This window comes from Curtobacterium sp. ODYSSEY 48 V2, assembly GCF_023712625.1.
In the GTDB taxonomy this organism is placed as follows: domain Bacteria; phylum Actinomycetota; class Actinomycetes; order Actinomycetales; family Microbacteriaceae; genus Curtobacterium.
On the sequence record NZ_JAMAXX010000006.1, the window covers coordinates 57672 to 115342 of the forward strand.

Sequence of the window (57671 nt, forward strand, 5' to 3'; positions counted from 1 at the left end):
GGCGTTCCCGGGCTTCACGCACCGGGTCGTCTCGCTGACCTGGGGCGGCAAGCGCGACCACGCGACGTGGTTCAGCGCGGCGGCCGCGGCGCCGGCGGGCATCGAGCTCATCCCGATGCCCGCGATGGCGGCGGAGTACGTCGACGCGGGCGGCCGGCAGCAGATCGGGCGGGTGCTCGACGAGGCCGTGCCGGACGGTCGCTACGACGTCCAGTTCGGCGACTACCTGCTCATGTACCGGGCGCTCGGCGGGAAGGCCGACGCGGCGGCAGCCCTGCGCGACGCGGAACGGCTGCCGGACGCGGTGATCGACTCGGCGAACACGCGGTCGTACCTGCTCGCGTGGATCATGACCCAGGGTCGGGCGTAGCGGCCCGTGCCCCGCACGAGCCCGACGGGCGGCACGACGGTCCACCGACCGCGTGCCGCCCGTCGTTCGCTTCCCGGACGCCCTGGGGTCCTGCACGGGGACCGCGGCCTACCGTCCACGGCATGACCACGCGAGCCAAGACCGCCACCGCGCTGCTCGGCGCTGCCACCCTCGCCCTGCTCCTGACGGCGTGCGACCCGGGCGGTGCCCAGAACATCGACCCGGTCGGCAAGGTCCCCGGGGACGAGCAGAAGTCGCAGTCGACCGAGTGCGCCGTCGCCGCGAGCAACGCCGTGGACGCGATCGGCACCGCGGTCGGTCCGCACGACACGACGGACTTCGCGAACGTGGCGGAGGGCGACGGTGGCTGGTACCTGGCCGCGTCGATCGTGCCGTCGGACAGCAAGGACGCCAACGACGACGAGCTGACCATCTGGGCGACGGAGACCGACCCGACGGCCGACGACTGGGACGGCACGATCTACGCCGTGAACCAGACCGCGAAGGACGCCACCTCGGACGAGTCACGCTCGGCGTCGCCGGCACCGAGCGCGTTCAGCGCGGACTCCGACGCCGCGAAGCGCGCCGAGAGCTGCGCCGTCGAGGCCGCCGACCGCTGACCCCGCCCCAGGCCTGGTGCCGCGCGGCCCCGTGCTGCTCGCCGGCGGGCCGTCCCGGGCTCCGGTCGGCCCGGCTCAGGTCTGACAGCGCGGGCACCAGTAGGTGTCCCGCAGCGTGAGCTCCGAGTCGCCGAGCTCGCCCCGACGCACCGGGGTCCCGCACCGCAGGCAGGGCTTGCCGGCGCGGCCGTAGACCCAGAAGCGGCGCCCGGGCCGGTCGACGCCCGTAGTGACGCGGTTGCTGCGGTCACGGTTCATCGTGATGAGCCGGTGGGACAGCGCGATCGCCCGCGCCGGGTCCGGCACCTGTCCGACGGGTCGCGTCGGCAGCACCCCCCGCAGGAAGCACAGCTCGTTCCGGTACACGTTGCCGAGTCCGGCCAGCACGCGCTGGTCGAGCAGCGCGAGCCCGATCGGGCGCTCCGGGTCCGCCGTCAGGTTCTCGAGCGCCCGGTCGGCGTCCCAGTCGGGACCGAGCAGGTCGGGGCCGAGGTGCCCGACGACCTCGGACTCCTGGTCGCGCGGGACGACCTCGAGCACCCCGAGGGTGAACCCGACGGTGGAGACGTCCTCGGCGTCGAGCACGACCCGGGCCTGGTGCGCGGGCCGTCGCCACCGCTCCCCGGGCGCGTAGACGTCCCAGCGGCCCTCCATCTTCAGGTGCGAGTGCACGGTCACGTCGCCGATGCGGTGCAGCAGGTGCTTGCCGCGGGGCACGACCTCGTCGACCGTCCGTCCGACCAGGTCGAGGGTCGCGAACGCGGGGACGCGGAAGTCCGAGCGGGTCAGGACCTTGCCCGCGAGCGCGGTGTGCAGGCGCCGGGCAGCGCGGAAGACGGTGTCACCCTCGGGCACGGCACACCTCCGCTGCGGCTCGTCCGGTCGGCCGTGTCACGTCCCGTGCACCGGCGCACGCCCGGGAGGCCCTGGTCGCGTCAGACACGCAGCCGCAGTCCCTGCGGGGTCGCCGTGAACCCCGCCTCGCGCAGTGCCGACCCGAGCGGCGTCTCCAGCACGAAGTCGCCGTCCACCCGCTCCACCGAGAGCTTCCGCAGCCCGCTCCGCACGGTGGCGGCGATCGAACGCGCCGCGACCGCGAGGTCCGCCGGGTCGTCGGTGAAGGTCAGGACGGACTTCCCGCCGCGCTCGACGTAGACCGCGAGGCGGCCGTCGACCGTGGTCACGAGGGCCCCGGCCTTCCGCCCCGGTCGGTGTCCGCGACCGCTCGTCGACGTCGACCGGCTGGCGGGGACGGCCGCACCGCGGGCGCCCGTCGGAGCGGCGTCGGCCGCGGGACCGGGAGCAGCGGGGTCGGCGTCCGGGTCGGCGGGGGCGTCGTCCGACGGCCACGGCAGCGCCGCACCGTACGGGTTCGCCGGGTCCGTCGCCGCGAGCGTGAGTGCCTGGCGTTCGCGGTCCGGGTCGGCGCGCTCGTCGTCGTCGAGGTCGCGTGCGTAGGTCCGGAGCCGGTCCACGGTCGGGCTCGTCGCGAACTGTGCCGCCCCGAGCCCCTCGACGAAGTACCCGCGGCGTGCCCGGCCGGACTCCTCGAACCGGCTGAGCACCCGGTAGACACCGGCGAACCCGCCACGAACGCCCTCGACCTGCACGGCACCGCGGGTCACGACGCCGTAGCGCTCGAGCAGCTGCTCGGCGGTCGCTGCCGCACGCAGCGTCGAGTCGGACTCGGCGAGCGGCAGGATCGACCACCGACCACCCACGGACGGCGGACCGGACTGCGACGGCAGCGTCGGCCGACGCCGCCCGCGGTACGCCCGGGCCCGCGGCGCGCTCGTCGACCTCGCCTTGCCGCCGAGCATCGACCGCAGCGGCGCGAACGTGTCGTTCGTGACCTGTCCGGCCCAGACCAGGTCCCACAGCGCGGTCGTCAGGGCCTGGTCGTCCGTGCTGCCGACCGCCTGGCCGAGCTGCCGGAAGAAGTAGGCACCACCGCCGGCCAGCGCTCCGAGGACGTCGCGCTGCAGCTCGGTGGTCTCGCCGCCGTCGGGCTCCGCCAGGGTCGTCGACGCGGTCTCGGCGAGGTGCAGGCGCACCCAGCCGTCGTTCCCGGGCAGCGTGCCGCCGCCCGACCACAGGACCTCGCCGGTGGCGGTCAGCTCGTCGAGCATGCTCGTGGAGTAGTCGCTCACGCGGGACGGCAGCACGAGGGTCTCCCACGAGCTCGCGGGCAGGGCGACGCCGGCCAGCTGGTCGATGACCTGCAGCACCCCGTCGACCCCGCGCAGCCCGCCGCGGGTGCCGGGCGCCTGGACGTGCTGCCACGCCGGCAGGAACCGGGCGAGGGTGTCCGGCGACACCGGCTCGACCTCGTGCCGGAGCGCGGCGAGGGACTTCGTCCGGATGCGGCGGAGCACCTCGGCGTCGCACCACTCCGCGCCCTGGCGGTCCGGGCGGAACTCGCCCTCGACCACGCGGCGGTCGGCGACCAGGCGGCGCAGGGTGTCCTGCACGACGGCGATGCCGAGGCCGAGCCGGCTCGCGGCCTCCTGCGCGGCGAACGGTCCGTGCGACCGGGCGTACCGGCCGACCAGGTCGCCGAGCGGGTCCGCGACGGGTTCGACGAAGGCGGTCGGCACGCCGATCGGCAGCGGGACGCCGAGGGCGTCGCGGAGGCGGGAGGCGTCCTCGATCACCGACCAGCGCGTCGCACCGCCCTGCGTGAACGACAGCACACGGCGGTCGCGCTCGAGGGCCTCCAGCGCCGACCGGACGGTCGCACGCGCGGCGTCGGGGTCAGCGGCGTCGGCCACCCAGCTGCGGGCGACGAGCTCGTCCAGCTCGAGGGCGCCGACGAGCCGCAGCACGTCGACGAGCCCCTCGGTGTCGCGCGCTCGACGGTCGGGGGAGAGCCGCTGCAGGTCGCGCTCGACGGAGGCGATGACCGCCGGGTCGAGGAGCTCGCGGAGCTCGGCCCGTCCGAGCAGCTCTCCGAGCAGCGTCGAGTCGAGCGACAGTGCCGCCGCCCGGCGCTCGGCCAGCGGCGAGTCGCCCTCGTACATGAAGGCCGCGACGTACCCGAACAGGATCGACCGGGCGAACGGCGACGGCTGCTCGGTCTCGCGCTCGACCAGGCGGATGCGGCGCTCGGCGATCTGGTCCGAGATGCCGAGCAGCGCCGGCACGTCGTAGACGTCCTGCAGGACCTCGCGCACGGTCTCGAGCACGATCGGGAACGTCGGGTACTTCCGCGCGACCTCGAGCAGCTGCGACGCCCGCTGGCGCTGCTGCCAGAGCGGCGACCGCTGCCCGGGGTTCCGCCGCGGCAGGAGCAGGGCCCGGGCCGCGCACTCGCGGAAGCGGGCGGCGAAGAGCGCCGAGCCGCCGACCTCGTCGGTGACGAGCGCCTCGAGGTCGTCGCGCTCGAACACGAACAGGTCGGCGCCGGGCGGTTCCGCGTCGGTCTCCGGGATCCGCACCACGATGCCGTCGTCGGCCGCCATCGCGTCGCCGTCGATGCCGTGCCGCTCGCGCAGCCGGGCGCCGACCGCCAGGGCCCACGGCGCGTGCACCTGCATGCCGTACGGCGAGTGCAGGATGAGCCGCCAGTCGCCGAGCTCGTCGCGGAACCGCTCGACCACGAGCGTGGTGTCGTTCGGCACGTGACCGGTCGCCGCACGCTGGTCGCGCAGGAAGGTCAGCAGGTTCGTCACGGCCCGCTCGTCCAGCCCGCCGGAGGCGACCCGGGCACGCGCGTCGTCGTCGGAGGCCGCGTCGACCTCGCGCACGAACGCACCGGTCGCCCGTCCCAGCTCGGCGGGACGACCGATGCCGTCGCCCTTCCAGAACGGGACCCGCCCGGGCTGCCCGAACGCCGGGCTGACGATGACCCGGTCGTGCGTGATCTCCTCGATGCGCCAGCTCGTCGCGCCGAGGGCGAAGACGTCGCCGACGCGGGACTCGTAGACCATCTCCTCGTCGAGCTCGCCGACGCGCGATGCCTTCTCGCCGACCATGAAGACGCCGAACATGCCGCGGTCCGGGATCGTGCCGCCGCTCGTCACCGCGAGTCGCTGGGCGCCCGGACGCCCGGTCAGGGTCCCGTGCACGCGGTCCCACACCAGGCGCGGCCGGAGTTCGGCGAACTCGTCGCTCGGGTACCGCCCGGTCACCAGGTCGAGCGTCGCCTCGAACGCCGACCGCGGCAGCGAGCTGAACGGGGCGCTCCGCCGGACGAGCTCGAACCAGTGCTCCACCTCGACGGTGTCGATCGACCCGGCGGCCACAGTGTGCTGCGCGAGGACGTCGAGCGGGTTCGCGGGCACCGAGATCGACTCGATCTGCCCGGAGACCATGCGCTCGACGGTGACCGCGCTGTTCACGAGGTCGGCGCGGTGCTTGGGGAACAGCACGCCGCGCGAGATCTCGCCGACCTGGTGTCCGGCGCGACCGACGCGCTGCAGGCCGCTGGCGACCGACGGCGGGGCCTCGACCTGGACCACGAGGTCGACCTCGCCCATGTCGATGCCGAGCTCGAGCGAGCTGGTCGCGACGACGCAGCGCAGACGTCCGGACTTCAGGTCGTCCTCGATGATCGCGCGCTGGTCCTTCGACACGGAGCCGTGGTGGGCGCGGGCGAGCACCGGGACCGACGGGTCGGAGCCGCCGCCCTCGGTCTGTCCGGACTGCCCGACGAGCTGCGCCGGCGGTCGCTTCGGCTGTGCGACGGGTGCGTGCGCGGACGCCCGACCGGGGGACTGTGTGACGGGAGCCGACCCGGCCACCGCGCCCACGGCCTCCGCGCCCACGACCTCCGGCGCGCCGAGCGCAGCCGTGCCGACACCCGCCGCGTCGACGGCCCCGAGCACGCGTTCCTCGTGGATCTCGTTGAGCCGTGCCGTCAGGCGTTCCGCGAGTCGGCGCGAGTTGGCGAACACGATCGTCGAGCGGTGCTCCTCGATGAGGTCGACGACGCGTTCCTCGACGTGGGGCCAGATCGAGCCGTTCGTCGGTGACTCGGTCGCGTCGGCACCGACCGGCGGGGCGCCGAGCTCGGTCATGTCGTCGACCGGCACGACCACGCGCAGGTCGAAGGTCTTCTGCGCCGGCGGGGCGATGATCGACACGGGCGCGCGGCCGCCGAGGAACCGGGCGACCTCCTCCGCGGGGCGCACGGTCGCGGACAGGCCGATCCGCTGCACGGGCTTCTCGAGCAGGTCGTCGAGGCGCTCGAGCGAGACCGCCAGGTGTGCGCCGCGCTTGGTCGAGGCGACCGCGTGGACCTCGTCCACGATGACGGTGTCGACGTTCACCAGGGTCTCGCGCGCCCGCGACGTGAGCATGAGGTAGAGCGACTCGGGCGTCGTGATGAGGATGTCCGGCGGCTGCCGCAGGAGCCGCTGCCGGTCGGACGACGGGGTGTCACCGCTCCGGACGCCCACCGTGACCTCGGGCGGTTCCGTCCCGAGCCGACGCGCGGTCTGCGTGATGCCGACGAGCGGGCTGCGGAGGTTCCGCTCGACGTCGACACCGAGGGCCTTGAGCGGAGAGACGTAGAGCACCCTCGTGCGCTGCTTCGCCGGCGGACGGTCGCTCGCGCTGATGAGCCGGTCGATCGACCAGAGGAACGACGCCAGCGTCTTGCCGGAGCCGGTCGGGGCGACCACGAGCGCGTGCTGCCCGGTGGAGATCGCGTCCCACGCGCCGGCCTGCGCCGCGGTCGGGCCGGGGAACGCGCCACGGAACCACTCCGCGGTCGCGGGGGAGAAGCGCTCGAGGACGTCCGTCATGGTCCGTCCCATCCTGCCCGTCGCCACCGACAGCGGTCCGGGGGAGGACGGGTGCTTGACAGGCCGATCCGTAGCGATCTATCGTTAACCCATCGCGATAGGAACACAACGCATCGCGAGCTCACGTCACCACCGACAGGAAGGAGTCATCATGCGCCCCTCGTACGATGACCTCGACAGCACCACGCCCCGCCGCGGCCCCCGCGGCACCGGTCCGCGCGGCCCCCGCTTCGGCGGCGCGCGACAGCACCACGGCCACGGCTTCCCCGGCCGCGACCGCGGCGACCACGACCACGGCGGACGCGGCGGCTTCGGCCCCGGGTTCGGCGGACGCGGCGGCTTCGGCCCGGGCTTCGGTCCCGGCTTCGGCGGCGGCCCCGGCTTCGGGCGCGAGCGCCGCCGTCGCGGCGACGTCCGCCTCGCGATCCTCGGGCTGCTCGCCGAGGGCCCGCAGAACGGCTACGCCGTGATCAAGACCATCGCCGAGCGCACCGGCGGTGCCTGGAAGCCGAGCCCCGGCTCGGTCTACCCGACGTTCCAGCAGCTCGTCGACGAGGACCTCGTCGTCTCGAACGGCGACGGCCGCAAGACGCTCTTCGAGCTCACCGACGCCGGCCGCGCCGAGGCCGAGGCGAAGGCGGACGAGATCGCCGCCGCGTTCGACGCCGCGCCGGGCATGCCCGACACGCAGCGCGAGTTCGTCGAGGCCCTCCGCAAGGCGATGGGGGTGCTGCACATGTACCGCACCAGCGCCTCCGACGAGCAGACCAGGGCCGCGACGGCGAAGGTCGACCAGCTCCGCAAGGACCTGCTGCAGATCCTCGCCGAGTAGCGCCGTGCCGGACGGGAGGCACGTGGCGACCCCGCCACGCGCCTCCCGGCCGTCAGTCGGTCACCCGGTCACCTCCGCGGACCCGTCGCGGGAGCGGCCGTCAGGACGCGTCGACGAACGCGGCCACGTCGGCGAGCTCCTCGGCGGACACCGCGTGCGGCAGGCCGACGTACGTCCGGTCGGTCACGTCCGTGTGCGTCGCGGCCCACGCCTGCGTCCGCGCGGTGGCCTCGGCCGGGATCACCGGGTCGAGGTCGCCGTGTCCCAGGAAGACCCGGGGACGGACGGCCGCGACCGCCTCGTCGCGGGAGTCGGTCACCCCGGGCACCACGAACCCGGACAACGACACCGCGAAGGCGAACGCGGCCGGTCGGGCACGCAGGAGCTGCAGCGCCATCGACCCGCCCTGCGAGAACCCGAGCAGACCGATGCGCGGGTGGTCGGCGGACACGGCGTCGATCCATTCGAGGACACCGGCGACCGCGGCGTCGACCGGCTCGAGCGCGGGCGACCCCGGCGTCCCGAGCGGGTACCAGGAGAACCCGGGCCCCCACGGCATCGGTGCGCGGAGCGATGCGACGGTCCAGACGGACGGCAGCGCGGGCGCGAGCCCGAGCAGGTCGCGCTCGTGCGACCCCACCCCGTGCATGGCCACGAGCAGGGGCGTGCCCGCGCGTTCCCCGGTCGGACGGGTCCACTGCACGATGTCCGCATCGATCACGGGGACCACGCTAGCCGTCCACGGCGACCGCGCCTCCCGCCGAACTCGCCGGGGCGACTGGTAGACACGGTGCATGGCCTCGCTGCGCACCCCCGACCCCGACTCCGGCTGGCTGTCCGACGAGGAGCTCGCCGACGTCCGTCGTCGACTGCCCATCTGCTACGTCGAGGCCCTGCCCGTCCGGACCGACGGGCTCGGTGTCGTGACCGAGGTCGGCGTGCTGCTCCGTGTCGCCCCGAGCGGCTCGATCGCGCGCACGCTCGTCTCCGGCCGCGTGATGTTCGGCGAGTCGATCCGCACGGCGCTCTTCCGGCACCTCGAGAAGGACCTCGGTCCGATGGCGTTCCCGCAGCTCCCCGCGAGCCCCACGCCCTTCACGGTGGCCGAGTACTTCCCGCTCCCCGGCGCCTCGGTGTTCACCGACGAGCGGCAGCACGCGATCTCCCTCGCGTACGTCGTCCCGGTCACCGGCACCTGCGAGCCCCGGCAGGACGCCCTCGAGCTCACGTGGATGAGCCCGATGGAGGCAGCTTCCGACGCCGTCGCCGAGGAGATGGAGGGCGGCCGCGGCGCACTCCTGCGCGCCGGCCTCGCCTCGGTCGGCGCCCTGCACTAGCCATCACATCACCGCGGCGCTCCCGGGCCGCGCCCGCGACGATGCCGATCTGCTCCGAACCACGGAAGCGACATCGAACCACCGGCACGGTCTGGTTCCACGTCGTTTCCGTGGTTCGATCCGCGGGCGACCGAACCGACGCGGTGCCCGCACACGACGAAGCCCCCGGAACCGTGCGGTTCCGGGGGCTTCGCAGCTCGGTCGTGGACCGGCTTCAGTGCTTCTCGTCGCGGAGGGAGTCCGCAACGCCGTGCGCTGCGCCCTTGACGTCGTCGACGCCCTGCTTGGCCGACGCCTTGGCCTGGTCGGTCTGACCCTCGGCCTTCAGCTTGTCGTTGCCGGTCAGGTTGCCAACGCCCTCCTTGACCTTGCCGACGAGCTTCTCGCCGGTGTGGTTCTCTTCGCTGCCAGCCATACGGTCTCCTTCCAACGACGGACGATTCCCCGTCGGCCACTCGCGCGGCCGTCGGTGAAGGAGAACCTACGCGTGGGGACGCCCGGTGCTCCCACCGGGCGTCCAGGTTCCGGACACCGTCGCTCCGGCCCGAGCGGACCGCTCAGTGGCGGTCGGCAGCCCCCGCCGGACGCGATGCGCGACGCGAGCCGCCGCGGCGACGACCGCCGCCGGACTCACCCGCACCGGAACGACCCGCTGCGTAGCCGCCCTCGGACGACCACACCGGGGCGGACCCGCCACGGACGACGTCACTCGACGCCCGACGGCTCCCGCCCGAACGACGCTGCCCACCGGCGGCCGCACCGCCCGACGCTGCAGCACCCGAGCCCGAGCCGTTGCCGCGACCGGCGCCACCGGCGCGCCCGGTGCCACCAGCGGCGGCCGGAGCCCCCGCGGTGACCGGACGACCACCGCGACCACCGGCGGTGCGACCCGAGCCGCGACCGGCCGAGGTGGTCTCGGGAGCCTGCGTCGAGCCTCCCGACCGGCCGCCGCGACCACGGCGACGACCGCCGCCCGCGGACTCGGCGAGACCCGTCTCGGTCGCACGCGGCTGCCGCTGGCGCTGCTGCTGTGCGGGCTGCTCCGGAGCGAGGTGGCGGATCGGCGCGACCTCGCCGACGAGCGACGCGACGGCCGGCGAAGTCGCGGTGACCTGCTGCGGGGTGACCTTGATCGCGGCGGCACGCATCATCTGTGCGACGTCGCGGCGCTCGGCCGGCAGCGTCACGGTGACGACGTCACCCGAGGACCCGGCACGCGCGGTGCGGCCCGAACGGTGCAGGTACGCCTTGTGCTCGGTCGGCGGGTCGACGTGCACGACGAGCTCCACGTGGTCGACGTGCACACCACGGGCGGCGACGTCGGTGGCGACGAGCACGAGGGCCTCGCCGGAGGAGAACTTCGCGAGGTTCCGCTCACGCGCACCCTGCGACAGGTTGCCCTGCAGGTCGACGGCCGGGATGCCCTGGCTCGTGAGCTGCTTCGCCAGGCGCTTCGCGTGGTGCTTGGTGCGCATGAAGAGGATGCGGCGGCCGGTGCCCGAGGCGAGCGCGCGGACGAGGTCCTTCTTCGCGTCGGCGTCGGCGACCTCGAACAGGTGGTGGGTCATCGCCTCGACCGGGCTGGTCTCGTCGTCGACCGAGTGCATCACCGGGCTGTGCAGGAACTTCTTGACGAGCTTGTCCACGCCGTTGTCGAGCGTGGCCGAGAACAGCAGGCGCTGCCCCTGCTCCGGGGTCGCCTGCATGATCTTCGTCACGCCGGGCAGGAAGCCCATGTCGGCCATGTGGTCGGCCTCGTCGAGGACGGTGACCTCGATGTCGCCGAGGCTCACGTGCCCCTGCTGCATGAGGTCGGCGAGGCGGCCCGGGCAGGCGACGACCACGTCGACACCGGCACGGAGCGCGTCGACCTGACGGCCCTGGCCCACGCCGCCGAAGATCGTCGTCGTGTTGAGTCCCATGGACTTCGCGAGCGGGGCGAGGGTCGCGTCGATCTGCGTCGCGAGCTCACGGGTCGGGGCGAGCACCAGTGCACGGGGGCGGCCGGCGCGGCGCGGGCGACGGCTCGCGGCCAGACGGGCGGCCAGGGGGATCGCGAAGGCGATCGTCTTGCCGGAGCCGGTGCGCCCGCGGCCGAGCACGTCCTTGCCCTGCAGGGAGTCGGGGAGCGTGTCGGCCTGGATCGGGAACGCGGTCTCCTTGCCCTGCTGGGCGAGGGACTGGACCATCGGCGCGGGGACGCCGAGGTCGGAGAAACGGATGTCCTGGTTGGTCATGGTGACCTTTCGGGCCGGCTCGTGCCGGCCGTGGGCGCGCTGGCATGTGGCGCGCGGGCGGGAACCCCGCGTCAGCAGAGGCTGACGCGGTCGCCGCAGCAGAGAGCCTGGCACCGGGATGTCGGTGCGCGATCATCGACCGGATGAGGGTCGGGAGTCGGGGGCGTCCGTACGACGCACGAGGCGATCGGCGCCTCGAGTACCACCAGCATAGCGGGTGCTCGTCGAACGAGCCGGGGCCGTTCGCGTCGGGCGTGCGACGTGGCGTGCGACGGGGCGTGCGATGATCCCGTGGTGCGCACGCGATCCGTCCTCCTGACCACCGCGATCGCGCTGGTCGCCGTCCTCGGCAGCGCAGGCTGTGCCGAGGCCGCGACACCCGCCGGGTCGACGGCCTCCTCGTACCGGAACCTGCCGACCTCGGGGCGCCCCGACTACCAGCTCGGCGGTGGGTACACGCCGCCGTCCGGGGTGACGATCGTCGAGCGGGACAGCACCGACCGCCCGGCCGCCGGGAAGTACTCCGTCTGCTACGTCAACGGCTTCCAGACCCAGCCGGGAGCGCTCGCCGGGTGGGAGCGCCGGGCGCCGTCGGCACTGCTGCGCGACGGTTCCGGCGAGCTCGTGGCCGACCCGGGCTGGCCGGACGAGGTGCTCCTCGACACCCGGACCGCCGCGAAGCGCGCCGCGATCACGAAGGAGCTCACGAAGTCGGTCGCGCGGTGCGCCGACCGCGGGTTCGCCGCCGTCGAGTTCGACAACCTCGACTCGTGGACACGGTCGGGGAAGCGACTGACCCGCGCGGGGAACCTCGCGCTGGCGGCGACGCTCGTGCGGCTCGGGCACGATCGCGGTCTGGCCGTCGGGCAGAAGAACACGCCGCAGCTCGGGAAGGCCGGGCGGCAGTCGACGGGCTTCGACTTCGTCGTCGCCGAGGAGTGCGTGCAGTACGACGAGTGCTCGGCCTACACGGCCGCGTACGGGAAGCGCGTGGTCGACGTCGAGTACGCGGACACGCTCGACCGCTCGTGGGCATCGGTGTGCCGCCTGCGCGACCGCCCGGCCATGACGATCCTGCGGGACCGCGACCTGGTCACCCCTGCTTCGGACGAGTACGTCTTCGAGCACTGCTGAGGACCCCGTCCGGTCCCGTCCCGCCCAGCGCGACGCAACGTCGGCGGCAATGCGCAGGAGCACAGCGCTGCGAGACCTCGCCGACGTTGCGTGTCGCGGAGGGCGCGCACGGCGGTCGGCCGGGAGGCACGGTGTGCCTTCCGCCCCGCGCGTCGCGGACGGCGGGCGGTCGCCTCAGGCGGGCCAGGCGTCGCGCAGTGCCGCTGCGGCCTGGTCGGCGGACAACCCGGCCGCTCGCGCGGCGGCGGCCAGGGCGTGCGCTGCCCCGGCGACGGCGTCGGGCACCTCGGCCGGCCGCACCACCCGCGTGCCGGCGCCCCGGGCGGTGTGCACGAGCCCGGCCTCCTCGAGCAGCTGGTAGGCCTTCGCGACGGTGCCCGCGGCGAGCGAGAGCTCCTCGGCCAGGGCGCGCACGCTCGGCAGGCGCTCCCCGTCCACCAGGTACCCGGCGGCGATCTGCGCCGCGATCTGCGAACGGACCTGCTCGAAGGGCGGCACCCGGCCGCCCGCGTCGAGTGCCACGAGTCCCGTCATGCGATCCACCCTTGCGTCCTGTCCGTGTGCTCGTGCGTGCGTCGTGTCAGAAGTCGTACTGCTCGCCGACCGGGATCGGCACGGCGACGGTGTTGCCCGGGGGCGCGAGGGGGCACGCCCACGCCGGGTCGTACGCGCACGAGGGGTTGTACGCGAAGTTGAAGTCGAGGACGAGCTCGCCGTCGTCGCCGCCGAGGTCCGCACCCTTGATCGTGTCGAGCAGGTACCGCCCGCCGCCGTAGGTGCCGCGGGCACGACCGGCGCTGGCGTCCTTCACGGGCACGAAGACCCCGCCCGCGTAGCCGCCGTGCGACCAGACGTCGAGCGTGCCGATGCCCGGCAGCCGCACGACACCGAGCCGGTCGAAGTGCACGACGCCGTCGGTGCCCGTCTCGACGTCCATCGCACGGGGCTCGGCGGACTCGATGCGCGCGCGGAACCGCCACTCGGGGTCGTAGTCGGGCACGGGCAGCGCCTCGAAGTCGCGGGCGTCCTCGTCGAGCAGCGGACTGGCCGGGTGCTCGGCGAACATCGCGTCGCGGGTCTCGCGCCACATCGCGTGCGCGGTCTCGGGGTCGGCCGTCGCCCGCACCCGGCGGTACAGGTCGAACGTCATCCGCCGCCAGTCCACGGTGGCGAGGGTGCTGTGCACACGGTCCTGGGCCCTCGGCTCCTGCGTCTGGCTCACGAGGACGAGCGTACGCCCGGGTGCTCCGGACCCGCCAGCGACGGGCCGGGGCTGTGGACGGTCCCCTGCGGGTGCTCCCGTGACGGCCCTGGCACACTGGTCGGACAGCGACCGACGAGGGGACGGGCGACGTGACCAGGGGAACGACGACCAGACGGACCGCCGCCGCGCGGACCACGGCGGGACGGGCGGCACCACGCGTGCACCGCTCGATCGCCCCGATCGTGGCGGGTCTGACCCTCGTCGCGGTCCTGAGCGGGTGCACGGTGTCCGCCTCCGCGAACCGGACGGTGTCGCCGTCGGGGTTCGAGGACGTGGTGGCCGACGCACTCGAACGCGAGGTCGGTCAGCGTCCGCTGGTCGACTGCGGCACGGACCCGATCGACCTGGTCGAGGGGAACACCGTGCACTGCGAGATCGGTGCCGAGGGTGACACGACCGTGTACGACTCCGTCGTCGAGGTGCGTGACGTCGACGGCACGGACTACGCCGTCCACGTGCAGGTGGACGAGCAGCCGAAGTCCTGACGGACGTCGCGCGTCAGTGCCCGGGACGGCCCCACGACGGGGCGAGCTGCCGCATCCGGAGCGCACGCCACTGCCAGATGACCCACATGCCCGGCCAGAGTAGGGCCCCGAGGAGCGTGGGGCGCATCCGGTAGGTGAGCCGGTCGAGCAGCAGGGTCCGCCCGTCACCGAGGTCGACGGTGGCCATCCGGTGCCGCATGGTCATCCGCCCGAAGAGCCCCGAGGTGCCACCTCCGTTGTCGCGTTGCACCGGCACCCCGTCGACCTCGTACAGGTCGATGTCGACGTGCGTGTCGCCGCTCGGCACGACCCCGAGGGCGTCGGCGGTGATCGGGTGCGGGACGCCGGGGGTCCAGCGCTCCGGGAGTCCCTCCGGTGACCGTGAGCGGTAGACGAGGAACGGCTTCGTGACGGCGACCATCACCGAGGGCGACAGCAGGGCGTCGCGGACGGCGTCGACCGGGGCGTCGAGGACGATGCGGAGACCGACGTGCATGCTGCGGACGCTACGCCGTGGCGCTGGGCGGGCGACGTCACCGCGGGGGACGGTGCACCCGTGCGTCCGACGGGTCAGGCGTGCCGGGCGGCCCGACGCCGTGCGCCCTCGGCACGGTCCCGCGTGCGCAGGCGCTCGGTGAGCGACAGGCGCACGGTCGGCCACTCGGTGGCGGTGATCGAGAAGACCACGGTGTCGCGCAGCGTGCCGTCCCGGCCGATCGAGTGGCTGCGCAGGACGCCGTCCTGCTTCGCGCCGAGCGAGGCGATCGCCGCCCGCGACTGCTGGTTGTGCCAGTGCGTCCGGAACTCGACGGCGATGCAGTCCCAGGTGTCGAACGCGTGCGAGAGCAGGAGCAGCTTCGCCTCGGTGTTGATCCCGCTCCGCTGTGCCGCCCGCGCCAGGAAGGTGTAGCCGATCTCGACGCGACGGTTGGCGGTGTCGATGTTCGCGAAGGTGGTCGCCCCGACGACGCGACCGGTCGGGCGGTCACGGATCGCGAAGGGCACCATCCGCCCCGCCGCGTGCTCGCCGAGCCGCCGGTCGATCTCGGCCTCGACCCGGTCGGGGGCCGGCACCGAGGTGTACCAGGTGCGCCAGAGGTCGCCGTCCGCCACCGCCGCCCGCAGGTCGTCCGCGTGCTCGGCCGCCAGGGGCTCGAGGGTGACGCGGTCGCCGGTCAGCGTGGGGACGGTGGCGATCTCCATGGTCACCGATCCTACGGTCGCGGCACCGACAGCGGGGTCGAGCGGGCACAGGCTGTGGACCGGGCTCCTGTGGGGACGGACAGGGACCGACGGGGACGGACCGGGACGGACGGGGACGGCCCGCGGCTATCGTGGACCGGTGGCAGCACGCACCCAGGAGCAGTACCAGGTCCGGTTCGCGTGGGGGAGCGCCGGTGCCGACCGGATCGCGCACGGCACGCACCTCGTGGTGTGGGTGGACGTCCTGCCGGAACCGTCCGGGGGTGGGGCCGACCCCGCGGCACGGGCGCGGGCCGCGGCAGCGCTGCTGCCCGACGGCCCGGAGGTCGTGCTCGGCCACCTCGGCAACGCGGCGGCGGTCGCGGAACGCGTGACGAGCCTCCAGGCCGAGCGCGGGGACCGGTGCGTCGTCGCGGTCGTCGCCGCGGGCCGCACCACCGACCCCGGCGTCACCGTCGCGGACGCCGCCGGGGAGCCGACGGACGGCGCGGAGACGCCGGAGCCCGCGGTCGAGGACCTGCTCGCCGCCGGGGCCGTCGTCGACGCCCTCGTCACGGTCGGGATCGACCACACCTCGCCCGAGGCGGCCACCGCCTGCGCCGCGTACACGGGACTCCGTCGCGCGGTGCGGCACCTCGTGAGCGCCGCGGAGGGTGCGGCGGACCTGGACCGGGAGACGGTGCACGCGGCGCTCGCCGCGGGGCCCGAGCTCGTCGTCCTGCGGGAATCCGGCACCCGGGCGTAGCGTTCCCGATCGGGACCGGCGTCGCCAGGACGCCGCTGATCGCAAGGAGCACGTCATGAAGGCAGTCGTCGGCGACACCGTGATCGCGGAGGCTCCGCAGGAGGACCTCATCCAGATCGAGGGGAACTGGTACTTCCCGCCGTCGAGCGTGGCGCCGGAGTTCTTCTCGGAGAGCGACACCCAGTACCACTGCCCGTGGAAGGGCGACACGCAGTACTACACCGTCACGGTCGACGGTCAGGCGCTGCCGGACCGCGCCTGGACCTACCCCACGCCGATCCCGTCGTCGTTCGACCGGGTCGGCAAGGACTACTCGGGCTACTACGCCTTCTGGAAGGAAGTCCGCGTCGTCGACTGACGCGGGGACGACCCGGTCGTCGTCGTCCGGCGGGTTCAGCCGGCCAGCGTCAGCACCACGAGCGCCACGTTGAGGGCGACGATCACCAGCGCGATGACGCCCGCGACCACGCGGGTGGTCATCGCGTTGACGTCTTCGCCCATGATGCTCCGCCGTGACGTGTAGACCACGAGCGGCACGATCGCGAAGGCGATGCCGAAGCTCAGCACCACCTGGCTGAGCACGAGGAGCATCGTCGGGTCCGCGCCGACGGCCAGGAGCACCACGGCGGGCAGCAGCGTGACGAGCCGGCGCACCGCGACCGGGATGCGGACGTGCAGCAGCCCGTGCATGATCTCCGCGCCGGCCATGCAGCCCACCGAGGTCGACGCCAGACCGGACGCGAGCAGGCCGACCGCGAACAGCACGCCCACGACGGGGCCGACGTTCGCCGCGATCGCGGCCTGCGCGCCGGGGATGGTGTCGGTGCCCGCGACCCCGGGCAGCGTGGCGGCGGCGAGCACGAGCATGCAGACGTTGACACCGCCCGCGACGACGAGGGCCAGCCCGACGTCCCACCGCGTCGCGACGAGCACCCGGCGGCGCTCCGGCCCGGCGGGGACGTCGCCGTGCCGGTCCCGTGCCAGGGCCGAGTGCAGGTAGACCGCGTGCGGCATCACCGTCGCACCGAGCATCGAGGCGGCGAGGAGCACCGACTGCGCGCCCTCGAACCGGGGGACCAGGCCGCTGACGAGCTCGCCGGGGGAGACCTGCGCGGACAGCAGGCCCGCGCAGAAGCCGACGGTGAGGACCGCGAGCATCGTCGTCACCACGGCCTCGAACGTGCGGGTGCCCCGGCGGCTGTGCAGGAGCAGGATCGCCATCGAGACCACACCGGTGAGCACGCCGCCGACGACGAGCGGCAGGCCGAACAGCAGGTGCAGCGCGAGCGCCCCGCCGATGACCTCGGCGACGTCGGTCGCGGCGGCGACGACCTCGGCCTGTGCCCAGAAGAGCAGCCGCGGGGTGCGACGCATCCGCAGGCCCAGGTGTTCCGGCAGCGACCTCCCGGTGACGATCCCGAGCTTCGCCGACAGGTACTGGACCACGACGGCACTGGCGTTCGCGGCGACGAGCACCCAGAGCAGCAGGTACCCGTACTGCGCACCGGCGGTCAGGTTCGCCGCGACGTTGCCCGGGTCGACGTAGGCGATCGCGGCGACGAAGGCGGGCCCGAGCAGCGTGAGGCCGGCGGCACGGCGACGCGGCCGACCGGGACCGGTTCCGGGGCCGCCGGTGCCGTCGTCGAGACGTCCGGAGGGGGCACGGCGGGCGGCGGCGGTGTCGGACATGCCGACAGCCTGCCAGGTTTCGGCGGACCGAATCCTCAGATTCGGCGTGTCACGAGTCGTCCGGGCAGGGCGCCCTAGGCGGCCGCACGTCGCGCCCGGTGCGCGCGGACCTTCGCGCGGTTGCCGCACCGCTGCATCGAGCACCACCGGCGGGTGCCGCCACGCGACGAGTCGTAGAAGACGAGCCCGCAGTCGTCCGCCGAGCACCGGCTGAGGCGGGTCGCCTGTCCGTCCGCGGCGACGTCGTCGAAGCCCACCTCGGTGAAGAGCGCCACCGCGTCGCGGGCCACGCTCGACAGCGCCTGGGCCAGACGGACCCGGTTCGCACCCGCGCGGCGTCGGCCCCCGGGCAGGCTCGGGGGCACGTCCGGCAGCGCCGCGAACAGGTTCACCGTGTCGATGTCGTCCGGTGCCGGCCGGGTCCGACCGGTACCGGCGCGGAGCCCGGCCGCGACCGCGGTCCGTTCGGCGGGGCCCGACGAGCCGACGGGGGCCGGGGCAGCAGCGACGGCCAGTCGTCCGATCGCGGCGCGGAGGGCTCGGGCGTCCTGCAGCTCCCGCGCCGTCGCGCCGACGTCGATCGGCTCGGTGTGGTCGCCGAGCCACTCGTCCAGGTCGGCCGGCGTCACGAGGAGCTCACCGAGCCGGGCGCGGGGGCGACGGCCGTCGGCATCGTCGGCGAACCCACCGGTGTGGGCGAAGTCCAGGGCGATCCGGCCGGCGTCGAAGAACCACGACGACCCGCTGTCCGTCCGGATGTGCTGCCCCGTGTGCATCCGCCCAGGCTAACGGCTCCCCGGCGCGCCTCCACGTGCCGGATCGATCATGCGGTAGCCGCGCGCCGCTCCCAGGTGATGAGGTTCCGGCCGTCGAAGCGTCGCGCGCACCGGGCGCAGGCCAGGGGGCGCGTCGGTGTCCGGTAGCGGAAGTGCTCGTGGCCCGCGGGGCAGGTGCCGACCCACGGCGCGAGCTCCGACGCGACGGGCCCGTCGTACAGGCGGGAGCCGGTGTACCCGATGTCCGCCGCGGTGCGTCGCCAGACGGGACCGTGACCGGCACGGGGACCGGCGAGCGCGTGCGCGACCTCGTGCAGCAGGACCTGGTCCACGTCGTCGTCCGACACCCGGGTGACGATGTGCCGGCTCACCGTGATGCGTCGGCGGCCGAAGTCGCACTGCCCCGCGCGGGTCCTGGCGTGGTCGAACGCGAACGTCCACCCGCCCGGGCCGAGGTGCACCGCCAGCAGGTGCTCGGCTCGTGCACGGACCCGCTCGAGCGTCGCCGCGGGCTGCGTCGCCGCTGCGGGCTGCGTCGTCACCGTGCGCCGGGGTCCCGCAGGTCGTCGGTGGGCTCGTCGCGCGGCGCCTGACCCTTCTGCGCCGCCTTCGCCGCGATCCGACCCCAGATGTCGTCGGCGTCGGTGCGTGCGGCGTCGGGTGCTCCGAGCACACGGCGACGGACCGGCGGGACCTGCTTCACCGGTTCGGCGACGCGGGTCGTCTGCGGCTCGTCGTCCTCGGCACGGCGCGCGGCGACCTCGCGGGCGGTGCGGGGCTTCTCCTCGGGGGCCTTCGGCTGCGCCACCGAGGCCCGGAGCGCGGCCTCGACCGCGGTGCGGAGCGCCTCGGTGCGCTCCGACGGAGCCCCCGCCTGCCGGAAGGCCTGGTAGGCACGCGAGAGCGCCGACCGGGCCTCGTCGAACCGTGACAGCTCGAACAGCGACCAGCCCTCGAGCTCGGCGGCGGCGCCCTCGAGCTCCGGCCACTCCTCGGTCCGGGCGGTGTCGCGCGCCATCGCGGCCTCGGTCGCGGCGCGCTCGTGGCGTCCCAGGTCGTGCAGCACGTGCGCACGGCGGATGCGCGCGGCGACCTTGTCCGACCGCTCACCGGTGAACATCGTCAGCCGGAAGACCTCCTCCGCGACGACGAGCGACTCGTCGAGCCGGCCGAGCAGGCGGAGGAGCTCGGCCCGCTCCGCCAGGGCCTCGGTGCTCCGGCTCTGCCCGAGGTCGCGCAGCCGCTGCTGCACGGCGTCGGCGTCGACGGCCGGCCGCAGGCTGATCGGCGCGAAGGTGCTCCCCGGGCTCACACCCGCGGTGACCGGGGCGGATTCGCCCGGCGCGGCGTGACGGGGTTCCCGAGCGCGGTCGGGTTGCTGGCTGTCGTCAGGCGGGAGGGACATCGGTTCGAGGGTAACCGCGGGCTCCCGTGAGCGGGCGGTGCCACGCGCACGGGGGGTCCGAGAACGCGGACCGGTCCGGGACGCGGAACGGCCCGCCCCGCTGCAGCGGGACGGGCCGTCGGTGGTACTCGTGGATCAGTTGCCGCCGGTGACCGCGGCAGCCGCGGCGATGCTGACCGCGATGAACGTCGCGAAGGTGGCGACGACGGCGAGGATGATCGCGAGGACACCCCAGACGCGACCCCGGCCCGCGACCGCCGCGATGATGCCCTGCACCAGGGCCCACAGGCCGAGGACGGCTGCGATGAGGATGATGATCGCCCCGCCGCCGAGCTGGCTCATCGCGGACGGGTCGTTCATGAGCTGCTGCTGCAGCTGTTCCTGCTGCTGCACCGATCCGCCGCCGTCGCGCGCGATCTGCTCGAGTGCGGCGTTGCCCGCGAACGCGGCGCCCAGCACGGCACCGCCGACGACGCCGAGCACGAGCGACAGGACCCCGAGCGCGAACGCCACGAGGCCGACGGTCTTCTTCTTCTTCGCCGGCTTCGTCTCCTCGGAGGACTGCCACGCCGGGCTGCCTGCACTCGCCGGCGCCGAGGACGCCGCGTAGGGCTGGTGCGACCCCTGGTGCTCGCCCCACGTCGGGGACTCGTGACGGCCGTCGCGCTGGTCGTACCGACCGTGCTGGTCGTGCTGGTCGTGCTCGCCGTGCTGCGGCTGGCCGTACTGCTGCTGTCCGTGCTGGTCGCGCTCGCCGTACTGCTGCTGCTGCCCGTACTGGTCGCGCTCGCCGTACTGCTGCTGGCCCTGGTGCTGCTCGCCGTACTGCGGCGCCGATCCCGGTGCCGGGTCCACGCGCTCGCCGTAGCGGGGTGCGTCGTGCTGGTCGCGCTGGTCGCGCTGCGGCGCACTGCCCCAGACCGGCGCGTCGCCGTCGCCCGTCCGGTCCTCGTTGCTCCGGTCGTCGTTCGTCATCAGGGGACTCCCTCGGTCGGTCGCGCGGTCGCGCGGTCGTTGTCCCCCATCCTGGCAGCCGGATGCCCGACGTGTTCAGGGGGACTCGGCGCTCCTGTACCCGTCCCACGGCCGGGAGGCCCGGCACCGGACCGGCACCGGGCCTCCCGTCCGGCGTGTGGTCGGGACGCGACCGCGGGCTCAGCCGCCGAAGACGCTGCGGTTCGGTTCGGGGGACGCGACCGCGGTCGCGTCGGTGACGATGGGCGCGCCGGCCGTGAAGGCACGGAGCTCCTGCCCGTGCACCACCTTCGCCGGCATCGGGTCGGACGAGTAGCGCCGGGGCATGTCCGCCACGGGGAGGTCGGTCCGCGACCCGAGCAGCACGATGTTGCCGAACCGCCGCCCCTTGAGCATGCCGGTGTCGGCGACGGCCGCGACCGACGGCAGGACGGCCTGCAGCGTCGATGCCTGCCCGCGTGCGAAGGCCAGACCGGCCCCGTCCGCCACGTTCACGGCGACGATCCCCGTGGGCGAGAGGAACTCGGCGACGGAGCGGTAGAACTCGACGCTCGTCACGTGCGCGGGGATCTGCGAGCCGCCGAACACGTCGACGACCGCCAGGTCCACCGTGCCGCGGAGGCCGGCCGGCAGCTTGCCGAGCACCTCGCGGGCGTCGCCGTAGCGGACCCGGATCGAGGCGCCGCGGGGGAACGGGAGCACCTCGCGCACGTGCTCGACGAGGTCCCGCTCCAGCTCCACGACCTGCTGCCGCGAGCCCGGGCGGGTGACGGCGACGTACCGGGGCAGGGTCAGTGCACCCGCACCGAGGTGCAGCGCCGTGATCGGTCCCTCCGGCAGGAGGTCGATCGCGTGTCCGATGCGCCGGATGTACTCGAACGCCAGGTGCGTCGGGTCCTCGAGGTCGACGTGCGACTGCGGCGTGCCGTCCACCACGAGCGTGAAGGACCCGGGGCGGTGCCGGTCCGGCTCCACCGACGCCCAGCCCGCACCGATCCGGAACCCGTCGAACGCATCAGCCATGCCTCCCATGGAACACCACCGCGGAGCCTCCGCTCTCCGCACGACCAGCCGACGTCAAGGGACACGACGTACCGTTCTCGTCGTCGTCACCCGACCGGTGTCGAGCACCGTGCGGCCGAGGCCGTGGTGTTCCGCCGGTCCGGGTGACCGCGACGTGGACCGGCACGACCCCGCGCGACCCCCACCGCGCCCGGGTGCCCCGCACGTCGTCGGCGCGCCCCGCACCCCCACCCGAGGCTCGCCGCCCTCCCGCGTGCGACGGCGCACGGCACCACGCGTGCGCCGTCCGACGACCCGGGCGCCCGCGGCAGGAACACGACTCCCGCAGGAGACCCGCGATGACCGACACCCTGAGCATCCCCACCCTCCGTCCCGCCCGGCGCCCGGCCGGCGTGCCACGCAGCCGGACCGGCTCCGCCGCGGCGGACGGTCGCCGGTCCGCCCGGCCGCACCGCGCCTCCCGGCCGGTGGCCGTCGACGGTGAGCGCGCTCCCCGGTGGATGCGCGTGGTCGGCGCCGTGCTGCTGCTCGGCGGGGGCGCGCTGACCGCGGCCGTCCTCGGTTGGCCGGGGGACGCACCGGAGGTCGCGCTGCTGCTGCCGGGCGTGGTCGCACTCGTGGCCGGTGCCCTGCTGCTGCTCGCCCGGACCGGCATCGCGGTGACCGACGCCGCCGTCGTCCTGCACTTCCGGCCGCTGCCGACGCGGCGGATCGCGCGGGGACGCATCGCCGACGTGACGGTGGCCGACGCGGACGCGCGCACCTTCGGCGGGGTGGGCCTGCGGCTCGGTCGCGGGGTGCGGGCGCTCATCCTCACGCCGGGCCGCGGCGTGCGGATCACGGACGACCGGGGGCGGGTGACCTTCGTCCGGACCGAGCACCCGGAGGAGCTGCTGCACGCGCTCGAGGACTGATCCGGGCCGCGCTGCGGGAATCCCGGGGCGGCCGGTGTGCTTATACACGCCATCGCCGAATCCGGTCAAGCCAGGACTGGACAGCGCGCGCCAGGGCGACCTATGATGACAGTTCGCGCTCCCTGGCATTCGTGTGTCGTCATATTGCGGTCGAACACGCGCCCTGGTGCAGCCGGTCCCGTATATGGCGGCGGGACCCGCTCACCGATCATCCCACAGGTCCTCGACGGTCGTTGCCGTCGTGCGTTCCGTGTCGGTGGTCCCGGGGTCGCGCCGAGCGATCAATCCACTCACCTACGTGCTGCTCGTCAGTACCGGCCCGACGGGGCCTACCGGAGGTCACACCCTTGGCTGCTGCGCCCAACGCATCCACCAACCCCAAGAACGGTCGCAACCACTCGCGACTCTCGTTCGCCAAGATCACGGACACCCTCACGGTGCCGGATCTGCTCGCCCTCCAGACGGAGAGCTTCGACTGGCTCGTCGGCAACGACGTCTGGAAGGCCCGCCTCGCCGAAGGACAGGAGCAGGGTCGCACCGACCTCGCGCTGCACTCCGGCCTCGAGGAGATCTTCGAGGAGATCTCCCCGATCGAGGACCTCGGCGAGACCATGCAGCTCTCGTTCACGTCCCCGGAGCTCGAGGACCCGAAGTACTCCATCGACGAGTGCAAGGAGCGTGGCAAGACCTACGCCGCGCCGCTGTACGTCAACGCCGAGTTCATGAACCACATGACCGGTGAGATCAAGACGCAGACCGTCTTCATGGGCGACTTCCCGCTCATGACCGAGCGCGGCACGTTCATCATCAACGGCACCGAGCGCGTCGTCGTCTCGCAGCTCGTCCGCTCGCCGGGCGTCTACTTCGAGCGCCAGCAGGAGAAGACCTCCGACAAGGACATCTACTCCGCCCGCGTGATCCCGTCGCGTGGTGCGTGGCTCGAGTTCGAGATCGACAAGCGCGACCAGGTGGGCGTGCGCATCGACCGCAAGCGCAAGCAGTCCGTGACCGTCTTCCTCAAGGCCCTCGGCCTGACGAGCGAGGAGATCATGGAGGAGTTCCAGGGCTTCGCCTCGATCGAGTCGACCCTCGAGAAGGACGCCGTCCTCACCAAGGAAGAGGCGCTCAAGGACATCTACCGCAAGCTGCGTCCGGGCGAGCAGGTCGCCGCCGAGGCCGCGCGTGCGCTCCTCGACAACTTCTACTTCAACTCGAAGCGCTACGACCTCGCCAAGGTGGGTCGCTACAAGCTGAACCGCAAGCTCGGCATCGACGCGCAGCTCTCGGACTCGGTGCTGACCGTGCAGGACATCGTCCGCACCATCAAGTACCTCGTCTCGCTGCACGCCGAGAAGACGACGCTCGACGGTGTCCGTGACGGCGAGCCCGTCCAGCTCCGGCTCGACGTGGACGACATCGACCACTTCGGCAACCGTCGCATCCGCGCCGTCGGCGAGCTCATCCAGAACCAGGTCCGCACCGGTCTGTCCCGCATGGAGCGCGTCGTCCGCGAGCGCATGACCACGCAGGACATCGAGGCGATCACCCCGCAGACCCTGATCAACGTGCGACCCGTCGTCGCCGCGATCAAGGAGTTCTTCGGCACCTCGCAGCTGTCGCAGTTCATGGACCAGAACAACCCGCTCGCGGGTCTGACGCACAAGCGTCGCCTGTCGGCCCTCGGCCCGGGCGGTCTGTCCCGTGAGCGTGCCGGCGTCGAGGTCCGCGACGTCCACCCGTCGCACTACGGCCGCATGTGCCCGATCGAGACCCCGGAAGGCCCGAACATCGGTCTGATCGGCTCGCTCGCGTCGTTCGGTCGGATCAACTCCTTCGGCTTCATCGAGACGCCGTACCGCCGCGTCGTGAACGGTCAGGTCACCACGACCATCGACTACCTCACGGCATCGGAGGAGGACGACTTCGTCGTCGCCCAGGCCAACGCGCCGCTGACCGACGACTTCCACTTCCAGGACGACAAGGTGCTCGTCCGGAAGAAGGGCGGCGAGGTCGAGCTCGTCGGCAAGGACGAGGTCGACTACATGGACGTCTCGCCGCGCCAGATGGTGTCGGTCGCGACCTCGCTCATCCCGTTCCTCGAGCACGACGACGCGAACCGCGCCCTCATGGGTGCGAACATGCAGCGTCAGGCCGTGCCGCTGCTCCGTTCCGAGTCGCCGCTCGTCGGCACCGGCATGGAGGGCTACACCGCCATCGACGCCGGTGACGTCGTCACCGCCGACAAGGCGGGTGTCGTCTCCGAGGTCTCGGCCGACGCCGTGACCCTGCAGCTCGACGAGGGCGGCACGCAGACCTACTACCTGCGCAAGTTCGACCGCTCGAACCAGGGCACGAGCTACAACCACCGCGTCATCGTCTCCGCAGGCGAGCGCGTGGAGCAGGGCGAGGTCATCGCCGACGGCCCCGCGACGGAGAACGGCGAGCTCGCGCTCGGCAAGAACCTCCTCGTCGCGTTCATGCCGTGGGAGGGCTACAACTACGAGGACGCGATGATCCTGTCGCAGAACCTCGTGAAGGACGACACGCTCTCCTCGATCCACATCGAGGAGTACGAGGTCGACGCCCGCGACACGAAGCTCGGCAAGGAGGAGATCACCCGCGACCTCCCGAACGTCAGCCCGGACCTCCTGGCCGACCTCGACGAGCGCGGCATCATCCGCATCGGTGCCGAGGTCCGCCCCGGCGACATCCTGGTCGGCAAGGTCACGCCGAAGGGCGAGACCGAGCTCTCCGCCGAGGAGCGCCTGCTCCGCGCGATCTTCAACGAGAAGTCGCGCGAGGTGCGCGACACCTCGCTGAAGGTGCCCCACGGTGAAGAGGGCACGATCATCGGCGTCAAGGTCTTCGACGCGCAGGACGGCGACGACGAGCTCGGCTCGGGTGTCAACCAGCGCGTGGTCGTCTACATCGCCCAGAAGCGCAAGATCACCGCGGGTGACAAGCTCGCCGGTCGTCACGGCAACAAGGGCGTCATCTCGACGATCCTGCCGGTCGAGGACATGCCGTTCCTCGCGGACGGCACCCCGGTCGACATCGTGCTCAACCCGCTCGGCGTCCCCGGCCGCATGAACTTCGGCCAGGTCCTCGAGATCCACCTCGGGTGGCTCGCGAAGCAGGGCTGGAACGTCGAGGGCATCCAGGAGTGGGCATCCGCCCTGCCGGAGGCAGCGCACAGCGCGGCGCCCGGCACGAAGGTTGCCACCCCGGTGTTCGACGGTGCGTACGAGCGCGAGATCGAGGGGCTCCTCGACAGCACGCTCCCGAACCGCGACGGCGAGCGCCTGATCGGTTCCTCCGGCAAGGCGCAGCTCTTCGACGGCCGCTCCGGCGAGCCGTTCCCGGAGCCCGTCTCGGTCGGCTACATGTACATCCTCAAGCTGCACCACCTGGTCGACGACAAGATCCACGCCCGTTCGACCGGTCCGTACTCGATGATCACGCAGCAGCCGCTGGGTGGTAAGGCGCAGTTCGGTGGACAGCGGTTCGGTGAGATGGAGGTGTGGGCGCTCGAAGCGTACGGCGCCGCCTACGCCCTCCAGGAGCTCCTGACGATCAAGTCCGACGACATCCTCGGCCGCGTGAAGGTCTACGAGGCGATCGTCAAGGGCGAGAACATCCAGGAACCCGGCATCCCCGAGTCGTTCAAGGTCCTCATGAAGGAGATGCAGTCGCTCTGCCTGAACGTCGAGGTCCTCTCGGCGGACGGCCAGGCGGTCAGCCTCCGCGACACGGACGACGAGGTCTTCCGTGCCGCTGAAGAGCTCGGCATCAACATCTCCTCGCGGTTCGAGTCGTCGTCCGTCGACGACATCTGAGCCGGCCCGTACCGAACACGTTTCGAACTCAGCAAGAGAGAAGAACATTGCTCGAAGCAACGTCATTTGACGCCATCCGGATCGGCCTCGCGACCGCCGAGGACATCCGTCAGTGGTCGTACGGCGAGGTCAAGAAGCCGGAGACCATCAACTACCGCACCCTGAAGCCCGAGAAGGACGGTCTGTTCGGCGAGCAGATCTTCGGTCCGTCCCGCGACTGGGAGTGCGCCTGCGGCAAGTACAAGCGTGTCCGCTTCAAGGGCATCGTCTGCGAGCGCTGCGGCGTCGAGGTCACCAAGTCCTCGGTCCGTCGTGAGCGCATGGGCCACATCGAGCTCGCCGCCCCCGTCACGCACATCTGGTACTTCAAGGGCGTCCCGTCGCGCCTCGGGTACCTCCTCGACATGGCGCCGAAGGACCTCGAGAAGGTCATCTACTTCGCGGCGTACATGATCATCGACATCGATGAAGAGGGCCGTCACGCCGACATGCCCGGTCTCGAGAACGAGATGCGCCTCGAGATCAAGAACCTCGAGGGTCAGCGCGACTCGATCATCGCCGACCGCCTCAAGAAGCTCGAGGACGACCTCGCAGCGCTCGAGGAAGAGGGCGCCAAGGCCGACGTGAAGCGCCGGACCAAGGACACCGCCGAGAAGGAGATGTCCCAGGTCCGCAAGTCCTTCGACGAGGACATCACCCGCCTCGAGCGCGTGTGGGAGGACTTCCGCAACCTCAAGGTCGGCGACCTCAAGCCCGAGGACGCCGTGTTCCACGAGCTGCAGGACCGCTTCGGGATCTACTTCGACGCCTACATGGGCGCCGAGGCGATCAAGCTGCGGCTCGAGGCCTTCGACCTGGCCGCCGAGGCCGAGTCGCTGCGCCTGCAGATCGCCGAGGGCAAGGGTCAGAAGAAGATCCGCGCGATCAAGCGCCTGCGCGTCGTCAGCTCCTTCCTCGCCACCGGCAACTCGCCGGCCGCGATGGTGCTCGACGTCGTGCCGGTCATCCCGCCGGAGCTGCGCCCGATGGTGCAGCTCGACGGTGGCCGCTTCGCCACGTCGGACCTCAACGACCTCTACCGTCGTGTGATCAACCGCAACAACCGTCTCCGCCGCCTGCTCGACCTCGGTGCCCCCGAGATCATCGTGAACAACGAGAAGCGCATGCTGCAGGAAGCGGTCGACGCGCTGTTCGACAACGGTCGTCGTGGTCGTCCCGTCACGGGTACCGGCAACCGCGCCCTGAAGTCCCTGAGCGACATGCTCAAGGGAAAGCAGGGTCGTTTCCGCCAGAACCTGCTCGGCAAGCGCGTCGACTACTCGGGTCGTTCGGTCATCATCGTCGGCCCGCAGCTCAAGCTGCACCAGTGCGGTCTGCCGAAGCAGATGGCGCTCGAGCTGTTCAAGCCGTTCGTCATCAAGCGCCTGATCGACCTGTCGCACGCGCAGAACATCAAGTCGGCCAAGCGCATGGTCGAGCGTTCGCGTCCGCAGGTGTGGGACGTGCTCGAGGAGATCATCCGCGAGCGCCCCGTCCTGCTGAACCGTGCGCCGACGCTGCACCGTCTGGGCATCCAGGCGTTCGAGCCGCAGCTCGTCGAGGGCAAGGCCATCCAGCTCCACCCGCTCGTGTGTGCTGCGTTCAACGCGGACTTCGACGGTGACCAGATGGCCGTGCACCTGCCGCTGTCGGTCGAGGCCCAGGCCGAGGCCCGCATCCTGATGCTCGCCTCGAACAACATCCTCAAGCCGTCGGACGGCCGTCCGGTGACCCTGCCCGCACAGGACATGATCATCGGTCTGCACCACCTGACGACCGTCCGTGAGGGCGCGCTCGGCGAGGGCCGTGCGTTCTCGTCGGTCGCCGAGGCGATCCTGGCCAAGGACCAGAACACGCTGCACCTCAACGCGATGGTGAAGATCCGCATGTCGGGTGTCCACTTCGCCGAGGGCGAGGCGCCGGAGGGCTACGAGGTCGGTCAGCCGATCCTCCTCGAGACCACCCTGGGCCGTGCGCTCTTCAACGAGACGCTGCCGGCGGACTACCCGTTCGTCCAGCGCGTCACCGACAAGGGCACCCTCTCCGCGATCGTCAACGACCTCGCCGAGCGCTACTCCAAGACCGAGACGGCCGCTGCGCTGGACCGGATCAAGGACGCGGGCTTCTACTGGGGCACGCGCTCCGGTGTGACCGTGGCGCTGTCGGACGTCGTGACGCCTCCTCGCAAGAAGGAGATCATCGCGGGCTACGAGGTCCAGGCCGCCAAGGTCCAGGGCGAGTTCGACAAGGGTCTGATCACCGACGCGGAGCGCCGCGCCGACCTGATCAAGATCTGGACCGAGGCCACGAACGAGATCGCGCAGGAGATGCGCGACAACTTCCCGGTCGACAACACCATCAACCGCATGGTCTCGTCGGGTGCTCGTGGTAACTGGCTGCAGGTGCGCAACATCGCCGGTATGCGTGGTCTGGTGAACAACCCGAAGGGTGAGATCATCGCCCGCCCGATCATCAACTCGTACCGCGAGGGCCTGACCGTGGCGGAGTACTTCATCGCCACGCACGGTGCCCGCAAGGGTCTGGCGGACACGGCTCTCCGTACCGCCGACTCGGGCTACCTGACCCGTCGTCTCGTCGACGTGTCGCAGGACGTCATCATCCGTGAGGACGACTGCGGGACGACCCGTGGCCTCGAGCTGCCGATCGCGACCGTGGGTGCCGACGGCGCCCTCGTCCGCGACCCGCGCGTCGAGAACACCGTCTACTCGCGCACGCTGGCCACCGAGGCAGCGGACGCGAAGGGCACGGTCGTCGCCGAGGCCGGTTCGGATGTCGGTGACGTCCTGCTGGACACGCTGCTCGAGGCGGGTGTCGAGAGCATCAAGGTGCGCTCGGTCCTGACCTGTGAGTCGGCCGTCGGTGTCTGCGCGAAGTGCTACGGCCGTTCGCTCGCCACGGGCAACCTCGTCGACATCGGCGAGGCGGTCGGCATCATCGCCGCCCAGTCCATCGGTGAGCCCGGTACCCAGCTGACGATGCGTACCTTCCACACGGGTGGTTCGGCCTCGGCCGACGACATCACGCAGGGTCTGCCCCGCGTGACCGAGCTCTTCGAGGCGCGCACCCCGAAGGGCGCGTCCCCGATCGCCGAGGCCCCCGGCCGCGTCACGATCGAGGACACGGACAAGGGTCGTCGGATCATCCTCACGCCGGACAACGGCGACGAGCCGTTCATCTACCCGGTGCTCAAGCGTGCGACCCTCCTCATCGAGGACGGCCAGCACGTCGAGCTCGGCGAGCAGTTCATCGCCGGCACGGTGGACCCGAAGGAGGTCCTCCGGGTCAAGGGTGTGCGCGAGGTCCAGAAGCACCTCGTCAACGGTGTGCAGGACGTGTACGGCTCGCAGGGCGTGCCGATCCACGACAAGCACATCGAGGTCATCGTCCGCCAGATGCTCCGCAAGGTCACCGTCGTCGACCACGGCGACACCGACCTGCTGCCGGGCGAGCTCGTCGACCGGTCGCGCTACAACGCGCTGAACCGTGCGGCGCTGCAGGAGGGTCGTAAGACCGCCTCGGCTCGCCAGGAGGTCATGGGCATCACGAAGGCGTCCCTCGCGACCGAGTCGTGGCTGTCCGCCGCGTCCTTCCAGGAGACCACCCGCGTCCTCACGCAGGCGGCCATGGAGGGCAAGCAGGACCACCTCGTCGGTCTCAAGGAGAACGTCATCATCGGTAAGCTCATCCCCGCCGGGACGGGCCTCAGCCGGTACCGTGACGTGGACGTCGCCGCGACCGAGGAAGCCAAGGCGGAGCGGTACCCCAACCGCATCTTCGCCGACGACTCCTCGTTCTCGGACGCCGACCTGAGCTTCGTCGACTTCGACAGCTTCTCGTCGGACGACTTCACGCCCGGGACCTACAACTGAGCCTGAGCTGAACCCGGAAGGCCCCCGCATCCTCGGATGCGGGGGCCTTCCTCGTTGCCGGCGCGTGGCCGGTCAGCGGCGTGCTGCCGGCCTGGAGGCTCGTGGCGAGCCCGCCACGCGCCTCCAGGCCGGCGCGCGGTCGCGTCTCAGGCCGTGCGGCCCTTCTCGTCGACCAGCGAGTACAGGCTGAGGACGTTGCCGTCGGGGTCGCGGACGTCGAACCAGTCGACGGCACCGTCGACGCACTCGACCGGGCCGACGTCGATGCCGAGCGACCCGATGCGGGCGTGCTGGGACCGGACGTCGTCGACACCGAACCGGACGGTCGCCGGACGCCGTTCGGCGTCCGCGTCGAGGTACAGCTGCAGCCAGATGCCGCCGATCTCGTACTCGACGACGCCGTCCTCGGGCTCCAGGTCGGGGTCCGCACGCTGGAACACGGCGCCGTACCAGAGGCAGGACGCCTCGATGTCGGAGACGGGGAGGCCCACGGTCACGCTCGTGATGTCCATGGCTCATCATGGCCCGGGGCGGCGCCGCACGTCGAGGACTTCGTCGTGGGGCGGTGCGGGCGGCGGCCGCGCGTGGACCCCGTCGCGTCCGTTCCTGCACAGCCCGGGGTCTCGACCGAGTGCTCCACCGATCGCCGGACCGCCCACCCCGCGAGCACGCTCGCGACGGAGCATCGACCCGTGTCGATCATCGTCCGGACCACCCAGTACCGGCGGGTACCCCTGCACTGGGGACACCCGCCACCCCGTCGCCCCCTCGTTGTGGGACTGCGGTCGCCGCGCACCGCGGCAATAGCGTGGACGGGCGCCGCACCGCTGCGGGACGCATCCCCACGACCCGGTCTCGACCCGAAGGAGGCTCCGGGACACATGGCCACGCTCTCCGAGATCCTCATCCTCAACGGCGCACTGCCGATCGAACACCTCGACTCGATGACGGGGGACGAAGCGATCGACGAGCGCTCGATCCGCACCCTGGTCGACCAGGGCGTGGTGAGCGAGGCGCAGTACATCACCGCGCGTGCGGCCTCGAACAACGCGCACACCGTCCCGCTGACCGACTACCCGGTCGACGGCACGGCGGTGTCGATGCTGCCCGCGGCGCTCTGCCGTCGGCACGGTGTGCTCGGTGTCGGGTTCGAGGGCGAGACGCTCGTGCTGGCGATGGTGAACCCCTCGAACGTGCTCGCCATCGACGACGCCCGCACCGCCTCCGGTCGCTCGATCAAGCCGCTGCAGGTCGACGAGCGCGACCTGGTGAGCGCCCTCGACCGGTACCTGCGCGCCGACGACGAGCTCAACGACCTGACCTCGTCGTTCGAGGACCAGTCGGCCGCCCCGACCCAGCAGCAGGTGGACCTGACCGACGGCGCGCTCGACGACGTGCCGATCGTCCGCTTCGTGAACCTGCTCGTGTCGCAGGCCATCCAGGACCACGCGTCCGACATCCACATCGAGCCGGGCGAGCACGAGGTCCGGGTGCGATACCGCATCGACGGCGTGCTGCACGAGATGGCCCCGGCGCCGAAGAACATCCAGAACGGTGTCATCAGCCGGCTCAAGATCATGAGCGACATCGACATCGCCGAGCGTCGGAAGCCGCAGGACGGCCGCATGTCGGTGCGCCACGGCGGTCGGCAGATCGACCTGCGTGTGGCGACGCTGCCGACCGTGTGGGGCGAGAAGGTCGTCATGCGGATCCTCGACAACACGAACACGTCGCTGACGCTCAAGGACCTCAACCTGCTCGAGCAGAACTTCCAGGCGTACCAGCGGTCCTACTCGAAGCCGTACGGCATGATCCTGGTCACCGGACCCACCGGTTCGGGCAAGTCGACCACGCTGTACACGACGCTGAACGCCGTCGCGAAGCCCGAGATCAACGTCATCACGGTCGAGGACCCGGTCGAGTACCGGATGGCCGGCATCAACCAGGTGCAGGTGAACCCGAAGGCCGGGCTGACGTTCGCGTCCGCGCTGCGCTCGATCCTGCGCTCCGACCCCGACGTGGTGCTCCTCGGTGAGATCCGCGACCACGAGACGGCGCAGATCGCGATCGAGGCCTCGCTCACCGGTCACCTGGTGCTCTCGACGCTGCACACCAACGACGCACCGTCGGCCGTCACCCGTCTGACCGAGATGGACATCGAGCCCTTCCTGGTCGGCTCCGCACTCGATTCGGTGGTCGCCCAGCGTCTGGCCCGCCGGCTCTGCGACCGGTGCAAGGCCCCGGCGGTGTACGAGGCCGAGCAGCTGCACGCGCTCGGGTTCCTCGACCGTGCGGACGCGGCCGTGCCGGAGTTCTTCGCGCCGATCGGCTGTGCCGTCTGCTCGAACACCGGCTACCGCGGCCGGATCGCCCTGCACGAGGTCATGACCGTCTCCGAGGAGATCGAGCGGCTCGCCGTCGCGCGGGCCTCGAGCGCCGAGATCAGCCGCGTCGCCCAGCAGCAGGGCATGCTCACCCTCCGACAGGACGGGTGGGAGAAGGTCAAGCTCGGCATGACCAGCGTCGACGAGATCCTGCGCGTGGTCGCGTAGTCCCGGGAGCACGAGGACGATGAACGAATCGGTGTACGACATCGAGGCCGGCGACGACCCCGTCGCCGGATGGCACCCCGGACAGCCGGGCAACGAGGTCGGCGGTCGTCGGGCTGCGCGGCTCGCTGCCGCTGCTGCGGCCGCTGCGGCGTCGGCACCCTCGGCGTCGTCGAGCGACCGCTCGCCCGTGCCGACGTCGAGCAGTGCCGTGTACGACCTGTCGACCGAGCCCGCGTGGGGCGCACCGGCGGCGTGGGGCGGCTCGTCCGCGGCTGCGACCTCCAGCGGATCCTCGTGGCCGCCGCCCGCCGGCGACCCCGTCGCCGTCCCGGTCGCGCAGCCGCAGGCCGCGCCGGCCACGCCCCCGGCGGCCGTCCCCGCGTCGACGGCCGCGTACGGCTACGCCGAGACGGTGACCGAGCACCTGCCGGTGGCGCCCGCGGTACCGATTACGAGCCTCCAGGCCGTCACCACCACGACGCAGGGCCGCGCCGTCGACGCCGGCTCGCACCCCGAGATCGGCTTCACGCGCCACGCGCGCGAGGTCGCCGACGCCGACCTCATCACGGCGCTCTCGCAGGTCGTGTACCAGGGCGCCTCGGACCTCCACGTCACCGCCGACGCCCCGCCCACCGTGCGGGTCGACGGCTCCCTGCGGCCCGCGGTCCCCGGGGGACCCTGGGCACGCAACAAGGTGATCGCCGCACTGAAGACCCTGTTGAGCCCCGAGCAGGCCGGGCAGTTCGACCACGAGCAGGAACTCGACTTCGCGTACTCCCTGTCGCCGGAGTTCCGCTTCCGCGTGAACTACTACCAGCAGCGCGGCAACTGGGGCGCGGCCTTCCGCATCATCCCGACGAAGATCAAGACGCTCAAGCAGCTCGGCATCCCGGAGCACGTGGGGGAGTTCGCGAAGCTGCCCCGCGGCCTCGTGCTCGTCACCGGGCCGACCGGTTCCGGCAAGTCGACGACCCTCGCCGCGCTCATCGACCTGGTCAACGAGACCCGGGCCGACCACATCGTGACGGTCGAGGACCCGATCGAGTTCATGCACGACCACAAGAAGGCGATCATCAACCAGCGCGAGGTCGGGGCGGACACGCACTCGTTCGCCGCCGCGCTGAAGCACGTGCTGCGGCAGGACCCCGACGTCATCCTGATCGGTGAGCTCCGCGACCTCGAGACCATCTCCGTCGCGCTCACCGCGGCCGAGACCGGCCACCTCGTCTTCGCGACGCTCCACACGCAGAGCGCTCCGGGCACCATCGACCGCGTCATCGACGTGTTCCCGCCGCACCAGCAGGGGCAGATCCGAACGCAGCTCGCGGCGACACTCGAGGGTGTCGTCTGCCAGACGCTCGTGCCGAAGGCGAACGGCACCGGCCGGGTCGTCGCCACCGAGATCATGCGGACGACGCCGGCGATCGCGAACCTGGTGCGCGAGGGCAAGACGTACCAGATCACCTCGGCGATGCAGGCCGGCCGAGACGCCGGGATGCACACGATGGACCAGGACCTGGCCGAGCTGGTCAACGTCGGCACCGTCACCCGGGCTGCGGCGATGGAGAAGGTGCACGACGAGGACGGCTTCGACCGGCTCGTCCAGCGCGTCGAGTCGCCCTCCGACTCGTCCGCCGCCGCGATCGCCGCATCCGAGATCGACTTCGGCGACAAGTACTCCGGAGGCCACTGATGTCGCTCGCGTTCGACTACCGGGGCCGCGACGGCGCCGGCAAGCTCGTCAAGGGTCGGCTCGACGCCGCGTCGGAGGGCGCGGTCGTCCAGCGCCTGCGCGGCATGGGCGTCTCGCCGATCGCCATCACCGAGGCGAAGCCCGGCACCGGGCTGCAGACCGAGATCAAGATCCCGGGGCTCGAGAAGGGCGTCGGGCTCAAGGACCTCGCGATCATGTCGCGCCAGGCCTCGACGATGCTCTCGTCCGGGCTCTCGCTCCTGCGTGCGCTGACGATCCTGGCGGGCCAGACCGAGAACAAGAAGCTCAAGGAGATCCTCGGCAAGGTGCGGGACGACGTCGAGCGCGGCGTCTCGTTCTCGGACGCCGTCGCGAAGTACCCGGTCGACTTCCCGCCGATCATGATCAACATGATCCGCGCGGGGGAGACCGGCGGATTCCTCGACCAGGCGATGGACTCGATCGCGACGAACTTCGAGAAGGAGCACAAGCTCCGGTCGACGATCAAGTCGGCCATGACCTACCCGGTCGTGGTGCTCGTGATGTCGCTGCTGGCAGTCGTCGTCATGCTCGTCTTCATCGTGCCGATCTTCCAGGACATGTTCGCGTCGCTCGGTGGGCAGCTGCCGTTGCCGACCCGGATCCTCGTGCAGCTCTCGCACGCGATGCGCTGGGCCGGACCGATCCTGGCGGTACTCGTCGTCGTCGGGTGGCTCTGGTACCGGGGGAACAAGAACACGGACCGCTTCCGGGCGTTCCGGGACCCGATCCTGCTGCGGATGCCGGTGTTCGGGCAGTTGACGAAGAAGATCGTCATCGCCCGGTTCGCCCGGAACTTCTCGAACATGATCGGGGCCGGCGTCCCCATCCTGCAGGCATTGAAGATCGTGGGAGAAGTATCCAACAACTTCGTCGTGCAGAAAGCGCTCGACCGGGTCGCGGAAAGCGTCCGGAAAGGCGAATCGATCGCCGAGCCGCTGGCAAAGGAGAACGTCTTCCCGCCGATGGTCGCGCAGATGATCGCGGTGGGCGAGGACGCCGGTTCGCTCGAGGTCATGCTGGAGAAGATCGCAATCTTCTACGACTCCGAGGTGGAATCGACCACGGAATCCCTGACGTCGCTCATCGAGCCGTTGCTCATCGCATTCCTCGGCGTCGTGGTCGGCGGCATGATCGTCGCGCTCTACCTGCCGATCTTCCAGATCTCCTCGCTCGTCAAGTAACTCGACGGCGCACGCCCTCCGTTCGGGGGTCGGTCAGGAATTCCGCACCCCCGGTACTGGGGGCATTTCGCAGCACGGATCACCCCCGTTCTCGGGATTATGCCCGGAAAGTGCCGTCAATACGCTTGCCAGCGGCGGCGGAGCAGTCTGCGGCACAACCCCCATCGCATTCCCGAGAAGAACGGAACCACCATGTACTTCGCTCTCATGGGCAAGCTCGACGCTCGCCGCAAGGGCCTCCTCGAGGACAAGGAGAAGGGCTTCACGCTCATCGAACTCCTGGTCGTCGTGATCATCATCGGCATCCTCGCCGCGATCGCCATCCCGGTGTACCTGAACGTGCAGAACAACGCGAAGGACGCGACGGTGAAGTCCGACCTGGCGAACGCGAAGACCGCGGTCATCGCGTTCCAGACGGACAAGAACGGGAAGCTCCCGACGGACGCCGAGTTCAAGGACGTCCCGACCATGTCGCCGTACGGGTACACGAGGAGCGATGGGACCAAGTTCGTTTACACGCCCGCCGCTACCGGCACGTCGTTCTCGATCTGCGCGAGTGGCGACACGAAGACCTCCTTCACCATCACCGACACCACGGCGGCCACCAAGGCCGGCAACTGCGTGTAGTGCGACCCCGATGGGGTGACCGGTCTGTAGACGGGTCACCCCATCATCGTTCCGACCACCGCCGAGGAGGTGACCGTGATCCGCACCCTGCAGCGCGCCCTGCGCCCGGTCGACCCGACGACCCGTGAGGCGGGCCTCTCGGTCATCGAGGTCATGGTCGCCATGATGGTCTTCGCCGTGATGAGCGTCGGGATCGCCTACGGCATCGCGAACACCCTCCAGCTCACCCAGACGAGCCGTGGCCGCGAGACCGCGGTGGCGCTCGCCTCGCAGGACATCGACTCGATGCGGCAGACGGCCGCCGCGACGACCGCCGGCATCTTCAAGGTCATCAGCAAGGACGGGGCGGTCAACACGAAGACCCTCGGCGGCGTGACCTACCAGATCGACCGGTCGGTGCGGTGGGTGCAGAGCGACGGTGCGAGCGGTGCGTGCGGCACCTCGAACGGCAAGCTCGCGTACAAGAGCGTCGTCGCGACGGTGTCCTGGCCGAACGCCCGCGGCGGTACGTCCTCCACGTCGATGACCTCGGCGATCGCCCCGAGCGACGCCGTCACGGACCCGGGCTACGGCACCGTGATCGTCTCGGTCGCGAACGCGTCCGGTGCGCCGTTCGCCGGCGTGACCGTCTCGTTGACGCCGATCTCGGGCAGCGGCGCCGTCGCACCGAGCACCTCCCCGCTGCCGACCGACTCCCAGGGCTGCTCGTACGCGGTGAACGTGGCGCCGGGTGACTACACCGTCACCGCCAGCGTCGCGGACGGCATCGACACCGACCAGAAGCAGCCCTCCCAGCAGACCCCGATCACCGTTGCCGCCGGCGCGAGCGCCCCCGTCCCGTTCGTCTACGACCGCGCGAGCCGACTGACGCTCGGGTACGCGCAGTCCTACGGGGCGACGCTCCCCACGAACATGCCCACCGTGCTCTCGAGCACCGGCGGCGGGCTCGACACGGTGACGCCCTGGGACACGACGAGCACGACGCTCGCGATCACCTCGACCTCGACGCCCTCGCTCCCGGTCTTCCCCTTCACCTCCGGGTACACGGCCTACGCCGGCCCCTACTCGAACAGCCCGAACGCCAGGGTCAACTGCCTCAGCCCGAGCCCCGCCGCGTGGACCACGCCCAACGCGGACGGAGCGGTCGGAGCCACCCTCGACGTGATCACGACGAGCGCGGGTGAGCCCTCGAGCGGTTCCGTGCGCATGGGTGTCGCGACGGTCAAGGGCGTCAAGGGGCGCTACGTCACCGCGGTCTCCTCCGCGAACCCCGGTCCGGGCGATCCGGGCTGCGCAGCGGGCATGACGATGAAGTTCCCGGTGTCGTCCGCGGACACCGCCACCATCGCCCTGCCCTTCGGCACGTGGACCATCTCGTCCGGCACGACGTTCGGGTCGACGTCGCGCAACGAGATCGCCACGAACGCCTCCAACGTCGCGCCGGTCACGCCCGGGACGGTCAACAGGAAGACCGCGCTCATCGTCATCAGCTACGACAACACGCTCACCCTCGACCCGCGCGGGCAGACCTCGTGATGCGGGTGCTCCGTCGCTTCCGGCACGAGGACGACGGCGTCGGGCTCATGGAACTCATCGTCGCGATGAGCATCTCGATGGTGATCCTCGTCGCGGTCGGGGGCTTCTTCACCGCGACGCTGCGTGCCGGGTCGACGAACACCCGGTCCGACCAGAACGCGCGATCGGCGTCGGTCGTGATGAACTCGCTCACCCGCTACGTGCACGCGGCGAGCCTGCTGCCGAAGGCGGACGGCACCTACGCGTCCGCGGTGACCCAGGCCGACGGTTCGAGGATGACGTTCACCGCCTTCGTGAACCTCGACGGCAACGCAACCGACGTCCCGGTGCAGGTGCGGTACTCGCTCAACGGGGCGAAGGGCATCGTGCTCGACCGGTGGACGGGCACCACGACGAAGGGCTTCACGACCTTCCCCGCACCGACGCAGCCGCCCACCACCTCGACCGTCCTCGGCGGAGCGGTGTCCTCCCCGACCGGGGACGGCGACCCGCTCTTCACCTACCTCGGTGCGAACGGGACTCCGCTGCCGACCCTCGCCGACGGTTCCCTGGCCACGACGCAGCTCGGAGCGGTCCGCGCCGTCCGCGTGAACCTCGAGCTCGGAGCCCCCACGGCGGACACCCCGGGCAACACCCACATCCAGAACACGCTGTACCTCTTCAACGTGGCGTACGGCACGAACTCCGGAGCGACACCGTGATCGGCCGGATCAGCGCTGCCCTCCGCCGCGCGCACGGGGACGAACGGGGCATGGCCCTGGCGAACGTCGTGATCTTCGGCACGGTCATGCTCATGCTCGTCGCGACGATGGTCGCGGTGTCCACCTCGGGGGCGGTGAAGTCGGCGACGGACCGGAACTTCCAGAACGCCATGGCCGCGGCGTACGCCGGCCTGGCCGACTACCAGTCGAAGCTGTCCAACGACAACGGCTACGCGCTCTACGGCAACGCGGCAGCACAGTTCAGCAAGACGAGCGGGTCGACGTTCACCGGCGACGACAAGAACACCGCCTTCACCAGCAGCGGCTCGCAGTGGGCGTCCGTCGTGGGCTCCACGGACCAGTTCTTCCGGTACGAGGTCGACAACGCCGACTACTCGTCGAAGGGCGTGCTCCGGGTCCGCGTCACGGGGAAGTCCGGCGGGAGCGTCCGGTCGCTCGTGGCGAACCTCAAGGGCGACGGCTTCATCAACTACCTGTACTTCACGAACTACGAGTCGTCGAGTCCGTCGATCTCCGGCAGTGACTGCACGACCGCCTACCAGTGGCAGGGAGGCGTGTCGAACAGGTGCCAGGCCGTGCAGTTCGCCGGGACCGACGTCCTCAACGGCCCGATCCGGACGAACGACGTCTTCACGGCGGCGTGCGCGACGACCTTCAACGGCAGCGTCGAGCAGCACGACACGCGGGTGCGTCCGTCCAGCGGGACCTGCAGCGGCCAGTTCCTCGGTGGTGACCCGTCACCCGTGCCGTACCTGGGGCTTCCGGCGCTGAACTCGAACATGTCCCAGGAGACCCGCGTCGACATCCCCGCCACCGTCCCGCGTCCCGGCTGCCTGTACACGGGCCCGACCCGGGTGGCCTTCCTCGGAGGCGGCAAGATGACGGTCTGGTCGCCGTGGTCGAAGGCGACGCAGATCCGGGTGGACAGCCAGTCCGGCGAGGTGTCCGCGAGCGCGGACACCGCGAAGGCAGCGTCGCTCTGCGGGTCGATCGACGCCCTGCAGAGCCAGGGCGGCGCGACGATCCCCACGCTGCCCGCGAACCTCGTGTACGTGCAGGACGTCCCGTCGGCGACGAACAACGTGAACACCTGGTCGGGGACCTTCCCGTCGAAGTACACCAACACCTACTGCACGACGACGGTCACGGTCGGGGCGAACGGCCGGGCGACGACGAAGGCGAACCAGCCGTTCAGCAACGGCATGGGCTACCCGGCCGCAGGGGAGTGGGTGAACGGCCGCAGCGCCGGCCGCAACAACACGACGCAGGCCGGTTCCGCGCCGGACACCTACTCGTGCACCGCCGGCGACGTCTTCGTCAGTGGCCCGTTCGCCGGCGCGATGACGATCGCCTCGTCGGGCACGATCTGGGCGACCGGCAGCGTGACGTACGACGACCCCACCACCGACATCCTCGGCCTCGTCGGCCAGAACGCGGTCGAGGTGTACAACCCGACCAAGTGCACCTCCTACGCGTCCGACGGCACCGCCTGCAACAACTCGGGGATCGCCCTGCTGAACCGCTCGACCGGGGACGGCATCACCATCAGCGGTGCCATCGCCAGCAACGCCGGGACGTTCTGGAACCAGAACTACGACGTCGGACCGAAGCTCGGCGTGCTCAAAGTCGTCGGCTCCATAGCGCAGAACTGGCGCGGACCGGTCGCGACCACCGGGAACACCGGGTTCTCGAAGAACTACGTGTACGACCAGCGGCTGCTCACCACCGCCCCGCCGAAGTTCCTGCAGCCCGTCTCGACCTCGTACGGCGTGACGACACAGGTCGAGGTGCAGTCCGCGTACCAGGTCGACGGTGCGTGCGCGAGGACGAGCACGGGAGCCTGCCGGTGAGCGCCGCCTGGGTCCTTGCCGCCCTGGCCGGTGTGCTCGGTCTGGCGATCGGCTCCTTCCTCAACGTCGTCGTGCACCGTGTCCCCGCCGGGATCTCCGTCGTCGCGCCGGCGAGCGCGTGCCCGCGGTGCGACCACCCGATCCGCAGACGGGACAACGTCCCGGTCCTCTCGTGGCTGCTGCTGCGCGCGCGGTGCCGCGACTGCGCCGCTCCCATCTCGGCCCGCTACCCCGCGGTCGAGGGCGCGACCGCGGTCCTGTTCGTGCTCGTCGCCCTCGTCGTCCCCCAGCCGCTCGGCGCCACCACCGTCGGCGAGGCCCTCGGTCGGACCGTGATGCTCGCCGCCCTGCTGTTCCTGATGGCGGTGAGCGTCGCGCTCTCGCTGATCGACCTCGACACGCACCGGCTGCCGAACGCCGTCGTCTACCCGGCTGCCGTCGTGCTGCTGGTGCTCCTCGGCGCGGTGTCCGCGGTGTCCGGGGACTGGGGCGCCCTGCTGCGCGGTCTCCTCGGCGCCGTCGTGCTCGGTGGTGCGTACCTGGTCCTGGCGCTCGCGGTCCCCGGGGGGATGGGGCTCGGCGACGTCAAGCTCGCCGTGGTCCTCGGCCTCGTGCTCGCGTACCTCGGATGGGGACCCCTCGCAGTGGGAGCTTTCGGCGGCTTCCTCGTCGGCGGTACGGTCGCGATCGCACTCGTCGCCGTCGGTCGCGCACGGATGGGCAGCGGAGTCCCCTTCGGGCCGTCGATGCTCGTCGGCGCCTGGATCGGCATCGTCCTCGGCGCACCCCTCTGGTCGGCCTACCTCGGGCTCCTCGGCCTCTCCTGACCCTCAACGAAAGCAGCACCATGGGAAAGAGCATCGTCGGCGTCGACATCGCCGCGTCGTCGATCCGCGCGGTCGAGGTCGGGGACGCCGACCGTGACCGCCCCGTCGTCCTCCGGGTCGCCGAGGTGCCGACACCCGAGGGTGCGGTCAGCCGCGGCGAGGTGCTCGAGCCGAACACGGTTGGGGCCGCGCTGCGGCAGCTCTGGTCGGTCGGCAGGTTCCGGTCGCGCGACGTCGTCCTCGGCATGGGCAACCAGCGGGTCCTCTCGCGTGACCTCACCGTGCCGCACGCTCCGCTCGCGCAGATCCGCGAGAGCCTCCCCTTCCACGTGCAGGACATGCTGCCGGTGCCGGTGGGGGACGCGATCCTCGACTTCTACCCGGTCAGCGAGGGTGTCGACGAGACCGGTCCGGTGATCAAGGGACTCCTGGTCGCGGCGATCAAGGACGCCGTGCTCGCCAACGTGCGCGCCGTGCGGCTCGCGGGCCTCAACCCCGTCGGTGTCGACCTCATCCCGTTCGCGCTCACCCGGGTCCTGAGCCCGACGCAGGCGCAGCACGGCACCATCGCGATCATCCAGGTCGGTGCGGACACCACGAGCGTCGTGCTCGCCACGGACGGCGTGCCGCAGTTCGTGCGGATCATCCCGTCCGGCGGGGACGACATCACCCGGTCGCTCGCCGGTCGACTCGACATCCCCTTCGCCCAGGCCGAGGCGGTGAAGCGGCACTTCGGCATCGGACCGGGGGCCCGCACGCCGGACGACGTCCGCGCCGTCGCGGCGGTGTTCGACACGGTGAACGAACTCGTGACGAGCCTCCGCAACACCATCAACTACTACGTCAACACCCGTCCGGACGAGGTCGTCGCCGGGATCGCCCTCGTGGGCGGCGGCGCGCAGCTCATCGGGCTGCGCGAGGCACTCGCCGACACGACACACCTGCCGGTCTCGACCCCCTCCGCATTCCGCGGTGCGGGCTTCGGGCGGGCGGTGCGCGAGGAGGACGTCCTCGCGCACGGCGACTCGGTGGCGGTCGCGTACGGACTCGCGGTGGGGAGCAAGGCAGCATGACCAGCACAGAGGAACGCACGGACGCGACGCAGGGTCGTCGGGGTCGGGCAGGCCGTCGAGCGGCTGCGGACTCGACCGCGGGGCGCACGCCCCGCGTCGACCTCCTGCCCGCGGAGGTCTACGTCGAGCGTCGGCAGCGCGCGGTCACGCGTCGCGCCTGGCTCGGTGTCGTGGTGGCGGCAGCCGCCGTCGTGCTCGCGAGCGGCGGGGCGATGGCGCACCAGATGGCCACGGCGGCGGCGCTGACCGCGGCGCAGGGTGAGACCACGACGCTCCTCGCCCAGCAGCAGCGGTACGCGGAACTGCGTGCGGCAGAACGCGACACCGACCTCCTCGACTCCGCCCGCGCCGTCGGCGGGTCGACGGAGGTCGACTGGGACGGCACGCTCGGCGGCATCCGGGACGTCCTGCCGGCAGACCTCGCGATCAGCGGGATGACCATCGCGTCCGCGACCGTGACGGAGCCGTTCGGGCAGCCGGCGGACGCAGGACGCACGCCGAGGGTCGCCACCCTCACGCTGACCGCCCGGTCGACGACGATCCCGTCCGTCCCGGACTGGACCTCGCGCCTGTCCGGGACCACCGGCTACCTGGACTCGTCGATCTCGTCGATCTCGTACGACGAGGACCGCGGCGAGTACACCTCCGTGATCGAGCTCGAACTCGATGCGCGGGCCTACGACGGCAAGTACGAGAAGGACGCCGACCGATGACGAAGCACCACCTGTCCCTCGTGATCGCGCTCGTGGTCTGCGCGGTCGTCCTGGCCGGGGGCTGGTTCCTCGGTGTGCAGCCGCAACTCGCGGCGGCGTCGTCGAACCAGGCGCAGCAGAGCACCATCGACGCGACGAACGACAAGAACCGTGCGGAGCTCACGCGGCTCGCCGCGGCGTTCGCCGGACTCGACGCCACGAAGGCCGAACTGGCGCAGCTCCGGGCATCGGTGCCGTCGACGACGGACAGCGAGTCCTTCGTCCGGCAGATCGACGCGAACGCCGCCGCGGCCGGCGTCCAGGTCACGAACGTCACCATCGGGGACGCCACCGCCTACGCCCCCGCCACCGAGCCCACGGCGGAGAAGACGGCAAACGCGGCGCCGTCCGCGGCCGCGACCTCGAGCACCGACGAGGACGTGCCCTCGGCGCAGCCGGCGACCGACCCTGCGGTCACCGACGCGAACTTCTCGCTCGTCCCCGTGACGGTGGCGGTGCAGGGGTCGTACGACCAGGCGCTCGCGTTCACGAAGGCGATGCAGTCCGGGTCGCGGCTCTTCCTGGTCTCCGGCATCGCGGCCGCGAGCGAGGAGGAGGACGACGCGCCCCCGATGGAGTCGCAGTCCTGGTCGCTCTCCGGATCGGTCTACGTCTTCACGGACACCTCGTCGACCGCCTCGACGAACGGCTGACACCCCCTCCGCAGAGCCCCCGCGAAGTGGGTGCGACACGCCACGCCGCACCCACTTCCGCGACACCCGTCGGTGTGCCTACGATGCTCCCGACGCCGCACTCGCGGCTGCTCACACCCCTCTCGGACGGTCGCCTCAGGACGGCCGTTCCTCGTCGTGCCCGGAGTCGCGCGTGTTGGTCGGAATCGTGGAGTTCCTCGGCTGGTTCGGAGCCGTAACCGTCCTCGCAGGTTACCTGCTGTTCTCACTGGGCAAGATCCCGAACGGGCCGCTCTACCAGTCCCTCAACCTGGTCGGCGGCCTCTCCGTCGCCGTCAACGTCGCTGCGCACCACGCGATCCCGTCGACGATCGTGAACGGTATCTGGGCGGTCATCGCGGTGGTCGTCCTGGTCAGGATGGGCCGCGCACGTCGGGCCGCCCGGAACCAGGCTTCGGCCCTGCCGAGCGCGTCGGCCCTGCCGACGGCGCCGGTCCTGCACAGCGAGCCGCCGACGACGACGGCGGTCCTGCCGGTCGTCGGGCCGGCCCTGCGCGACCACGAGGCGGAGCCGGGGGAGCGCGACCGCGGCGAGTCGCGCCTCCAGGACGGCACAGTGACGGCCCCCGTCGCTCCCATGACGGAGTCCGTCCCCGTCATCACGGCGACGATCGCGCTCGCGCTCGTCGCGGCCGCGCAGCACCAGGCGACCCAGGGCGGCCCCGAGCGGCACCAGGCGACCCAGGACGACTCCGCGCAGCACCAGGTGACCCAGGGCAGCCCCGCAGCGCAGGGACCCCAGCACGCGCAGGAGCACGCCGCACGGTGACGTGACGGCGCCGCAACCCGCCACCCAGGGTGCCCGGCAGTAGCATCGAGCCATGTCCCGGTGGCTGATCGCGACGATGACGTCGGTCCTCTTCATCGCGCTCGTCATCGCGGTGACGGGCTTCGAAGCCCTGCTCGCCGACGTCGAGGCGATCCCGCAGCCGGACGCGAGTCCCTACCTCGGCCCCACGATGGTGGTCGCGGCGGCCGCGGTCGTGTTCCTCGCCACCGCCGCGGGCATCCGCGAGGGCAACCCGGGCGTCACCGGGCTCGTCGCCGCTGCCGGTACGTACCTCGTCATGCTCGGCACGGGTGCGATCGGGTACTCGATGACGCGGGGCGACGGTACCGAGCTCCTCGTGTTCCCGGCGGGGTCCGCGTTGAGCCCGTTCGTCGTGGGGTCCGTCGTCGTGGCGCTGCTCTGCGTCGTCGGCGGCGTCTCCGCCGCCCGCTACCAGGCCCGGCAGCGTCCGGCGGGCGCGACCCCCGGCGTGGAGGGCGACCGCCGCTAGGAGTCACCCGCGCGCTCGGCGCCCCCCGGCTGTCGCGCGCCGTGCATGCGTGCGCCTCCGACCCCGCCCCGACTCCGACTCCGGCCCGCGCTCCACAGCGCCGGCCACAGCCCCGGTCCCGCGGCGCCGGTCGGCGGTAGGATCCGGGGGCACGCAACAGGCACGACGGGGGACGCATGACCGACCATGAGCCGGACGGGTGGGCACGTGTCCCGCACGTCGACACGATCCGCGGGACGCAGGAAGCACCGGTCCCGGCGGCCGTCCCCGTTGCACGACGGCCTCGTCGCCGGATGCGCCGCGGCGCACTGGTCGGGATCATCGCCGGCGGTGCCGCCGTGGTCCTGCTGCTCGCGACGGGGGTCGTCGGGTACGCGCTCCAGTCCTCCTCGCACTCGGCCGACCGGCCGGTGCGGGCCTTCCTCGACGACCTGACCGCCGGTCACGTCGACGACGCGCTGCGCCTGGCAGGTGTGGACCACGACGACGAGGACGTCCTGCTCACCGACGCCGCCTACGCGAAGGCGTCCGACCGGGTCACCGGGTACCGCATCGCGGCGACGCGCACCGACGGCGACACCGCGACCGTGCGTGCCTACCTCCGTCAGGGCGGCCGGGACGTCGCCTCCACCTTCACGCTCGACCGCACGGGGACCGACTGGGGGGTCTTCCCGGTGTGGGAGCTCGAGGCCCCCGACCTCGGCCGGGTGCAGGTCTCGGTGCGCGGCCCCGGCGGGACCCCGGTCGAGGTCGCCGGCCAGCGTGTCCGGACGTCCGACGACGGCATCGCGAACCTGACCGCGCTGCCCGGGACGTACGACGTGACCGTCGACGGCGGGAAGTGGTTCACGGCAGAGCGCGCCTCCGCTCGTGTCCCCGGGTTCAGCGGGACCGGTTCGGTGCCGGTGTCCTTGACGACGGAGCTCACCGACGACGGCAAGCAGGCCGCGCAGCAGGCGGTCGACCGCTGGGTGGACGGCTGCATCGCCTCCACCGACCCCGCCCCCGCGGGCTGCAGCTTCTACGCCTACGGCGAGGACCCGGCGTACACCTACACCAACCAGAAGTGGACGCTCGAGCAGCGCCCGGAGGTCACGGTCGGCGGTTGGCTGTCGCGCGGGTGGACGATCTCGACGACGACGCTCGGCCGCGCCACCTTCACCGCGGACATCTCCGGACCCGACGGCGTCGGCACGGCCACGGCGGGGCCGATGAACGTGAACGCGAGCGGGTACGTGTCGGGCTTCTCCGACGACGGCGCCACCTTCGAGTCGGCCGTCGGGAACGGGTCGTCGGACTCGGGTTCCTGACGCGGACCGGCCCGGACCCGCGGTCGACGGCCGGGAGGCCCGCCCCGCCTCCGCCCCGACCGGTGCGGTCCGGTACGGGGCCGGCCTGGCGCGTCGGCGGGTCGCTCGGAGCGCGACGCGCCCGGATTGATTTCGCCGTGTGACGCGGGTAGTCTCTACCGGGTGTGCGCTCTCGGGCGCGCCCGAAATCCCGGGTCACCCTCGTCGTCCTCGACGAGACCGTACCGGGTCATCCATCCCACGACCTCCCCTCCGCCGTCAGGCGGTGATCAGCGTGGGATGAGGAAGCCGACGGAAGGCGTCGGCCAGAACACGAGCGAAGAACCAGGAGAACAGTTGCCTACCATCCAGCAGCTCGTTCGCAAGGGTCGTACGCCCAAGGTCGTCAAGACCAAGGCGCCGGCACTGAAGGCGAACCCCCAGCAGCGTGGTGTCTGCACCCGCGTCTACACCACCACCCCCAAGAAGCCGAACTCGGCCCTGCGCAAGGTCGCTCGTGTCAAGCTCTCGAACGGCACCGAGGTCACGGCCTACATCCCCGGTGAGGGCCACAACCTGCAGGAGCACTCGATGGTGCTCGTCCGCGGCGGTCGTGTGAAGGACCTCCCCGGTGTGCGCTACAAGATCATCCGCGGTGCCCTGGACACCCAGGCCGTCAAGAACCGTAAGCAGGCCCGCAGCCGCTACGGCGCGAAGAAGGGTTGAGTTAGATGCCTCGTAAGGGTCCCGCCCCGAAGCGTCCCGTCGTCGCCGACCCGGTGTACGGCGCGCCGATCGTCTCGCAGCTCGTCAACAAGATCCTCCTGGACGGCAAGAAGGGCCTCGCCGAGCGCATCGTCTACGATGCACTCGAGGGCGTCACCGCCAAGAACCAGCAGGACGCCGTCGCGACGCTGAAGAAGGCGCTCGACAACGTCCGTCCGACCCTCGAGGTCCGCAGCCGCCGCGTCGGTGGCTCGACCTACCAGGTCCCGGTCGAGGTCAAGCCGCACCGCGCGAACACCCTCGCGCTCCGCTGGCTCACCTCGTACGCCAAGGCCCGTCGCGAGAAGACGATGACCGAGCGTCTCATGAACGAGATCCTCGACGCGTCGAACGGTCTCGGTGCCGCGGTCAAGCGCCGTGAGGACACGCACAAGATGGCCGAGTCGAACAAGGCCTTCGCCCACTACCGCTGGTAAGTCCGGCGCTGGTAGTCCCGGCTCCGGGTGGGTGCTGGCGGTCATGAACCGTCGGCGCCCACCCGGACGCCAACCTCTCCTACAACTCTTCCGGAGGAACCTGTGGCACAGGACGTGCTCACCGACCTGAACAAGGTCCGCAACATCGGCATCATGGCGCACATCGATGCCGGCAAGACCACGACGACCGAGCGCATCCTGTTCTACACGGGCATCACGCACAAGATCGGTGAGGTCCACGACGGCGCCGCGACGATGGACTGGATGGCGCAGGAGCAGGAGCGCGGCATCACGATCACGTCGGCCGCGACGACCTGCTTCTGGGACAACAACCAGATCAACATCATCGACACCCCCGGTCACGTGGACTTCACGGTCGAGGTGGAGCGCTCGCTCCGCGTCCTCGACGGTGCCGTTGCCGTCTTCGACGGCAAGGAGGGCGTCGAGCCCCAGTCCGAGACCGTGTGGCGTCAGGCGGACAAGTACGACGTCCCGCGCATCTGCTTCGTCAACAAGATGGACAAGCTCGGCGCCGACTTCTACTTCACCGTCGACACGATCATCAACCGCCTCGGTGCGGAGCCGCTCGTGCTCCAGCTCCCGATCGGTGCCGAGAACGACTTCGTCGGCGTCATCGACCTCATCGAGATGCACGCCAAGGTCTGGCCCGGCGACGCCAAGGGTGACGTGACCATGGGCGCCCAGTACGAGGTCCAGGAGATCCCGGCGGACCTCCAGGACCGCGCCGAGGAGTACCGCGCGAAGCTGATCGAGCGCGTCGCCGAGACCGACGACGCCCTGCTCGAGAAGTTCTTCGGTGGCGAGGAGCTCACCAAGGACGAGATCAAGGGCGCGATCCGCAAGCTCACGATCGCCTCCGAGGTCTACCCCGTCCTCTGCGGCTCGGCCTTCAAGAACCGCGGCGTCCAGCCGATGCTCGACGCGGTCATCGACTACCTCCCGTCCCCGCTCGACGTGCCGCCGATGATCGGCCACGACGTCAAGGACGAGGAGAAGGAGATCATCCGCAAGCCCGACGCCACCGAGCCGTTCTCGGCCCTGGCGTTCAAGGTCGCGGTGCACCCCTTCTTCGGTCGTCTGACCTACGTCCGCGTGTACTCCGGCTCGATCGAGTCCGGTGCCCAGGTCATCAACTCGACCAAGGGCAAGAAGGAGCGCATCGGCAAGATCTTCCAGATGCACTCCAACAAGGAGAACCCGGTCGACAACGTCACCGCCGGTCACATCTACGCGGTCATCGGCCTCAAGGACACCACCACCGGTGACACCCTGTGCGACCCGTCGGACCAGGTCGTCCTCGAGTCGATGACGTTCCCGGAGCCGGTGATCGAGGTCGCCATCGAGCCGAACACGAAGGCCGACCAGGAGAAGCTCTCCACGGCCATCCAGAAGCTCGCGGAAGAGGACCCGACGTTCCGCGTCGAGCTCAACGCCGAGACCGGTCAGACGACGATCAAGGGCATGGGCGAGCTCCACCTCGACATCCTCGTCGACCGCATGAAGCGCGAGTTCAAGGTCGAGGCGTCCGTCGGCAAGCCGCAGGTGGCCTACCGCGAGACCCTGACCAAGGTCGTCGAGCGCTACGACTACACGCACAAGAAGCAGACCGGTGGTTCCGGCCAGTTCGCGAAGGTGCAGATCGCCCTCGAGCCGATGGAAGTCACGGCCGAGAAGGTCTACGAGTTCGAGAACGCCGTCACCGGTGGTCGCGTCCCGCGTGAGTACATCCCGTCGGTCGACGCCGGTATCCAGGACGCCATGCAGGTCGGCATCCTCGCCGGGTACCCGACCGTCGGCGTGAAGGCCATCCTCAAGGACGGCGCGGCGCACGACGTCGACTCGTCCGAGATGGCGTTCAAGATCGCCGGTTCCATCGCCTACAAGGAGGCCGCCCGCAAGGCCGGCCCCGCCATCCTCGAGCCGATCATGGCCGTCGAGGTGCGTACTCCCGAGGAGTACATGGGCGACGTCATCGGTGACCTGAACTCCCGTCGTGGCCAGATCGCCTCGATGGAGGACGCCTCGGGCGTCAAGGTGGTCCGCGCGAGCGTGCCGCTGTCCGAGATGTTCGGCTACGTCGGGGACCTCCGGTCCAAGACCTCTGGTCGTGCGGTCTACTCGATGACCTTCGAGACCTACAGCCAGGTCCCGGCCAAGGTCGCCGAGGAGATCATCGCGAAGAACAGCGGAGAGTAACGCTCCGGCGTTCTCTCCACAGGCGAGGGTGCCCGGCGACGGGCCCCTCGTCACCAAGTACAGTTAGACACACACCCTGCTCGCCAACGGTCGTCAGACCGGGGGCGTGCTCTCCGAGTCCTGAGGAGGACCCACAGTGGCCAAGGCCAAGTTCGAGCGGACCAAGCCGCACGTCAACATCGGAACCATCGGTCACGTCGACCACGGCAAGACCACGCTCACGGCGGCGATCACCAAGGTTCTGCACGACCAGTACCCGGACCTCAACGAGGCCCGTGACTTCGCGCAGATCGACAGCGCTCCCGAGGAGCGCGACCGCGGCATCACGATCAACATCTCCCACGTCGAGTACCAGACCGACAAGCGCCACTACGCGCACGTCGACGCTCCGGGTCACGCCGACTACGTGAAGAACATGATCACCGGTGCGGCGCAGATGGACGGCGCGATCCTCGTGGTCGCCGCCACCGACGGCCCGATGCCCCAGACGCGTGAGCACGTGCTGCTCGCCCGCCAGGTCGGCGTCCCCTACATCGTCGTCGCGCTGAACAAGTCCGACATGGTGGACGACGAGGAGATCCTGGAGCTCGTCGAGCTCGAGGTCCGTGAGCTCCTCGGCTCGCAGGAGTTCGACGAGGACGCCCCCGTCGTGCAGGTCTCGGCGCTCAAGGCGCTCGAGGGCGACGAGAAGTGGGTCAAGTCCGTCCAGGACCTGATGTCCGCCGTCGACGAGAACGTCCCGGACCCGGTGCGCGCCACCGACCAGCCGTTCCTCATGCCGATCGAGGACGTCTTCACGATCACCGGTCGTGGCACCGTCGTCACCGGTCGTGTCGAGCGTGGCACGCTGGACCTCAACTCCGAGGTCGAGATCGTCGGCATCCGCCCGACGCAGAAGACCACGGTCACGGGCATCGAGATGTTCCGCAAGCTGCTGGACAAGGCTGAGGCGGGCGACAACACCGGTCTCCTCATCCGTGGCCTCAAGCGCGAGGACGTCGAGCGCGGCCAGGTCGTCGTGAAGCCGGGTTCGGTCACGCCGCACACCGAGTTCAAGGCGAACGCGTACATCCTGACCAAGGAAGAGGGCGGTCGTCACAACCCGTTCTACGCGAACTACCGTCCGCAGTTCTACTTCCGCACCACGGACGTCACCGGCGTCATCACGCTGCCCGAGGGCACCGAGATGGTCATGCCCGGCGACACCGTCGCCATGTCGGTCGAGCTGATCCAGCCGATCGCGATGGAGGCCGGCCTCCGCTTCGCCATCCGTGAGGGTGGCCGCACGGTCGGTGCCGGTACGGTCGAGGAGATCGTCAAGTAACTCCCGGTTCTCCGGAAGACACTGCGTCAGCGGGGTCGGGCCTTCGGGTCCGGCCCCGCTTCGTCGTTGCCGGCGGCCTTCTGGTCTCCTCCGGGAGCGTTCCCGGTGACGGGTCACAGGCGCTGACGGGCAACATCGTCGGAGTGACCCGTCTCCGCCGCTCCGCGACCAACGGTCGTGGCTACCACCGTGTCCGCAGCGGCAAGGGCTTCTCGTACCGCGACCCGGACGGGAAGACCGTCACGGACGAGGCCGTCCGGCAGCGCCTCGAGGACCTCGTGATCCCGCCGGCCTGGGACGACGTGTGGATCTCGCCGTACGAGAACGGGCACATCCTCGCGACCGGCAAGGACGGCGTCGGTCGTCGCCAGTACATGTACCACCCCGGTTGGCGCGAGCGGATGGACCGCATCAAGTACGACCGCGCGCTGGCCCTGGCGGAGTCGCTGCCGTCCGCGCGACGGATGGTGACGCAGGACCTGCGACGGCCCGAGCCCGACCGTCGGCGTGCCCTCGCCGCGGCCTTCCGGATGCTCGACCAGGGCTCGCTCCGGGTCGGCTCTGAGCGGTACGCCACGGAGCACGGCAGCCGCGGGCTGTCGACGCTGCTCTGTGCGCACGCGCACGTGTCGGGCGACGACATCGAGCTCGACTTCCCGGGCAAGAGCGGACAGGAGTGGTCCTCGACCATCCACGACCACGACCTCGCGCGGGTCATCGCCGGGATGAAGCGGCGTGGCCCGAACGCCCGCCTGCTGTCGTTCCGCGACGGACGGGGCGCGGAGTGGGAGCCCCTCGCCGCCGAGGACATCAACGAGTACGTGAAGGAGCGCGCCGGCGACGAGTTCACGGCGAAGGACTTCCGCACCCTGCACGGCACGGTGGCCGCCGCCGTGGACCTCGCGCGCACCGGACCCCAACCCAGCGAGGCGAAGCGCAAGAAGGCCGTCTCGCACGCCGTGAAGGCCGCGAGCGAGGAGCTGGGCAACACGCCGACCGTGTGCCGGCAGAGCTACATCGACCCGCGGCTGCTCGACGCGTACCAGCACGGCGAGACCATCGACCCCGAGCGCCTGCACGCAGCCGAGTCCGAGGTGCGTGCCCTGCTCTACCGACAGTGACGGAAGGGGGCGGATCATGACGTACGGTTGGACACCGTGCCCGACCTCCCCCACCCGGGCACGGAAGGACCCCTCCCAGTCGTGACCGACGAGTGCATCCACGGTTTCCCCACCGAGCTCTGCGACATCTGCTCCCCCCGACAGGCCGAGGTGCCTGCCGTCCCCACCACGCCGACGCCCCGTCGGACCCGCATCACCACCGACCTCCGCTCCACCCCGGCGCCCGCGCGCGGCTCGTCGTCGCTCCGGTCTCCCGCGGCTCCCGAGCTGCCGGAGCCCCGCGTCTTCGCGTCGCTCCGCGCGCACCACGCCACCCACGTCGACAACCTGTCGTCGATCGTCGCCGAGGGTGCGATCCTCGCTGCCGACGCGGCCGCCCCGGTCGTCGACGTCAGCTCGGCCGAGACGCGGGCCGCCCGCGCCGAGGCGAGTGCTCCCGACGGCGGACCCGTCTCCGGGCACGTGCCCTTCACCCTCTCGCCCGACGCCACCCGCTGGGACGAGCTCCGTCACGGTGCCGAGGGCACCCGGTGGTCGGACGCCGCCCGCCGCACCCGCGCGACCGAGTACGTCGTGCTCGTCGTGCCGGTGTCCGCGTTCGGCGCGTCGGTGATCGTGGCCGACCAGGACGCCGACGCCGACGACGTGCGGTTCGCCGTCGGTCCCGAGGCCGCGACGAACCTGATCCGCCGGACCGACTTCACCGACCCGGACATGCACGGGCTCGAGCTGCTCGCCGGTCCCCGGGTGCCGTTCTCGTCCGTCGCCGTGATCGGTGTGCCGAACGACCGCGTCCGACAGCAGGTCAAGTCGCTGCTCGCGCAGCACCGGGTCACCGGGCCCCGCGTCGCGGTCTTCCCGCCCTGGTTCGTCCCGCCCGTGCCCGAGGAGTTCTGACCGGGTCGGACGACCCCCCCACCATCGTGCCCGCTCGGCCTCGCCGAGCGGGCACGATCCGTTCCTCAGGGTTCGCCGGGCTGCCCGGTCCTCCTGCGCCGTGCCGAGCGGGCTGCTTCCGTCGCGCTCGGCACCTCGACCCGACCGATCCCGCCCGCTCGGCGCGCACCGCGCGGCGTGTCCTGCCCGCTCGCGGAGCGACGGGGCCGCACCGGCGCCCGCCGGAGCAGCGCCGGCGTGACCGATCCCGGCCACCGGAGGCGCCGCCGCGAGCACACCGAGCACCTCGGGAACGCGCCCGACGCGCCCGGGGTGCGCCGTGCCTCCAGGCCGACCGGAACCCCGCCGTTCCGGGGGAGCGAGCCGCTCCGCGCCCCACGGAATCCGACGACACGCCCGGGTTGCACGCACGGACGTGCTGTGCGAGACTTGTCCGGTTCCGAATTCCGCGGGCGTTCGCGCGCGCAGGATCACTGCTCTGGCAGTGCACAACCCCTCCGTCCAGCGGAGCTGGGTTGGGCCGCAGGCAGCAGAACACGATCGAGTCCCTCGTGAGCGCCTGGCCACTGCTGTGTCCAGGTGTGGGGGAAGCGACATGCCCACGCTGGACGGCCACGGTCGCCCTGCGCGGTTGACAGGAGAACAGCGGTCATCCCCCGAGGATGCGGCCGGTTGGTTCAGGAAAACAGCCAAGCCCTGCAGGAATGCACGGTGACGGCGGCGTCAGGCGGCCCGAGGGTGCGCGGCGCAGAGAGGACAGAGAGACACATGGCGGGACAGAAGATCCGCATCCGGCTCAAGTCGTACGACCACGAGGTCATCGACACGTCGGCCCGGAAGATCGTCGACACGGTGACCCGTGCCGGTGCGACCGTGGTCGGCCCGGTGCCGCTCCCCACCGAGAAGAACGTGGTCACCGTGATCCGTTCGCCCCACAAGTACAAGGACTCGCGCGAGCACTTCGAGAAGCGCACGCACAAGCGGGTCATCGACATCGTCGACCCGACGCCGAAGGCCGTCGACTCGCTCATGCGACTCGACCTCCCGGCTGACGTCAACATCGAGATCAAGCTGTAAGGGGGACCGACCAATGGCGAACTCAACCAAGACCGTCAAGGGCCTCCTCGGCAAGAAGCTCGGGATGACCCAGGTGTGGGACGAGAACAACAAGTTCATCCCCGTCACCGTGATCGAGGTCGGCCCGAACGTGGTCACCCAGATCCGCAACGTCGAGCGCGACGGCTACGAGGCGATCCAGATCGCCGCCGGTGCCATCGACCCGCGCAAGGTGAACAAGCCGGCCGCCGGCCACTTCGAGGCTGCCGGTGTGACCCCGCGTCGCACCCTCACCGAGATCCGCACCAACGACTCCGCCGAGTACACGCTCGGCCAGGAGCTCACCGTCGACACCTTCGAGGCCGGCCAGAAGGTCGACGTCGTCGGGACGTCGAAGGGCAAGGGCTTCGCCGGTGTCATGAAGCGCCACGGCTTCGCCGGTGTGTCCGCTTCGCACGGTGCCCACCGCAACCACCGCAAGCCCGGTTCGATCGGTGCTTCGTCGACCCCGTCGCGTGTCTTCAAGGGCATGCGCATGGCCGGCCGCATGGGTGGCGAGCGCGTGACCGTCCTCAACCTCACGGTGCACGCCGTCGACGCCGAGAAGGGTCTGCTGCTCGTCAAGGGCGCCGTCCCCGGTGCGCGCGGTCGCTCCGTCTTCGTCCGCACCGCCGTGAAGGGTAAGTGATCATGGCCACCGAGACCGCAACCACGATCGACGTCCTCGACGCGACCGGAGCCGTCGCCGGCAGCATCGAGCTGCCCGCCGCGCTCTTCGACGTCGAGACCAACGTCCCGCTGATCCACCAGGTCGTCACCGCGCAGCTCGCCGCCGCGCGTCAGGGCACCCACAAGACCAAGAACCGCGGCGAGGTCCGCGGTGCTGGTCGCAAGCCGTTCAAGCAGAAGGGCACCGGCCGCTCCCGTCAGGGTTCGGTCCGCGCTCCGGAGCACACCGGCGGTGGCGTCGTCCACGGACCGACCCCGCGCGACTACTCGCAGCGCACCCCGAAGAAGATGATCGCCGCAGCCCTGCTCGGCTCGCTCTCGGACCGCGCCCGCGGTGGCCGCATCTCCGCTGTCGAGTCCTTCGTCGCGGCCGAGGTGCCGTCGACCAAGACCGCTCGCACGCTCATCGAGAAGGTCGCGCCCGTCAAGAACGTGCTCGTCGTGCTCGAGTCGGACGACGAGCTCACGCTCAAGTCGATCCGCAACCTGCCGGGTGTCCACGCACTCTCGTACGGCCAGCTCAACGCCTACGACGTGCTCAAGTCGGATGCCCTCGTCTTCAGCAAGAGCGCACTCGACGCCTTCATCGCGTCGAAGACCGCGAAGGAGATCTCCGCATGAGCGGCTTCAACAAGGACCCGCGCGACATCATCATCTCGCCGGTCGTCTCGGAGAAGAGCTACGGCCTGATCGACCAGGGCAAGTACACGTTCATCGTGGACCCCCGCTCGAACAAGACCGAGATCAAGCTCGCCATCGAGAAGATCTTCGACGTCAAGGTCGCGAGCATCAACACGCTGAACCGTCCGGGCAAGACCCGTCGCACGAAGTTCGGCCTGGGCAAGCGCAAGGACACCAAGCGCGCCATCGTGACGCTCAAGTCCGGTTCGATCGACATCTTCACGGCTGTCGGCTGAGGACCAGAGGGATAAATCATGGCTATTCGTAACTACAAGCCGACGACCCCCGGTCGTCGCGGCTCGTCGGTCGCCGACTTCGCTGAGATCACCCGTTCGACGCCGGAGAAGTCGCTGCTTCGTCCGCTGCCGAAGACCGGTGGCCGCAACAGCTCGGGCCGCATCACCACCCGCCACATCGGTGGTGGCCACAAGCGCCAGTACCGCGTGATCGACTTCCGTCGTCACGACAAGGACGGCGTGGACGCCAAGGTCGCACACATCGAGTACGACCCGAACCGCACCGCGCGCATCGCGCTCCTGCACTACGTCGACGGCACGAAGCGCTACATCATCGCGCCGAACAAGCTCAAGCAGGGCGACGTCATCGAGCAGGGCCCCGGCGCCGACATCAAGCCCGGCAACAACCTGCCGCTGCGCAACATCCCCGTGGGTACGGTCATCCACGCGATCGAGCTCCGCCCCGGTGGCGGCGCGAAGATGGCGCGTTCGGCCGGTGCCTCGGTCCGTCTCGTCGCCAAGGACGGCCCCTACGCGCAGCTCCGCCTGCCGTCGGGCGAGGTCCGCAACGTCGACGCCCGCTGCCGCGCCACGATCGGCGAGGTCGGCAACGCCGAGCAGTCCAACATCAACTGGGGCAAGGCCGGCCGCATGCGCTGGAAGGGCGTCCGCCCGACCGTGCGTGGTGTCGCGATGAACCCGGTCGACCACCCGCACGGTGGTGGTGAGGGCAAGACGTCCGGTGGTCGTCACCCGGTCAGCCCCTGGGGCCAGGCCGAGGGTCGTACGCGCAAGCCGAACAAGCCGAGCGACAAGCTCATCGTCCGTCGCCGTAACGCCGGCAAGAAGCGCAAGTAGGAGTTCAGAAGATGCCACGCAGTCTGAAGAAGGGCCCCTTCGTCGACGAGCACCTGCTCCGCAAGGTCGTCACGCAGAACGAGGCCAACACCAAGAACGTGATCCGTACCTGGTCGCGTCGCTCGATGATCGTCCCGAACATGCTCGGACACACGATCGCCGTGCACGACGGCCGCAAGCACATCCCGGTGTTCGTCACCGAGTCGATGGTCGGTCACAAGCTCGGCGAGTTCGCGCCGACCCGCACCTTCCGTGGTCACGTGAAGGACGACAAGAAGGGCCGTCGCCGCTAACGCGGCGACGCAGAGGAGGAACGAAATGGTGGAGTCGATCGCACGCGTGCGACACATCCGCGTCACGCCTCAGAAGGCCCGTCGCGTCATCGAGCTGATCCGCGGCAAGCAGGCCCACGAGGCCCTCGCCATCCTGAAGTTCGCCCCCCAGGGCGCTTCGGAGCCCGTGTACAAGCTGGTCGCCTCGGCGATCGCGAACGCACGTGTCAAGGCGGACTCGACGAACAGCTTCCTCGACGAGCGCGACCTCTACGTGAGCCGCGTCTTCGTCGACGAGGGCACGACCCTGAAGCGGTTCCAGCCGCGTGCCCAGGGCCGCGCCTTCCGCATCAACAAGCGCACCAGCCACATCACGGTCGTCCTCGCGACGCCGGACGAGGCCGAGGCTGCCGCGACGAGCAAGAAGGCGAGCAAGTAATG

55 protein-coding genes (2 of these 55 cut by a window edge) are annotated in these 57671 nt (G+C 71.1%); 39 read left to right on the forward strand and 16 right to left on the reverse strand.

Features of this window, described 5'->3' with window-relative positions:
• Both M3666_RS10415 and M3666_RS10420 read left to right on the forward strand, forming a co-directional pair.
• A protein-coding gene (locus M3666_RS10415; protein ID WP_251155181.1) for a glycosyl hydrolase crosses the window boundary here: on the forward strand, positions 1-370 show its end. Its footprint begins 1622 nt before the window's first position; 370 of the gene's 1992 nt are visible here — the last part of the coding sequence; its start codon lies beyond the left edge, outside the window; its stop codon occupies positions 368-370.
• 122 nt (positions 371-492) lie between these two features.
• Positions 493-990, forward strand: a complete 498-nt coding sequence (locus tag M3666_RS10420; RefSeq protein WP_066657132.1) for a hypothetical protein — start codon at positions 493-495, stop codon at positions 988-990.
• 75 nt (positions 991-1065) lie between these two features.
• Here the strand turns inward: M3666_RS10420 and M3666_RS10425 are convergent, their stop codons facing one another.
• The gene (locus M3666_RS10425) at positions 1066-1845 is read right to left on the reverse strand and encodes an Fpg/Nei family DNA glycosylase (protein WP_209684886.1); all 780 of its coding nucleotides are present in this window, start codon (positions 1843-1845) and stop codon (positions 1066-1068) included.
• 80 nt (positions 1846-1925) lie between these two features.
• Complete coding sequence (locus M3666_RS10430; protein WP_251155182.1) at positions 1926-6737, reverse strand: ATP-dependent helicase; 4812 nt, start codon at positions 6735-6737, stop codon at positions 1926-1928.
• Positions 6738-6888: 151 nt separating this feature from the next.
• Here M3666_RS10430 and M3666_RS10435 point away from each other — a divergent pair, with 151 nt between their 5' ends.
• The gene (locus M3666_RS10435) at positions 6889-7569 is read left to right on the forward strand and encodes a PadR family transcriptional regulator (RefSeq protein WP_066657116.1); all 681 of its coding nucleotides are present in this window, start codon (positions 6889-6891) and stop codon (positions 7567-7569) included.
• A gap of 100 nt (positions 7570-7669) precedes the next feature.
• Here the strand turns inward: M3666_RS10435 and M3666_RS10440 are convergent, their stop codons facing one another.
• On the reverse strand, positions 7670-8290 hold the full coding sequence (locus M3666_RS10440; protein ID WP_251155183.1) for a prolyl oligopeptidase family serine peptidase: 621 nt from the start codon (positions 8288-8290) through the stop codon (positions 7670-7672).
• 73 nt (positions 8291-8363) lie between these two features.
• Between M3666_RS10440 and M3666_RS10445 the strand changes: the two genes are divergently transcribed.
• Complete coding sequence (locus M3666_RS10445) at positions 8364-8906, forward strand: NUDIX hydrolase family protein (RefSeq protein ID WP_066657112.1); 543 nt, start codon at positions 8364-8366, stop codon at positions 8904-8906.
• A gap of 214 nt (positions 8907-9120) precedes the next feature.
• On the opposite strand, the gene M3666_RS10450 is transcribed toward M3666_RS10445, so the two are convergent.
• Both M3666_RS10450 and M3666_RS10455 read right to left on the reverse strand, forming a co-directional pair.
• The gene (locus M3666_RS10450; protein WP_066657109.1) at positions 9121-9321 is read right to left on the reverse strand and encodes a CsbD family protein; all 201 of its coding nucleotides are present in this window, start codon (positions 9319-9321) and stop codon (positions 9121-9123) included.
• A 142-nt stretch (positions 9322-9463) separates the two neighbouring features.
• Positions 9464-11143 carry a DEAD/DEAH box helicase gene (locus tag M3666_RS10455; protein WP_251155184.1) on the reverse strand — a complete coding sequence of 560 codons (1680 nt, stop codon included), beginning with the start codon at positions 11141-11143 and terminating at the stop codon, positions 9464-9466.
• 294 nt (positions 11144-11437) lie between these two features.
• On the opposite strand from M3666_RS10455, the gene M3666_RS10460 reads away from it, so the two are divergent.
• Positions 11438-12277 (forward strand): endo alpha-1,4 polygalactosaminidase, encoded by an 840-nt coding sequence (locus tag M3666_RS10460; RefSeq protein ID WP_209684890.1) that lies wholly within the window; start codon positions 11438-11440, stop codon positions 12275-12277.
• A 174-nt stretch (positions 12278-12451) separates the two neighbouring features.
• On the opposite strand, the gene M3666_RS10465 is transcribed toward M3666_RS10460, so the two are convergent.
• A complete protein-coding gene (locus M3666_RS10465; protein WP_066657105.1) occupies positions 12452-12811 on the reverse strand; it encodes a GntR family transcriptional regulator in 360 nt (119 codons plus the stop codon).
• A gap of 46 nt (positions 12812-12857) precedes the next feature.
• Positions 12858-13427: a DUF1684 domain-containing protein gene (locus tag M3666_RS10470; RefSeq protein WP_066658792.1), complete on the reverse strand. Its 570-nt coding sequence runs from the start codon at positions 13425-13427 to the stop codon at positions 12858-12860.
• A gap of 272 nt (positions 13428-13699) precedes the next feature.
• Between M3666_RS10470 and M3666_RS10475 the strand changes: the two genes are divergently transcribed.
• Positions 13700-14026, forward strand: a complete 327-nt coding sequence (locus M3666_RS10475; protein ID WP_251155185.1) for a hypothetical protein — start codon at positions 13700-13702, stop codon at positions 14024-14026.
• A gap of 13 nt (positions 14027-14039) precedes the next feature.
• Here M3666_RS10475 and M3666_RS10480 read toward each other — a convergent pair whose 3' ends face one another.
• Both M3666_RS10480 and M3666_RS10485 read right to left on the reverse strand, forming a co-directional pair.
• Positions 14040-14522 (reverse strand): hypothetical protein, encoded by a 483-nt coding sequence (locus tag M3666_RS10480; RefSeq protein WP_251155186.1) that lies wholly within the window; start codon positions 14520-14522, stop codon positions 14040-14042.
• Positions 14523-14596: 74 nt separating this feature from the next.
• Complete coding sequence (locus M3666_RS10485; protein ID WP_066657099.1) at positions 14597-15229, reverse strand: GNAT family N-acetyltransferase; 633 nt, start codon at positions 15227-15229, stop codon at positions 14597-14599.
• 139 nt (positions 15230-15368) lie between these two features.
• Between M3666_RS10485 and M3666_RS10490 the strand changes: the two genes are divergently transcribed.
• Together M3666_RS10490 and M3666_RS10495 are read left to right on the forward strand one after the other, a co-directional pair.
• Positions 15369-15974: a hypothetical protein gene (locus tag M3666_RS10490; protein ID WP_066657098.1), complete on the forward strand. Its 606-nt coding sequence runs from the start codon at positions 15369-15371 to the stop codon at positions 15972-15974.
• Between the two features lie 55 nt (positions 15975-16029).
• Positions 16030-16332 (forward strand): DUF427 domain-containing protein, encoded by a 303-nt coding sequence (locus M3666_RS10495; protein ID WP_066657097.1) that lies wholly within the window; start codon positions 16030-16032, stop codon positions 16330-16332.
• Positions 16333-16367: 35 nt separating this feature from the next.
• On the opposite strand, the gene M3666_RS10500 is transcribed toward M3666_RS10495, so the two are convergent.
• The 6 genes from M3666_RS10500 to M3666_RS10525 all read right to left on the reverse strand — a co-directional run bounded on the left by M3666_RS10500 (position 16368) and on the right by M3666_RS10525 (position 21842).
• Positions 16368-17663 carry an Nramp family divalent metal transporter gene (locus M3666_RS10500; RefSeq protein ID WP_251155187.1) on the reverse strand — a complete coding sequence of 432 codons (1296 nt, stop codon included), beginning with the start codon at positions 17661-17663 and terminating at the stop codon, positions 16368-16370.
• Between the two features lie 74 nt (positions 17664-17737).
• Positions 17738-18439 carry a CGNR zinc finger domain-containing protein gene (locus M3666_RS10505; RefSeq protein ID WP_066657096.1) on the reverse strand — a complete coding sequence of 234 codons (702 nt, stop codon included), beginning with the start codon at positions 18437-18439 and terminating at the stop codon, positions 17738-17740.
• Between the two features lie 47 nt (positions 18440-18486).
• The gene (locus M3666_RS10510; protein WP_066657095.1) at positions 18487-18981 is read right to left on the reverse strand and encodes a SprT-like domain-containing protein; all 495 of its coding nucleotides are present in this window, start codon (positions 18979-18981) and stop codon (positions 18487-18489) included.
• Positions 18978-19844 carry a hypothetical protein gene (locus tag M3666_RS10515; RefSeq protein WP_251155188.1) on the reverse strand — a complete coding sequence of 289 codons (867 nt, stop codon included), beginning with the start codon at positions 19842-19844 and terminating at the stop codon, positions 18978-18980. Before M3666_RS10515 ends, M3666_RS10510 begins: the two co-directional genes overlap by 4 nt.
• Positions 19845-19979: 135 nt before the next feature.
• Positions 19980-20819 carry a DUF4064 domain-containing protein gene (locus M3666_RS10520; RefSeq protein WP_251155189.1) on the reverse strand — a complete coding sequence of 280 codons (840 nt, stop codon included), beginning with the start codon at positions 20817-20819 and terminating at the stop codon, positions 19980-19982.
• Between the two features lie 180 nt (positions 20820-20999).
• Complete coding sequence (locus tag M3666_RS10525; protein WP_066657081.1) at positions 21000-21842, reverse strand: spermidine synthase; 843 nt, start codon at positions 21840-21842, stop codon at positions 21000-21002.
• A gap of 338 nt (positions 21843-22180) precedes the next feature.
• Between M3666_RS10525 and M3666_RS10530 the strand changes: the two genes are divergently transcribed.
• The 3 genes from M3666_RS10530 to M3666_RS10540 all read left to right on the forward strand — a co-directional run bounded on the left by M3666_RS10530 (position 22181) and on the right by M3666_RS10540 (position 30521).
• Positions 22181-22756, forward strand: coding sequence for a hypothetical protein (locus M3666_RS10530; protein WP_066657079.1), 576 nt, complete (start codon positions 22181-22183; stop codon positions 22754-22756).
• A 347-nt stretch (positions 22757-23103) separates the two neighbouring features.
• On the forward strand, positions 23104-26592 hold the full coding sequence (gene rpoB, locus M3666_RS10535) for a DNA-directed RNA polymerase subunit beta (RefSeq protein WP_066657077.1): 3489 nt from the start codon (positions 23104-23106) through the stop codon (positions 26590-26592).
• 47 nt (positions 26593-26639) lie between these two features.
• A complete protein-coding gene (locus M3666_RS10540) occupies positions 26640-30521 on the forward strand; it encodes a DNA-directed RNA polymerase subunit beta' (RefSeq protein ID WP_066657075.1) in 3882 nt (1293 codons plus the stop codon).
• Positions 30522-30667: 146 nt separating this feature from the next.
• On the opposite strand, the gene M3666_RS10545 is transcribed toward M3666_RS10540, so the two are convergent.
• Positions 30668-31033 carry a VOC family protein gene (locus M3666_RS10545; protein WP_058728464.1) on the reverse strand — a complete coding sequence of 122 codons (366 nt, stop codon included), beginning with the start codon at positions 31031-31033 and terminating at the stop codon, positions 30668-30670.
• A 369-nt stretch (positions 31034-31402) separates the two neighbouring features.
• On the opposite strand from M3666_RS10545, the gene M3666_RS10550 reads away from it, so the two are divergent.
• The 28 genes from M3666_RS10550 to rpsC form a co-directional block, all read left to right on the forward strand.
• A complete protein-coding gene (locus M3666_RS10550) occupies positions 31403-33073 on the forward strand; it encodes a GspE/PulE family protein (RefSeq protein WP_251155190.1) in 1671 nt (556 codons plus the stop codon).
• A 19-nt stretch (positions 33074-33092) separates the two neighbouring features.
• Complete coding sequence (locus M3666_RS10555) at positions 33093-34766, forward strand: type IV pilus twitching motility protein PilT (protein WP_285841287.1); 1674 nt, start codon at positions 33093-33095, stop codon at positions 34764-34766.
• Positions 34766-35989 carry a type II secretion system F family protein gene (locus M3666_RS10560; RefSeq protein WP_081985133.1) on the forward strand — a complete coding sequence of 408 codons (1224 nt, stop codon included), beginning with the start codon at positions 34766-34768 and terminating at the stop codon, positions 35987-35989. The genes M3666_RS10555 and M3666_RS10560 overlap by 1 nt, the downstream gene beginning before the upstream one ends.
• Positions 35990-36181: 192 nt before the next feature.
• Complete coding sequence (locus tag M3666_RS17090) at positions 36182-36616, forward strand: prepilin-type N-terminal cleavage/methylation domain-containing protein (protein WP_308301848.1); 435 nt, start codon at positions 36182-36184, stop codon at positions 36614-36616.
• Positions 36617-36691: 75 nt separating this feature from the next.
• Complete coding sequence (locus M3666_RS10570) at positions 36692-38152, forward strand: hypothetical protein (protein WP_251155191.1); 1461 nt, start codon at positions 36692-36694, stop codon at positions 38150-38152.
• Entirely contained in the window at positions 38149-38853 is a 705-nt protein-coding gene (locus M3666_RS10575) for a type II secretion system protein J (RefSeq protein ID WP_144411394.1), read from the forward strand. The genes M3666_RS10570 and M3666_RS10575 overlap by 4 nt, the downstream gene beginning before the upstream one ends.
• 50 nt (positions 38854-38903) lie before the next feature.
• Entirely contained in the window at positions 38904-40724 is a 1821-nt protein-coding gene (locus M3666_RS10580; protein WP_251155192.1) for a hypothetical protein, read from the forward strand.
• Positions 40721-41551: an A24 family peptidase gene (locus M3666_RS10585; protein ID WP_251155193.1), complete on the forward strand. Its 831-nt coding sequence runs from the start codon at positions 40721-40723 to the stop codon at positions 41549-41551. Before M3666_RS10580 ends, M3666_RS10585 begins: the two co-directional genes overlap by 4 nt.
• A gap of 20 nt (positions 41552-41571) precedes the next feature.
• The gene (gene pilM, locus M3666_RS10590; RefSeq protein WP_066657057.1) at positions 41572-42624 is read left to right on the forward strand and encodes a type IV pilus assembly protein PilM; all 1053 of its coding nucleotides are present in this window, start codon (positions 41572-41574) and stop codon (positions 42622-42624) included.
• The gene (locus M3666_RS10595; protein ID WP_251155194.1) at positions 42621-43337 is read left to right on the forward strand and encodes a hypothetical protein; all 717 of its coding nucleotides are present in this window, start codon (positions 42621-42623) and stop codon (positions 43335-43337) included. Before pilM ends, M3666_RS10595 begins: the two co-directional genes overlap by 4 nt.
• Positions 43334-44029, forward strand: coding sequence for a hypothetical protein (locus M3666_RS10600; protein ID WP_251155195.1), 696 nt, complete (start codon positions 43334-43336; stop codon positions 44027-44029). Before M3666_RS10595 ends, M3666_RS10600 begins: the two co-directional genes overlap by 4 nt.
• A 172-nt stretch (positions 44030-44201) precedes the next feature.
• Positions 44202-44837 (forward strand): hypothetical protein, encoded by a 636-nt coding sequence (locus tag M3666_RS10605; RefSeq protein ID WP_251155196.1) that lies wholly within the window; start codon positions 44202-44204, stop codon positions 44835-44837.
• 52 nt (positions 44838-44889) lie between these two features.
• Positions 44890-45348: a DUF6121 family protein gene (locus M3666_RS10610; protein WP_066657046.1), complete on the forward strand. Its 459-nt coding sequence runs from the start codon at positions 44890-44892 to the stop codon at positions 45346-45348.
• A gap of 176 nt (positions 45349-45524) precedes the next feature.
• Positions 45525-46658, forward strand: a complete 1134-nt coding sequence (locus M3666_RS10615) for a hypothetical protein (protein WP_209684902.1) — start codon at positions 45525-45527, stop codon at positions 46656-46658.
• A 336-nt stretch (positions 46659-46994) separates the two neighbouring features.
• A complete protein-coding gene (gene rpsL, locus M3666_RS10620) occupies positions 46995-47363 on the forward strand; it encodes a 30S ribosomal protein S12 (RefSeq protein ID WP_058728453.1) in 369 nt (122 codons plus the stop codon).
• 5 nt (positions 47364-47368) lie between these two features.
• Positions 47369-47839, forward strand: a complete 471-nt coding sequence (gene rpsG / locus M3666_RS10625; protein WP_058742332.1) for a 30S ribosomal protein S7 — start codon at positions 47369-47371, stop codon at positions 47837-47839.
• A 102-nt stretch (positions 47840-47941) separates the two neighbouring features.
• Entirely contained in the window at positions 47942-50056 is a 2115-nt protein-coding gene (gene fusA / locus M3666_RS10630; protein ID WP_066657042.1) for an elongation factor G, read from the forward strand.
• A 136-nt stretch (positions 50057-50192) separates the two neighbouring features.
• Positions 50193-51380 (forward strand): elongation factor Tu, encoded by a 1188-nt coding sequence (tuf, locus tag M3666_RS10635; RefSeq protein WP_058728450.1) that lies wholly within the window; start codon positions 50193-50195, stop codon positions 51378-51380.
• Between the two features lie 143 nt (positions 51381-51523).
• Positions 51524-52501 (forward strand): DNA topoisomerase IB, encoded by a 978-nt coding sequence (locus tag M3666_RS10640; RefSeq protein WP_066657035.1) that lies wholly within the window; start codon positions 51524-51526, stop codon positions 52499-52501.
• Positions 52502-52582: 81 nt separating this feature from the next.
• Positions 52583-53398: a DarT ssDNA thymidine ADP-ribosyltransferase family protein gene (locus tag M3666_RS10645; protein WP_066657034.1), complete on the forward strand. Its 816-nt coding sequence runs from the start codon at positions 52583-52585 to the stop codon at positions 53396-53398.
• Positions 53399-54166: 768 nt separating this feature from the next.
• Entirely contained in the window at positions 54167-54475 is a 309-nt protein-coding gene (gene rpsJ / locus M3666_RS10650) for a 30S ribosomal protein S10 (protein WP_022903286.1), read from the forward strand.
• Positions 54476-54488: 13 nt separating this feature from the next.
• Positions 54489-55142, forward strand: a complete 654-nt coding sequence (rplC, locus tag M3666_RS10655; RefSeq protein WP_022903285.1) for a 50S ribosomal protein L3 — start codon at positions 54489-54491, stop codon at positions 55140-55142.
• Positions 55143-55144: 2 nt separating this feature from the next.
• On the forward strand, positions 55145-55804 hold the full coding sequence (gene rplD / locus M3666_RS10660) for a 50S ribosomal protein L4 (protein ID WP_066657033.1): 660 nt from the start codon (positions 55145-55147) through the stop codon (positions 55802-55804).
• A complete protein-coding gene (rplW, locus tag M3666_RS10665; RefSeq protein ID WP_058742338.1) occupies positions 55801-56100 on the forward strand; it encodes a 50S ribosomal protein L23 in 300 nt (99 codons plus the stop codon). The genes rplD and rplW overlap by 4 nt, the downstream gene beginning before the upstream one ends.
• A gap of 18 nt (positions 56101-56118) precedes the next feature.
• Entirely contained in the window at positions 56119-56958 is an 840-nt protein-coding gene (rplB, locus tag M3666_RS10670) for a 50S ribosomal protein L2 (RefSeq protein ID WP_058728264.1), read from the forward strand.
• An 11-nt stretch (positions 56959-56969) separates the two neighbouring features.
• Positions 56970-57251 (forward strand): 30S ribosomal protein S19, encoded by a 282-nt coding sequence (gene rpsS, locus M3666_RS10675; RefSeq protein WP_017885529.1) that lies wholly within the window; start codon positions 56970-56972, stop codon positions 57249-57251.
• Between the two features lie 25 nt (positions 57252-57276).
• On the forward strand, positions 57277-57669 hold the full coding sequence (gene rplV / locus M3666_RS10680) for a 50S ribosomal protein L22 (RefSeq protein ID WP_056121420.1): 393 nt from the start codon (positions 57277-57279) through the stop codon (positions 57667-57669).
• Positions 57669-57671 carry the start of a 30S ribosomal protein S3 gene (gene rpsC / locus M3666_RS10685; RefSeq protein WP_066657031.1) on the forward strand. 804 nt of this gene lie beyond the right edge of the window, so 3 of the gene's 807 nt are visible here — the first part of the coding sequence; the start codon lies at positions 57669-57671; the stop codon falls past the right edge of the window. Before rplV ends, rpsC begins: the two co-directional genes overlap by 1 nt.

Excerpts from the sequence above, each read along its gene's own strand:
- M3666_RS10420 (WP_066657132.1), top strand. The coding sequence starts at position 493 with ATGACCACGCGAGCCAAGACCGCCACCGCGCTGCTCGGCGCTGCCACC.
- M3666_RS10430 (WP_251155182.1), bottom strand. The coding sequence starts at position 6,737 with ATGACGGACGTCCTCGAGCGCTTCTCCCCCGCGACCGCGGAGTGGTTC.
- M3666_RS10435 (WP_066657116.1), top strand. The coding sequence starts at position 6,889 with ATGCGCCCCTCGTACGATGACCTCGACAGCACCACGCCCCGCCGCGGC.
- M3666_RS10445 (WP_066657112.1), top strand. The coding sequence starts at position 8,364 with ATGGCCTCGCTGCGCACCCCCGACCCCGACTCCGGCTGGCTGTCCGAC.
- M3666_RS10450 (WP_066657109.1), bottom strand. The coding sequence starts at position 9,321 with ATGGCTGGCAGCGAAGAGAACCACACCGGCGAGAAGCTCGTCGGCAAG.
- M3666_RS10455 (WP_251155184.1), bottom strand. The coding sequence starts at position 11,143 with ATGACCAACCAGGACATCCGTTTCTCCGACCTCGGCGTCCCCGCGCCG.
- M3666_RS10465 (WP_066657105.1), bottom strand. The coding sequence starts at position 12,811 with ATGACGGGACTCGTGGCACTCGACGCGGGCGGCCGGGTGCCGCCCTTC.
- M3666_RS10470 (WP_066658792.1), bottom strand. The coding sequence starts at position 13,427 with ATGACGTTCGACCTGTACCGCCGGGTGCGGGCGACGGCCGACCCCGAG.
- M3666_RS10480 (WP_251155186.1), bottom strand. The coding sequence starts at position 14,522 with ATGCACGTCGGTCTCCGCATCGTCCTCGACGCCCCGGTCGACGCCGTC.
- M3666_RS10485 (WP_066657099.1), bottom strand. The coding sequence starts at position 15,229 with ATGGAGATCGCCACCGTCCCCACGCTGACCGGCGACCGCGTCACCCTC.
- M3666_RS10495 (WP_066657097.1), top strand. The coding sequence starts at position 16,030 with ATGAAGGCAGTCGTCGGCGACACCGTGATCGCGGAGGCTCCGCAGGAG.
- M3666_RS10500 (WP_251155187.1), bottom strand. The coding sequence starts at position 17,663 with ATGTCCGACACCGCCGCCGCCCGCCGTGCCCCCTCCGGACGTCTCGAC.
- M3666_RS10505 (WP_066657096.1), bottom strand. The coding sequence starts at position 18,439 with ATGCACACGGGGCAGCACATCCGGACGGACAGCGGGTCGTCGTGGTTC.
- M3666_RS10515 (WP_251155188.1), bottom strand. The coding sequence starts at position 19,844 with ATGTCCCTCCCGCCTGACGACAGCCAGCAACCCGACCGCGCTCGGGAA.
- M3666_RS10520 (WP_251155189.1), bottom strand. The coding sequence starts at position 20,819 with ATGACGAACGACGACCGGAGCAACGAGGACCGGACGGGCGACGGCGAC.
- M3666_RS10525 (WP_066657081.1), bottom strand. The coding sequence starts at position 21,842 with ATGGCTGATGCGTTCGACGGGTTCCGGATCGGTGCGGGCTGGGCGTCG.
- M3666_RS10530 (WP_066657079.1), top strand. The coding sequence starts at position 22,181 with ATGACCGACACCCTGAGCATCCCCACCCTCCGTCCCGCCCGGCGCCCG.
- M3666_RS10545 (WP_058728464.1), bottom strand. The coding sequence starts at position 31,033 with ATGGACATCACGAGCGTGACCGTGGGCCTCCCCGTCTCCGACATCGAG.
- M3666_RS10550 (WP_251155190.1), top strand. The coding sequence starts at position 31,403 with ATGGCCACGCTCTCCGAGATCCTCATCCTCAACGGCGCACTGCCGATC.
- M3666_RS10555 (WP_285841287.1), top strand. The coding sequence starts at position 33,093 with ATGAACGAATCGGTGTACGACATCGAGGCCGGCGACGACCCCGTCGCC.
- M3666_RS10560 (WP_081985133.1), top strand. The coding sequence starts at position 34,766 with ATGTCGCTCGCGTTCGACTACCGGGGCCGCGACGGCGCCGGCAAGCTC.
- M3666_RS17090 (WP_308301848.1), top strand. The coding sequence starts at position 36,182 with ATGTACTTCGCTCTCATGGGCAAGCTCGACGCTCGCCGCAAGGGCCTC.
- M3666_RS10580 (WP_251155192.1), top strand. The coding sequence starts at position 38,904 with ATGGCCCTGGCGAACGTCGTGATCTTCGGCACGGTCATGCTCATGCTC.
- pilM (WP_066657057.1), top strand. The coding sequence starts at position 41,572 with ATGGGAAAGAGCATCGTCGGCGTCGACATCGCCGCGTCGTCGATCCGC.
- M3666_RS10595 (WP_251155194.1), top strand. The coding sequence starts at position 42,621 with ATGACCAGCACAGAGGAACGCACGGACGCGACGCAGGGTCGTCGGGGT.
- M3666_RS10600 (WP_251155195.1), top strand. The coding sequence starts at position 43,334 with ATGACGAAGCACCACCTGTCCCTCGTGATCGCGCTCGTGGTCTGCGCG.
- M3666_RS10610 (WP_066657046.1), top strand. The coding sequence starts at position 44,890 with ATGTCCCGGTGGCTGATCGCGACGATGACGTCGGTCCTCTTCATCGCG.
- M3666_RS10615 (WP_209684902.1), top strand. The coding sequence starts at position 45,525 with ATGACCGACCATGAGCCGGACGGGTGGGCACGTGTCCCGCACGTCGAC.
- rpsG (WP_058742332.1), top strand. The coding sequence starts at position 47,369 with ATGCCTCGTAAGGGTCCCGCCCCGAAGCGTCCCGTCGTCGCCGACCCG.
- rpsJ (WP_022903286.1), top strand. The coding sequence starts at position 54,167 with ATGGCGGGACAGAAGATCCGCATCCGGCTCAAGTCGTACGACCACGAG.
- rplC (WP_022903285.1), top strand. The coding sequence starts at position 54,489 with ATGGCGAACTCAACCAAGACCGTCAAGGGCCTCCTCGGCAAGAAGCTC.
- rplD (WP_066657033.1), top strand. The coding sequence starts at position 55,145 with ATGGCCACCGAGACCGCAACCACGATCGACGTCCTCGACGCGACCGGA.
- rplW (WP_058742338.1), top strand. The coding sequence starts at position 55,801 with ATGAGCGGCTTCAACAAGGACCCGCGCGACATCATCATCTCGCCGGTC.
- rplB (WP_058728264.1), top strand. The coding sequence starts at position 56,119 with ATGGCTATTCGTAACTACAAGCCGACGACCCCCGGTCGTCGCGGCTCG.
- rpsS (WP_017885529.1), top strand. The coding sequence starts at position 56,970 with ATGCCACGCAGTCTGAAGAAGGGCCCCTTCGTCGACGAGCACCTGCTC.
- rplV (WP_056121420.1), top strand. The coding sequence starts at position 57,277 with ATGGTGGAGTCGATCGCACGCGTGCGACACATCCGCGTCACGCCTCAG.